The organism is Corynebacterium sp. ACRPO, assembly GCF_022347205.1.
GTDB lineage: Bacteria > Actinomycetota > Actinomycetes > Mycobacteriales > Mycobacteriaceae > Corynebacterium.
This window is the reverse complement of sequence record NZ_JAKRNE010000010.1, coordinates 1-56971: the sequence shown is the minus strand read 5'-3', so window position 1 is coordinate 56971 and position 56971 is coordinate 1. Positions and strand designations below refer to the sequence as shown.

54 protein-coding genes, 1 tRNA gene, 1 pseudogene and 1 riboswitch (1 of these 57 cut by a window edge) are annotated in these 56971 nt (G+C 58.6%); of the genes and pseudogenes, 14 read left to right on the top strand and 42 right to left on the bottom strand.

Annotated elements, in window-relative coordinates; genetic code table 11:
* On the bottom strand, positions 1-121 hold the 5' end (the start) of the coding sequence (locus MHY22_RS07925; RefSeq protein WP_239278843.1) for a S9 family peptidase. The gene continues 1037 nt to the left of window position 1, outside the view; the window shows 121 of its 1158 coding nt (coding positions 1-121); the start codon lies at positions 119-121; its stop codon lies off the left edge, out of view.
* An 87-nt stretch (positions 122-208) separates the two neighbouring features.
* Between MHY22_RS07925 and secA2 the strand changes: the two genes are divergently transcribed.
* The 5 genes from secA2 to MHY22_RS07900 all read left to right on the top strand — a co-directional run bounded on the left by secA2 (position 209) and on the right by MHY22_RS07900 (position 5207).
* On the top strand, positions 209-2500 hold the full coding sequence (gene secA2, locus MHY22_RS07920; RefSeq protein WP_239278841.1) for an accessory Sec system translocase SecA2: 2292 nt from the start codon (positions 209-211) through the stop codon (positions 2498-2500).
* An 85-nt stretch (positions 2501-2585) separates the two neighbouring features.
* Positions 2586-3020 (top strand): oxoglutarate dehydrogenase inhibitor Odhl, encoded by a 435-nt coding sequence (gene odhI, locus MHY22_RS07915; RefSeq protein WP_239278840.1) that lies wholly within the window; start codon positions 2586-2588, stop codon positions 3018-3020.
* Between the two features lie 98 nt (positions 3021-3118).
* Positions 3119-3865, top strand: a complete 747-nt coding sequence (locus MHY22_RS07910) for a MerR family transcriptional regulator (protein WP_049378120.1) — start codon at positions 3119-3121, stop codon at positions 3863-3865.
* 38 nt (positions 3866-3903) lie between these two features.
* Entirely contained in the window at positions 3904-4497 is a 594-nt protein-coding gene (locus MHY22_RS07905; RefSeq protein ID WP_239278839.1) for a bifunctional nuclease family protein, read from the top strand.
* 146 nt (positions 4498-4643) lie between these two features.
* Positions 4644-5207 (top strand): MerR family transcriptional regulator, encoded by a 564-nt coding sequence (locus MHY22_RS07900; protein ID WP_204609122.1) that lies wholly within the window; start codon positions 4644-4646, stop codon positions 5205-5207.
* 284 nt (positions 5208-5491) lie between these two features.
* Here MHY22_RS07900 and MHY22_RS07895 read toward each other — a convergent pair whose 3' ends face one another.
* From MHY22_RS07895 to gndA, 4 genes are all read right to left on the bottom strand, one after another.
* Entirely contained in the window at positions 5492-6334 is an 843-nt protein-coding gene (locus MHY22_RS07895) for a hypothetical protein (RefSeq protein WP_239278838.1), read from the bottom strand.
* A 40-nt stretch (positions 6335-6374) separates the two neighbouring features.
* A complete protein-coding gene (locus MHY22_RS07890; RefSeq protein ID WP_239278837.1) occupies positions 6375-7223 on the bottom strand; it encodes a 3-methyladenine DNA glycosylase in 849 nt (282 codons plus the stop codon).
* A gap of 19 nt (positions 7224-7242) precedes the next feature.
* Positions 7243-8541, bottom strand: coding sequence for a DEAD/DEAH box helicase (locus MHY22_RS07885; protein WP_239278836.1), 1299 nt, complete (start codon positions 8539-8541; stop codon positions 7243-7245).
* A gap of 109 nt (positions 8542-8650) precedes the next feature.
* Entirely contained in the window at positions 8651-10102 is a 1452-nt protein-coding gene (gene gndA, locus MHY22_RS07880; RefSeq protein WP_239278835.1) for an NADP-dependent phosphogluconate dehydrogenase, read from the bottom strand.
* A 59-nt stretch (positions 10103-10161) separates the two neighbouring features.
* Here gndA and MHY22_RS07875 point away from each other — a divergent pair, with 59 nt between their 5' ends.
* Positions 10162-10608: a PaaI family thioesterase gene (locus MHY22_RS07875; protein WP_239278834.1), complete on the top strand. Its 447-nt coding sequence runs from the start codon at positions 10162-10164 to the stop codon at positions 10606-10608.
* Here MHY22_RS07875 and MHY22_RS07870 read toward each other — a convergent pair.
* Positions 10605-11771, bottom strand: a complete 1167-nt coding sequence (locus MHY22_RS07870) for a trans-acting enoyl reductase family protein (RefSeq protein WP_239278833.1) — start codon at positions 11769-11771, stop codon at positions 10605-10607. The genes MHY22_RS07875 and MHY22_RS07870 overlap by 4 nt on opposite strands.
* Before the next feature lie 23 nt (positions 11772-11794).
* Entirely contained in the window at positions 11795-12868 is a 1074-nt protein-coding gene (locus MHY22_RS07865) for a magnesium and cobalt transport protein CorA (protein WP_239278831.1), read from the bottom strand.
* A gap of 108 nt (positions 12869-12976) precedes the next feature.
* Between MHY22_RS07865 and MHY22_RS07860 the strand changes: the two genes are divergently transcribed.
* Positions 12977-13579 (top strand): bifunctional 2-polyprenyl-6-hydroxyphenol methylase/3-demethylubiquinol 3-O-methyltransferase UbiG, encoded by a 603-nt coding sequence (locus MHY22_RS07860; RefSeq protein WP_239278830.1) that lies wholly within the window; start codon positions 12977-12979, stop codon positions 13577-13579.
* On the opposite strand, the gene MHY22_RS07855 is transcribed toward MHY22_RS07860, so the two are convergent.
* The 4 genes from MHY22_RS07855 to MHY22_RS07840 all read right to left on the bottom strand — a co-directional run bounded on the left by MHY22_RS07855 (position 13576) and on the right by MHY22_RS07840 (position 18136).
* On the bottom strand, positions 13576-15111 hold the full coding sequence (locus MHY22_RS07855; RefSeq protein WP_239278829.1) for a bifunctional hydroxymethylpyrimidine kinase/phosphomethylpyrimidine kinase: 1536 nt from the start codon (positions 15109-15111) through the stop codon (positions 13576-13578). The genes MHY22_RS07860 and MHY22_RS07855 overlap by 4 nt on opposite strands.
* Positions 15104-15733: a thiamine phosphate synthase gene (gene thiE, locus MHY22_RS07850; RefSeq protein WP_239278828.1), complete on the bottom strand. Its 630-nt coding sequence runs from the start codon at positions 15731-15733 to the stop codon at positions 15104-15106. Before thiE ends, MHY22_RS07855 begins: the two co-directional genes overlap by 8 nt.
* Positions 15734-16546 (bottom strand): hydroxyethylthiazole kinase, encoded by an 813-nt coding sequence (thiM, locus tag MHY22_RS07845; protein ID WP_239278827.1) that lies wholly within the window; start codon positions 16544-16546, stop codon positions 15734-15736. It lies immediately after the preceding gene.
* Positions 16534-16631, bottom strand: a riboswitch (TPP riboswitch). (Overlaps the previous gene by 13 nt.)
* 161 nt (positions 16632-16792) lie before the next feature.
* Positions 16793-18136 carry an NAD(P)/FAD-dependent oxidoreductase gene (locus MHY22_RS07840; RefSeq protein WP_239278826.1) on the bottom strand — a complete coding sequence of 448 codons (1344 nt, stop codon included), beginning with the start codon at positions 18134-18136 and terminating at the stop codon, positions 16793-16795.
* A gap of 233 nt (positions 18137-18369) precedes the next feature.
* Here MHY22_RS07840 and MHY22_RS07835 point away from each other — a divergent pair, with 233 nt between their 5' ends.
* Positions 18370-19683 carry a class I SAM-dependent methyltransferase gene (locus MHY22_RS07835; RefSeq protein ID WP_239278825.1) on the top strand — a complete coding sequence of 438 codons (1314 nt, stop codon included), beginning with the start codon at positions 18370-18372 and terminating at the stop codon, positions 19681-19683.
* 26 nt (positions 19684-19709) lie between these two features.
* Here MHY22_RS07835 and MHY22_RS07830 read toward each other — a convergent pair whose 3' ends face one another.
* From MHY22_RS07830 to MHY22_RS07815, 4 genes are all read right to left on the bottom strand, one after another.
* Entirely contained in the window at positions 19710-20618 is a 909-nt protein-coding gene (locus MHY22_RS07830) for a Dyp-type peroxidase (protein ID WP_239278824.1), read from the bottom strand.
* A gap of 1087 nt (positions 20619-21705) precedes the next feature.
* The gene (locus MHY22_RS07825; RefSeq protein WP_239278823.1) at positions 21706-21870 is read right to left on the bottom strand and encodes a hypothetical protein; all 165 of its coding nucleotides are present in this window, start codon (positions 21868-21870) and stop codon (positions 21706-21708) included.
* A gap of 14 nt (positions 21871-21884) precedes the next feature.
* Positions 21885-22586, bottom strand: a complete 702-nt coding sequence (locus tag MHY22_RS07820; protein ID WP_239278822.1) for a YceI family protein — start codon at positions 22584-22586, stop codon at positions 21885-21887.
* A gap of 3 nt (positions 22587-22589) precedes the next feature.
* Complete coding sequence (locus MHY22_RS07815) at positions 22590-22931, bottom strand: hypothetical protein (RefSeq protein WP_034655353.1); 342 nt, start codon at positions 22929-22931, stop codon at positions 22590-22592.
* Positions 22932-23061: 130 nt separating this feature from the next.
* Between MHY22_RS07815 and MHY22_RS07810 the strand changes: the two genes are divergently transcribed.
* Positions 23062-23445, top strand: a complete 384-nt coding sequence (locus tag MHY22_RS07810; protein WP_023021567.1) for an RNA polymerase-binding protein RbpA — start codon at positions 23062-23064, stop codon at positions 23443-23445.
* Between the two features lie 79 nt (positions 23446-23524).
* On the opposite strand, the gene MHY22_RS11650 is transcribed toward MHY22_RS07810, so the two are convergent.
* From MHY22_RS11650 to MHY22_RS07800, 3 genes and pseudogenes are all read right to left on the bottom strand, one after another.
* Positions 23525-24418 carry a polyprenol monophosphomannose synthase gene (locus MHY22_RS11650; protein WP_150850620.1) on the bottom strand — a complete coding sequence of 298 codons (894 nt, stop codon included), beginning with the start codon at positions 24416-24418 and terminating at the stop codon, positions 23525-23527.
* 48 nt (positions 24419-24466) lie between these two features.
* Positions 24467-25951: pseudogene (lnt, locus tag MHY22_RS11645) on the bottom strand (apolipoprotein N-acyltransferase); the annotation flags it as partial.
* A gap of 2 nt (positions 25952-25953) precedes the next feature.
* Positions 25954-26556, bottom strand: a complete 603-nt coding sequence (locus tag MHY22_RS07800) for an FxsA family protein (protein ID WP_239278821.1) — start codon at positions 26554-26556, stop codon at positions 25954-25956.
* An 85-nt stretch (positions 26557-26641) separates the two neighbouring features.
* On the opposite strand from MHY22_RS07800, the gene MHY22_RS07795 reads away from it, so the two are divergent.
* Positions 26642-27427: a precorrin-3B synthase gene (locus tag MHY22_RS07795; RefSeq protein ID WP_239278819.1), complete on the top strand. Its 786-nt coding sequence runs from the start codon at positions 26642-26644 to the stop codon at positions 27425-27427.
* A gap of 14 nt (positions 27428-27441) precedes the next feature.
* On the opposite strand, the gene MHY22_RS07790 is transcribed toward MHY22_RS07795, so the two are convergent.
* From MHY22_RS07790 to MHY22_RS07730, 13 genes are all read right to left on the bottom strand, one after another.
* Positions 27442-28188: an SDR family oxidoreductase gene (locus MHY22_RS07790; RefSeq protein ID WP_239278818.1), complete on the bottom strand. Its 747-nt coding sequence runs from the start codon at positions 28186-28188 to the stop codon at positions 27442-27444.
* On the bottom strand, positions 28188-29315 hold the full coding sequence (locus MHY22_RS07785) for a Xaa-Pro peptidase family protein (RefSeq protein WP_239278817.1): 1128 nt from the start codon (positions 29313-29315) through the stop codon (positions 28188-28190). The genes MHY22_RS07790 and MHY22_RS07785 overlap by 1 nt, the downstream gene beginning before the upstream one ends.
* A 32-nt stretch (positions 29316-29347) precedes the next feature.
* Positions 29348-32164, bottom strand: a complete 2817-nt coding sequence (locus MHY22_RS07780; protein WP_239278816.1) for an RNA helicase — start codon at positions 32162-32164, stop codon at positions 29348-29350.
* A 21-nt stretch (positions 32165-32185) separates the two neighbouring features.
* Positions 32186-33280 carry a twin-arginine translocase subunit TatC gene (gene tatC, locus MHY22_RS07775; RefSeq protein ID WP_370658845.1) on the bottom strand — a complete coding sequence of 365 codons (1095 nt, stop codon included), beginning with the start codon at positions 33278-33280 and terminating at the stop codon, positions 32186-32188.
* A 108-nt stretch (positions 33281-33388) separates the two neighbouring features.
* Entirely contained in the window at positions 33389-33652 is a 264-nt protein-coding gene (tatA, locus tag MHY22_RS07770) for a Sec-independent protein translocase subunit TatA (RefSeq protein WP_005324774.1), read from the bottom strand.
* A gap of 96 nt (positions 33653-33748) precedes the next feature.
* A complete protein-coding gene (locus tag MHY22_RS07765) occupies positions 33749-34705 on the bottom strand; it encodes a YafY family protein (RefSeq protein ID WP_239278815.1) in 957 nt (318 codons plus the stop codon).
* Between the two features lie 2 nt (positions 34706-34707).
* A complete protein-coding gene (locus tag MHY22_RS07760; RefSeq protein ID WP_239278814.1) occupies positions 34708-35694 on the bottom strand; it encodes a WYL domain-containing protein in 987 nt (328 codons plus the stop codon).
* A gap of 36 nt (positions 35695-35730) precedes the next feature.
* Positions 35731-37149: a Pup--protein ligase gene (gene pafA, locus MHY22_RS07755; RefSeq protein ID WP_239278813.1), complete on the bottom strand. Its 1419-nt coding sequence runs from the start codon at positions 37147-37149 to the stop codon at positions 35731-35733.
* Complete coding sequence (locus MHY22_RS07750) at positions 37149-37340, bottom strand: ubiquitin-like protein Pup (protein ID WP_239278812.1); 192 nt, start codon at positions 37338-37340, stop codon at positions 37149-37151. The genes pafA and MHY22_RS07750 overlap by 1 nt, the downstream gene beginning before the upstream one ends.
* A 44-nt stretch (positions 37341-37384) precedes the next feature.
* A complete protein-coding gene (gene dop, locus MHY22_RS07745; RefSeq protein WP_239278811.1) occupies positions 37385-38917 on the bottom strand; it encodes a depupylase/deamidase Dop in 1533 nt (510 codons plus the stop codon).
* The gene (arc, locus tag MHY22_RS07740) at positions 38914-40479 is read right to left on the bottom strand and encodes a proteasome ATPase (protein ID WP_239278810.1); all 1566 of its coding nucleotides are present in this window, start codon (positions 40477-40479) and stop codon (positions 38914-38916) included. The genes dop and arc overlap by 4 nt, the downstream gene beginning before the upstream one ends.
* An 85-nt stretch (positions 40480-40564) precedes the next feature.
* A complete protein-coding gene (locus MHY22_RS07735) occupies positions 40565-41401 on the bottom strand; it encodes a tRNA (adenine-N1)-methyltransferase (protein WP_005324783.1) in 837 nt (278 codons plus the stop codon).
* Between the two features lie 28 nt (positions 41402-41429).
* Positions 41430-42683, bottom strand: a complete 1254-nt coding sequence (locus MHY22_RS07730; protein ID WP_239278809.1) for a M18 family aminopeptidase — start codon at positions 42681-42683, stop codon at positions 41430-41432.
* Positions 42684-42729: 46 nt separating this feature from the next.
* On the opposite strand from MHY22_RS07730, the gene MHY22_RS07725 reads away from it, so the two are divergent.
* On the top strand, positions 42730-43560 hold the full coding sequence (locus tag MHY22_RS07725; RefSeq protein ID WP_239278808.1) for a RecB family exonuclease: 831 nt from the start codon (positions 42730-42732) through the stop codon (positions 43558-43560).
* A gap of 12 nt (positions 43561-43572) precedes the next feature.
* Here the strand turns inward: MHY22_RS07725 and MHY22_RS07720 are convergent, their stop codons facing one another.
* From MHY22_RS07720 to MHY22_RS07680, 9 genes are all read right to left on the bottom strand, one after another.
* Positions 43573-45240 carry a formate--tetrahydrofolate ligase gene (locus MHY22_RS07720; protein WP_239278807.1) on the bottom strand — a complete coding sequence of 556 codons (1668 nt, stop codon included), beginning with the start codon at positions 45238-45240 and terminating at the stop codon, positions 43573-43575.
* 139 nt (positions 45241-45379) lie between these two features.
* Complete coding sequence (locus tag MHY22_RS07715) at positions 45380-46687, bottom strand: anaerobic C4-dicarboxylate transporter (protein WP_239278806.1); 1308 nt, start codon at positions 46685-46687, stop codon at positions 45380-45382.
* A gap of 354 nt (positions 46688-47041) precedes the next feature.
* On the bottom strand, positions 47042-48601 hold the full coding sequence (gene aspA, locus MHY22_RS07710; RefSeq protein ID WP_239274247.1) for an aspartate ammonia-lyase: 1560 nt from the start codon (positions 48599-48601) through the stop codon (positions 47042-47044).
* Positions 48602-48711: 110 nt separating this feature from the next.
* Positions 48712-49557, bottom strand: coding sequence for an ATP phosphoribosyltransferase (hisG, locus tag MHY22_RS07705; RefSeq protein ID WP_239278805.1), 846 nt, complete (start codon positions 49555-49557; stop codon positions 48712-48714).
* A gap of 29 nt (positions 49558-49586) precedes the next feature.
* A complete protein-coding gene (locus MHY22_RS07700; protein ID WP_204609052.1) occupies positions 49587-49850 on the bottom strand; it encodes a phosphoribosyl-ATP diphosphatase in 264 nt (87 codons plus the stop codon).
* A gap of 52 nt (positions 49851-49902) precedes the next feature.
* Complete coding sequence (locus tag MHY22_RS07695; protein ID WP_284814771.1) at positions 49903-50625, bottom strand: HAD family phosphatase; 723 nt, start codon at positions 50623-50625, stop codon at positions 49903-49905.
* 127 nt (positions 50626-50752) lie between these two features.
* Positions 50753-51136, bottom strand: coding sequence for a hypothetical protein (locus MHY22_RS07690; RefSeq protein ID WP_005324796.1), 384 nt, complete (start codon positions 51134-51136; stop codon positions 50753-50755).
* A 24-nt stretch (positions 51137-51160) separates the two neighbouring features.
* Entirely contained in the window at positions 51161-52399 is a 1239-nt protein-coding gene (gene mshC, locus MHY22_RS07685) for a cysteine--1-D-myo-inosityl 2-amino-2-deoxy-alpha-D-glucopyranoside ligase (RefSeq protein ID WP_239278804.1), read from the bottom strand.
* A 25-nt stretch (positions 52400-52424) separates the two neighbouring features.
* Positions 52425-53279, bottom strand: coding sequence for an undecaprenyl-diphosphate phosphatase (locus MHY22_RS07680; protein ID WP_239278803.1), 855 nt, complete (start codon positions 53277-53279; stop codon positions 52425-52427).
* Between the two features lie 66 nt (positions 53280-53345).
* Here MHY22_RS07680 and MHY22_RS07675 point away from each other — a divergent pair, with 66 nt between their 5' ends.
* Positions 53346-54392 (top strand): hypothetical protein, encoded by a 1047-nt coding sequence (locus tag MHY22_RS07675; protein WP_239278801.1) that lies wholly within the window; start codon positions 53346-53348, stop codon positions 54390-54392.
* Between the two features lie 4 nt (positions 54393-54396).
* Positions 54397-55512, top strand: coding sequence for a quinone-dependent dihydroorotate dehydrogenase (locus MHY22_RS07670; RefSeq protein WP_239278800.1), 1116 nt, complete (start codon positions 54397-54399; stop codon positions 55510-55512).
* Positions 55513-55602: 90 nt separating this feature from the next.
* On the opposite strand, the gene MHY22_RS07665 is transcribed toward MHY22_RS07670, so the two are convergent.
* A complete protein-coding gene (locus tag MHY22_RS07665; RefSeq protein WP_239278799.1) occupies positions 55603-55995 on the bottom strand; it encodes a hypothetical protein in 393 nt (130 codons plus the stop codon).
* Entirely contained in the window at positions 55995-56534 is a 540-nt protein-coding gene (locus MHY22_RS07660) for a YbhB/YbcL family Raf kinase inhibitor-like protein (RefSeq protein WP_239278798.1), read from the bottom strand. The genes MHY22_RS07665 and MHY22_RS07660 overlap by 1 nt, the downstream gene beginning before the upstream one ends.
* Positions 56535-56761: 227 nt before the next feature.
* Here MHY22_RS07660 and MHY22_RS07655 point away from each other — a divergent pair.
* Positions 56762-56847: transfer RNA gene (locus MHY22_RS07655), tRNA-Leu, on the top strand.
* The last annotated feature ends 124 nt before the right edge of the window (positions 56848-56971 follow it).

Sequence of the window (56971 nt, the reverse complement as noted above, 5' to 3'; positions counted from 1 at the left end):
GCGAGCCGGCGAAGCAATGGGCAAAGATGGCATAGGCGATCGGGGGAGAATCCGGGAAGTCGATGGTTCCGGCCATCTCGGTTCCCCGGCTCGAAGGCAGCTTAACATTGACGGATTGCATGAGAACTACAATAACGGGCCTCTTACCCGCAAGCCATACCAGGTTGACTACAGTCGATAGGAGCAATCCAAATAAGGAGGATGAGGTATGGGCGCGTTCGATTGGTTCTGGAAAGCAATGGGCTCGCAAAGCGAGCGTAACGATAAGAAATCCAAGGCCATCGTGGGTTCAGCCGATGAAGCGGCTCGGGCATTGGGCCAGCAAGACGACGCAGCTGTAGCCCAAGCTGCACGCGATGCCGTTGCAGGCGGCGAGATTGCGGATAAGGCGCAGTTCCTCGCGGCCCTAGCGGTAGCGTGCGAGCGCACCCTAGGGATGCATCCCTTCAATGTGCAGTCCCAAGCCGTGCTGCGCCTGCTTACCGGAGACGTCATCCAAATGGCCACCGGCGAAGGCAAAACTTTGGTGGGTGCCATGGCGGCTACGGGTTTCGCGTTGACTGGCAAACGCGTCCACGTGGTCACCGTCAATAACTATCTCGCCGCCCGCGACGCCGAATGGATGCGCCCTGTCGTGGAGTTCTTTGGCTTAAGCGTTGCCTCGGTGACGGAGGGCATGACACCGGACGAGCGCCGCGCTGCCTATGCACAGGATATTATCTACGCACCGGTCAACGAGCTGGGCTTTGATCTGCTCCGCGATAACCAAATTACCGACCGCTCCCACACGGTGCAGGCCGCCGGCGACGTTGCCCTCGTGGATGAAGCCGATTCCGTCCTAGTGGATGAGGCTCTTGTGCCCCTAGTGCTGGCCGGTAATCGGCCAGGTGAAGCACCCACCGGGCACATCACCAATGTGGTATCCCGCCTGCGCGAGAAGCTGGATTACTCCATCTCTGAGGACGGCCGCACCGTTCAGCTGACCGAGAACGGTGCCCGCCGCGTGGAGCAGGAATTGGGCATTGATTCGCTCTATTCGGAGGAAAATATCGGCACCATCTTGGTGAAGGTCAACCTCGCCCTGCATGCCAAGGCCCTGCTTATCCGGGACATCCACTACATCGTGGTCGATGGCAAGCTGCAGCTTATCGACGCCTCCAGGGGCCGCGTTGCCGACCTACAACGCTGGCCTGATGGGCTCCAAGCGGCAGTAGAAGCCAAGGAAGGCCTAGAGGTTTCCGAAGGCGGACGCATCCTCGACACCATCACGCTGCAAGAACTTATGCGACGTTACCCACTTGTGTGCGGCATGACGGGTACCGCGGTGGAGGCGACCGATCAACTGCGGCAGTTCTATGATCTTCATGTATCCGTGATCGACCGCAATAAGCCGCTGCAGCGCTTTGATGAGCAAGACCGCATTTTTGCGACCGTCGATGATAAATCCGCCGCCATCGTGGAGGAAATAGCCACCATTCACGCCACGGGGCAACCCATCCTTGTGGGCACGCAGGATGTCGCCGAGTCGGAAGATCTGGCAGAGGCCTTGCGCGAGCGGGGCATTGACGTCAATGTGCTCAACGCCAAAAATGATGAGCAGGAGGCACAGATCGTTGCCGAGGCCGGCGATATTGGACGCGTTACCGTCTCTACGCAGATGGCCGGGCGCGGCACCGATATTAAGCTGGGCGGTGCTAAAGAAGCTGACCATGATGCAGTAGCGGAGTTGGGTGGCTTGGCGGTTATCGGTACCTCCCGCCACCGCACCGCCCGCTTGGATAACCAGTTGCGCGGACGTGCAGGCCGGCAGGGCGATCCGGGCCTGTCCCTATTCTTCGTCTCCCTTGAGGACGATGTGGTCCAGCAAGGCGGCGACGGCGAGACTGTGCGTGCTCAACCGGCAGAAGATGGGCGCATTGAATCCAAGCGAGTAAGTGATTTCGTGGCACACTGCCAGCGCGTGACCGAGGGTCAACTACTCGAAATTCATGCCCAGACCTGGAAGTATAACCAGCTCCTAGCCGATCAGCGCATCATTATTGATGAGCGCCGAGCCAAGCTGTTGGATACAGATCAGGCCTGGCAGGAACTAACCCAACGTGCTCCGGAGCGTGCAGCAGAGCTATCAGAGGTTCCAGAGGAAGCCCGCATCAAGGCCGCGCGCGAAATTATGCTGTATCACTTGGACTTGGCCTGGGCCGACCACCTAGAGCTCATGGACGATGTGCGCGAGTCGATCCATCTGCGCGCCATCGCCCGAGAGACTCCCATCGACGAGTACCACCGCATTGCGGTGAGGGAGTTTAAGGACTTGGCTCAGAGGGCCGTCGACAAGTCTGTGGAGACTTTCCGTACAGTGCTTATCGATGCCGCCGGGGCACACCTCGATGACGCCGGTCTCGCTCGTCCGAGTGCTACATGGACTTACATGGTGTCCGATAACCCCCTTGCGGGCAAGGGAAATTCCGTGCTGAGCGGCATCGGAAACATTTTCCGGTGAAATTATTCCCCACGAAGGGGTCACGGACTCACATGAGTCGCTAGTATTGTTATAAGTAACTCGTAACTAATCCCCGGAGGTAACAATGAGCGAGAACACCGGAACCCCGGAACCACAGGTAGAGACCACATCTGTATTCCGCGCAGACCTGCTCAAGGAGATGGAAAACGGCGCGAATGGCAATGATGCTACCGTTGCCGGCACCGACAACCTGGCGGAAGGTCAGGCCCTCCTCGTGGTAAAGCGTGGCCCGAATGCGGGTGCCCGCTTCTTGCTGGATCAAGCGACTACTACCGCCGGCCGCCACCCCGAGGCAGACATTTTCCTCGATGACGTTACGGTGTCCCGCCGCCACGCGGAGCTTCGCAAGAATGATGACGGCAAGTTTGAGGTAGTTGATGTGGGCTCCCTGAACGGAACCTACGTTAACCGCGAGCCCCGCAACTCCCAGGTGCTCGAGGTAGGAGACGAAATCCAGATTGGCAAGTTCCGCTTGGTTTTCATCGCTAACCAGAGCTAATTTTTTACGTAGACTAGCCGCGCTTCCTTACTAGGAGGGGCGGTGTAGTCTACTTATGGCACGATAAGAACTTTCAGTACCCCTAAGAGATAGACACAGTGAGCGCAGCAGATTCTTCGGCAGCAGCAGTACGCCGCACCAGCCCTAAAGCTAAGAAGCCAAAGACCATGTCCATTGGCGTGGTTTTGGAAACGCTGAATCAGCAATTCCCAGACGTCACGGTGTCTAAGATTCGCTTCCTCGAATCTGAGGGGCTCATCAGTCCACAGCGCACGGCCTCTGGCTATCGCCGCTTCACCCAAGAAGACGTGGACAGACTGCGGTATATTCTCACCACTCAGCGCGATAACTATACGCCGCTGAAGGTTATCCGCGAGCAGCTAGAAGCCATGGATTCCGGCCAGGTGACCGCCATTGTTTCTGCGGGAAATGCAGAAACCCTACTCTCGCCGCAGCAGTTTAGGGCCCCTGTGGTCACGCGCCTGACCGACGTAGAGGTAGCTACCCAAGCTAGTGCCAGCGAAGATGATGTAGCTTCCTTGGTTAAATATGGCCTCATCCGCCCGGATGCCGCAGGCTTTTTCAATACCGACGACGTAGCCATTGTCTCTGCAGCGGTGGCCCTCAAAGCTTTTGGTTTTGGCGCCCGTGAACTCAAGTCCCTGCGTAATAACGCCCGCCGGCAGGCTGATTTGATTTCCCAGGCGGCAGCTCCCGTGGCACACTCAAACTCTGATACCGCGCATCAGAAAGCAGAGGAAATCTCCCAGCAAATGACCGCTCTAGTGGTCTCCTTGCACGCAACTCTGGTGAAGTCGGATCTGCGCGACGAATACCACTCCTAATACACACGTAATCCCGCGTTTGTGGGAGAGTGGTATTTATGAGTGATGTATCCCTAGAGTTTCACGGTATCCACCAGGTAGGCCCCGAAGACGATGTGTGCGCTGTGCTGCGCTGGCCGGAAGAGAACCGGTTGATCCCCGTGTGGATCTCCCCGATTGAAGGCATGCAACTAGCTGCCGCTTTAGACGGCCGCCAGCCTAATCGTCCCACCTCGCACGATCTTATCTGCGAGGTACTAGAGGGCACTGGCGGGGTAGAGGCCATTGAAATTGCCAACTACCACCAGGGAACGTTCATGGTAGATATTAAGGCTCCGAACGGAGAGGTTTATGACTCTCGGTTGAGCGACGCACTTGCCGTATCCGAATATTTCCACGTCCCCATTTCAGCCGAGGCGGATCTCCTTGCCCAGGTTTCCGTATATGCCAGTGATGCAGACGTGAAAGAGTACTTCGACCTGGAAATTTCCACCCACGCCGCAGGCGATAATCTACCAGCCAGCGAAAACAATGATTCCTCGACCTCGGCGTCGGGAAATGCCCAGGCAGATGCGGATTTTGAAGCCATGATGAGGTCTTTGGGTATGGAGGAAAAGGATTTCCTATCGGGGGATGACGACGAAAAAAGTTAATGACACGCGTGTGACTAATGGTGACAATGGGGTTTGAGAAGTCTAAAGTTGTACTTGACAGTTGAGCAAGCAGCGCTTGACGGGCGTATGCGCTTGGCTTTTAATTGATCTTTAGAAATTCCAACAAACCCCATTGGAGTAATTACGTGAGCATTAACGAGGACTCCCAGTCCGAATCCACCTACGTACAGGAATCGCTTTTTGACGTCGGACCCGACGAAGAGGTGGGCTACCGCGTTCCCATCGCTTGCCAAGTTGCCGGCATCACCTACCGCCAGCTGGACTATTGGGCACGCACCAACCTGGTCAACCCTTCCATCCGCACGGCGCGCGGCTCCGGCTCCCAGCGCCTGTACTCCTTCAAGGATGTACTGGTGCTCAAGATTGTGAAGCGCCTCCTGGATACCGGCATTTCTCTGCAAAATATCCGATTGGCAGTTGAGTCCCTGCGGGATCGTGGTGTGAATGACCTAGCAGAGCTCACCCTCGTATCCGACGGCACTACCGTTTATGAGTGCCGTTCCAACGATGAGGTCATTGACTTGCTCGCCGGCGGCCAAGGCGTCTTCGGCATTGCAGTTCCGGGCATCTTGAAGGAGCTCTCCGGCACCATTTCTTCTTTCCCTTCGGAACGCATCGAAGACTTCGCCGAAGACAATGTAGTCGGCCTCGACGAGTTGGCCGCTCGTCGCAAGCGCAAGAGCTCCTAGGCTCGTCCACACAGAATCCACCCTCCTTCCCAGCTCACGGGGAAGCAGGGTGGATTTTTGATCTCTATCGCAATGAGTGCACCATCCAAGACAGTCTATTCCGCGCTGTGTGGCCTCGCGGGATCGAAGTCGAGCCCAGGCTTAGTACCCGAGCCGACTCTGTGTTTAGATCTGGTGCAGTGCCCGTAGTTCCGCGGTGTAGGAGAGCACTAGTCACAATAAGCCGACAAGAAAGGCACCGAACGAGGCGTCGTTCGGTGCCGTAGGCAAGGAAGAGTTGCGTATTAGACTCCTGCGGCCTTATTAATTGCTCCAGAGACCGTCGCTTCATCGGCTGAGTCAACAGAGGTGAAGCTATCAGCCGCGGACTTCAGTGCGGCATCGACATTGCCTTCACCGACATGGACGACGCTGAGGGAAACGTCCTTGGAGGCGGCGTCTTCAAGAGCGGACGTGAATTGCGCGTCACCCATGTCCTGCTCGGTACCAGTAGTTACCACGACCACGCGTGCCTTGTCGCCAGTTCCTGCGGCTTGATCGGCGGCATTGGCGATAGCTGCTACAACGGCGCTGCGTGTTTGTGGAACACCGCCAGTTCCAAAGCCACCGAGCGTTCCGGATACAGCGTTGCCATCACCAAAGCCTAGGTTTTGTCGGAAGCCAACCGTGGCGGTCTCGGAGATAGGAGAGGAGTAGTTCCACAAAGAAACTGCTCCGCCGTCAGCGGCTAGGTCAGAAGCAGTGGTGCCCAAGGCTTCGGATACAGGGCCGTACATCGGCGCCATGGCCGTAGAGGTATCCAAGAGCAGGAGCGTATTTGCCGCCATCGTCACATCGGGCTTGGGAGCTGCTGCGGAACTCGTCGCTGGAGCGGAGCTCTTCGGGGAAGAACTCTTGGGGGCAGCGGAGGTGGAAGCACTGGAAGCAGCTGTCGTACTGGTCTCCGGTGCGTCCTCGGTGCTGCTTTCCACTGCGGCGGGTGCGGCGGAGTCTTCGCCGTCGTCGTTGCCTGCGCCGCGCAAAAGGAAGACCACCAAGGCAATTATGGCCAGCAGCGCGATAATAGCCACCGCAATAACCCATCCCGCTACTGCGAAGCTATTTTTCCCGTTTGAATGCCGTGCCATGTGGTGTCTTCCTCCCAAACAAACTGCCGTTGTTAGTGGCTCATTCTAGCGGGGCAACTGCTTGATCTATCACAGCGACAAGCCGGTCTCGCAGTGGTTTAGCTGTGAGCGCCAGCGTTCGTTGCCTCGAGACGTACTCGGCCTTGCCCTCAGGGGTCTCGATGGGTACCACGCCAAGTCCCCAATCACGGCAGTCATAAGGAGATGCCTCCATGTCAAGGATGCGCGCTTCAATCGCCAAATCCAGACATTCAAGGAAAAGTTCGCCTGGTACGAGAGGTCCCAGCTTCCAGGCCCACTTATATAGATCCATCGTGACGTGTACGCAGCCTGCCTGGTCATTGTCGGGCTGATCTTCACGATGCAGGACAGTGAGGTTAAGAGGGCGAGCAGGAGGGGTAAAGAACCGGAAGGCATCATAGTGAGAACACTTAATTGAGTGCTCATCGACAACCCGGTTGGTGCCGTCCGCACCGAGCCGCAAGGGCAGCGAATGACGCGGGGAATCTGTGTGGTAGACCATTGCCCATTCATGCAGACCGAAGCAGTCAAAGTGGACCGGATTGGTCGCGGAACGCCGAAGCAGATTGGAGATATAGCGAACCGAGTCACCACGACGCTCTAGAAAGCTGGCGAGGTCGACGGTGATGCCTTCTGAGGTGGCGTAATAATCCCGCCATTCAGCGTGCGGAGGAGTGCCTGCTAGCGCAGTTCCTACACCCGGGTGCCAGCGCTTAAGGTGAGAAGGACGTACGGGGTAGTACTCAAAGAGAAAATCGAAAACAGGGTGGTAGCTGCCAGGATGCCGGAAGCGCTCCAAGCGGTCTGTGGCTTGCTTTTCGTGTTCATGCTGTTGAGCACTCCAGTCCTCAGGGCTCAAGATGCGCATGAGCGTTCACCTCCTTGACTTAACGGCGTCGGCGGCGGGCGACTTTGCCGCCCGAGCGGCGGCGTTGAGAGTTGGACTTCTTGACAGATTTCGCCGGTTTCTGGGGCGCGCTCTGCCCGGGTGGGGGAAGGGCAGGGCCATTGGGCTTGCGAGCGCCCGTAATCTCCTTAAGGATCGGTGCGCCAGCAGGATTGTCACGGTGAGAAATATCGTGCTCCGTAGCTGTGACCCCGGCTTTCTTAATGAGAGCGGCTACTTCTTTGCGTTGTTCATCCATGACCAAAGTGATCACGGTACCCGCAGCACCACCGCGTGCCGTGCGGCCGGCGCGATGGAGATAGGCTTTGTGCTCTGCGGGCGGATCGACGTGAACGACGAGTGAAACGTCCACAATATCGATACCGCGGGCGGCAATATCGGTGGCGACCAAGACCGGAATGCTGCCATCGGCGAAGCCTTCGATTGCGCGGGTACGCGCGCCTTGGCCTTTATCGCCATGCAATGGATAAGCGTTGATGCCAGAGCGACGCAATTTCTTGACCTGCCTGTCCACGCCGTGCTTGGTGCGCATAAACATGATGGTTTTGCCTTGGCGGGCAGCGATGCGCAGCACCACCTCGTTGCGGGCGGGACGCTCGCCGACGAAAAAGAGGTGATGGGACATGGAATCCACTGCAGCTTGCACCGGGGCTGTGGAGTGGACCACCGGGTCATGGAGGAATTGCTCCACCAGCTTATTGACTTCGCCGTCAAGCGTCGCCGAAAACAGCAAGCGCTGGCCTTGCACCGGAGTTAGGCGCAGAAGCCTGCGTACCTGGGGCAAAAAGCCCATATCGGCCATCTGGTCGGCTTCATCCAGTGCAGTAATCTGGACCGCATCCAAATGCAGCTTGCCCTGGTCAATGAGATCCTGGGCACGGCCAGGGGTAGCAACAAGAACATCAACGGGGCGGGCGAGGGAGCGGATATGGTGATTAATATTTACCCCGCCCACGACAGCGAGCACTCTTAAGCCCAGCGTTGCCGCAGGTTCATCAAGGCGCTGGTGAATTTGAGTAGCCAACTCGCGGGTGGGGGCGAGGATGAGCGCACGGGGATGAGCAGGCTTGGATGCACCTGTTCCGGCAATGCGGGCGAGCATGGGCAGGCCAAAGGTATAGGTCTTGCCCGACCCGGTTGGGCCGCGGCCGAGTACGTCTTTGCCTGCGAGGGCGTCGGGAATCGCGGCTTTTTGAATAGGAAACGGTTCGGTAATGCCTTGGTTGCGCAGAATGCGCACCAGGCGCTGGGGAAGGCCGAGATCGGCAAAGGTAGTCATCGCTTTCCCATCCTATCGGCAGCGTGTCGGATCGCCGCATTCAACGGGAAAGACCTGCTCGGAAACGTGATTGGGGCCCCGAAGGGCCCCTGAACACGTCACTGCGAATCTAGTCGGTCTGGGTCAGGCTGCGGTCACCGGACCACTCAATGTGGAAGGTGCCCGGCTTGTCGGTGCGCTTGAAGGTGTGGGCGCCGAAGAAATCGCGCTGGCCCTGAATGAGAGCGGCCGGCAGGCGCTCGGCACGCAGGCTGTCGTAGTAGGAGAGGGACGACGCAAAGACCGGTGCCGGAAGTCCCAGCTGGGTAGCGGCGACGACCACGCGGCGCCAAGGGTCGATGAGGTCTTCCAGCTCGCCCTTGAAGTAGGGATCGAGGATGAGGGCGGGCAAGTCCGCGTTATTGTCATAGGCTGCCCGGATGCGATCCAAGAACTTGGCGCGGATGATGCAGCCGCCGCGCCAGATGGTTGCTAGATCGCGCGGGTCAACGTCCCAACCAAATTCTTCGGATCCTGCCTTAATCTCGTCAAAGCCCTGGGAGTAAGCAATGAGCTTGGCGGCATAGAGCGCGCGGCGCACATCCTCGATGAACTCGGCCTTGTCCACGTCCAGGGCCTTGATGGTGCCGGCGGGAAGCTGGCCTTCTTGGGCGGCGCTGCGCTGCGCGGTGGAGGAGGACAGCGCGCGGGCGAAGACGGATTCGGCAATACCGGTAATCGGAACGCCGAGCTCCAATCCATTGATGGCAGTCCACCGGCCGGTGCCCTTCTGGCCGGCGGCGTCCACGATGACGTCTACAAGCGGGGCGCCAGTCTCCGGATCCTTTTGGGCCAGAACCTCGGCGGTGATTTCAATGAGGTAGGAATCAAGGTCGCCGGAGTTCCATTCGCGGAATACCTCTGCGATTTCGGCCGGCTCCATGCCTGCGCCATAGCGCAGCAGCTGATAAGCCTCGCCGATGACCTGCATATCGGCGTACTCGATGCCATTGTGGACCATCTTGACAAAGTGGCCGGCGCCGTCCGGACCAATGTGGGTTACACACGGGGTGCCATCCACATTCGCAGCGATGGACTCAAGAATCGGGCCGAGGGTCTCCCACGACTCCTTGGGGCCGCCGGGCATGATGGAGGGGCCATTGAGCGCGCCCTCCTCGCCGCCGGAGATTCCGGCGCCGACGAAATGCTTGCTGCGGGCGGCTACGTCCTTCTCGCGGCGAATGGTGTCAGTGAACAAGGCATTTCCGCCGTCGATGATGATATCGCCATCATCCATGGCCTCGGCCAGCTGATCGATGACCGCATCGGTGGCCTTGCCAGCCTTGACCATGATGATTGCCTTGCGTGGGCGCTCCAAAGAAGCCACAAAGTCCTCGATGGATTCCGAAGGCACGAAGTTGCCTTCTTCACCGTGGGTCTCAATGAGCGCATGGGTCTTTTCAGGGCTGCGGTTATACACCGCTACGGTATTGCCGTTGCGGGCAAAGTTACGGGCCAAATTAGAACCCATGACCGCCAATCCCACGACGCCAATCTGAGCAAGTTCATTCTTATCAGTCATGCTGCCTATCCTACGTCACTAGGATGCGAGGCTGGCATCAATGGCTAGGCTGGTGGACTATGTCGGATACGCAGAAACTCAATGACTTGCTCCACCTCGCGCACACGCGAGTGCTCAATGCAGAAGAACTGGAGTCTCTCAATGCCTTAAACGGCGGCCTTGCGGCATTGCTAGGACTGCAGTTCACCTACGTGGGCCCGCGCGAGGCCCGGGCGACACTGCAGGTGCTGCCGGAGCATCACCAGCCCTGGGGAGTAGCCAACGGCGGGTTGTATTGCTCTATCGCAGAAACCGTGGCCTCCATTGCCAGCGTGGCGGCTGCCGACGCTCCCGCGGTCGGCGTCAATAACTCCAGCGACTTTATTCGATCCACAGGTGAGGGCGAGTTAGAAGCCGTGGCTACGCCAGTGCAGCTAGGCGGCCGCACCCATGTGTGGAGCGTCGAGATGCGGCAAGGCCGCGAGCTTATCGCCCGCACCACCTTGCGCACAATGATTCTGCGCTAGTTTACCCGAGCGGCGGTAAAAGACATGCCGTGGGCGGAAAGCCGCTGCAGATAAGGCTTTCCAAGTCCGGTGGCCGGGGTGAGTACGCCGCCTGCGCGGTTAGTACCGGAGCGCGAATCGAGCAAGCAGAGCGCAGCCTGGCTCAGCATCATGGCGGTGACTTCATAGCCTGGGTCGCCTTGTGCTGACACAGTTGCTCGCCAGCGTTCGCCATCTTCGGTAATGCCGTGGTGGCTGACTTGGAAATGCGCACCGCTAGGTCCGGGTGTGGGCAGAACCTTTTCCACCAGTGGGCGCAGGCGCGACTGAGTGCCATCAAAAAGTAGCTTGGTGGCGAGCGCCAGCCCATAGGCGCGTGCGCGACCGAGAAGACCGGTGCCAGCCCACCATGCTTCCTTGTAAAACAGGCGTGTGCCCCACGCGCGCCCCAGCAGAGCGTTAGAGCGGCGCACCACGCGGGTATTGAACATGGACATGAAAAAGGGGCCTACCCAGCCCACACCGTCGACTTCTTTAATTTCGAAGTCCTTCTGGAGGCCGTCTAAGCGTGGCCCGGCCTTGGGATCCGGGTCCAGGGAGTAAGGATTGTGCAGGTTGCGGGCTACCTCTTTATCCGCGTGCGCGGCATGCGAGACCTGCAGGGAAGACTCGATGGTGCCCGGAGAGATTCCGCCTTTGAGCTTGTCGACGACCATCTGTACTCGTGCAAACGGCTTTCCTGCCGCCTGGTAGAGATTGAGCATGCCAATATCTGAGGGCACGGAATCAAAGCCGCAGGAGTGAACGATGCGCGCACCCGTGGATTGGGCGGTGGCGTGGTGGGAATCGATGCTGCGGCGAATAAAGGGAACCTCACCGCAGAGGTCAACATAGTCCACGCCATGGCGCGCGCAGGCGGCAACGACGTGGCCGCCATACAGGCTGTAGGGGCCGACCACGGTGATGAGCACCTTGGTACCTTCCACCATGCGCTCCACAGCGGCGGCATCATCGGCGGCGGCGATGGCGATGTCCCAGTGCGGATTGAGTTCATCGCGCAGCGCGGCTAGCACCGGTCGGTTCCGGCCGGCCAGAGTCACAGAGGGCGCGTTAATCGAGGCAAGGTAGCGCGCCACCAATTGGCCGACCAGCCCGGTAGCGCCATAAACAGTGATATCGCTCATAGCGCACCAGCGTACCGGAGGGATTAGAGCCAGTGGTTCTTTCGGAACCAAGCCCACAGGCCCACAACGACCAAGATCATGATGATAATCGCCATGGGGTATCCCAGCGCCCAGTGTAGCTCCGGCATAATGTCGAAGTTCATGCCGTAGATACCCGCCACCAGGGTAGGCGCGGCCCACATGCCTACGACCGCGGAAATGGTGCGCATATCCGAGTTCTGTTGCATCGTTACCTTGGCTACCGAGGCGTCGATAAGCGAGGTAAGGCGCTCATCGAAGCTGGATACTTGGTCCTTGACCACGAGCTCATGGTCGTTGACATCGCGCAGGTAGGAGCGCAGTTGCTTTGAAATTAGATCCTTGTGGTCCGAGACCATGGATTTCAGTGCCACCGAAAGTGGGTCAATGGCATGCTTCATCTCCAGCACCTCACGCTTGAACATGTAGATGCGGTCTACATCAAACTTGAGGTTCGGGGTAAAGATTTCTTCTTCCAGCTCATCGACCTCGATACTGATAAGGCGGGAAATCTCCGAGTAGCGGTCCACCATCATGTCCAGGATCTTCCAGGCCATGGCCACTGGGCCGAGCTCCACCAAGTCCTGCTCATCTTCCACCGTATATGCCAGGTTGGGTAGCTTTGCCCCGTGTCGGACGGTGATGATGAAGTTGGAGCCCATAATCATCTGGATCTCGCCGGTAGAAATGATCTGGCGCTTATCCGTGACCTCGTCATGATCGCGGTAGTTCACCGAACGCGCGACCACGAAGAGCTGATCATCGTAGCGTTCGAGCTTAGGGCGTTGATGGGCCATAACGGCGTCTTCTACGATGAGTTCGTGGATGCCAAACTGGGAGGCCACTTTGGTCATCTGGGACTCGTAGGGCTCATGGAGGCCCACCCAAATGAATCCGCGGCCGTATTCCTCTATGGCTTCCAGAGCGGAGCTGGTGGAATACTCCCCGGGAAGCGCCTCGCCATCCACAAAGACGCGGCAATGTTCGATGGCGCGCTCCGGTGGTACCAGCAGGGAAGTGGGCTTACTAGGAGGCTCGGGTTTCTTGCGGCCCCTAAAGGGTGAAGGTACGGATGGCATCTTTTCAGCCTCCTTTGCGCGGTAGTGCGGGTATTTTCCCAATGGGCAGGCGGCGATTTTACGCAGCGGGTAAATCTTACACCGAAGCCGGGTAATATAATCGAATCTATGCCTACGTGGAAAGAAGTAACCGAAGCTAATCCCGAGCACTCCCATAACTTTGCTCGCAAATGGAAGGTGCTGGCTGCACAGGGTAAAGACATCAATGGCGAGGCCCGGCTTATCGACGCCATGGTGGAGCGCAACTCCACCATCCTCGATGCCGGCTGTGGCACCGGCCGCGTCGGCGGCGAGCTGCTTCGCCGTGGCCATAGCGTTGTAGGCGTCGACGTAGACCCCATTCTCATCGAGCACGCTGAGCACGATTTCTCAGAGGGGCAATGGTTCGTGGGAGACCTGTGCGAGGAAGAGGTGCCAGAAGGTCCCTTTGATATCGCCGTGTCTGCCGGCAATGTCATGGGCTTTCTAGCAAAGGAAGGCCGCGAGCCCGCTCTGCGCAATATCTATAATTCTCTCAAGCCCGGTGGTCGCCTCGTCACCGGCTTCGGCGAGGGCCGTGGCTGGGAATTTTCTGATTTCCTCGACATGGCGCAGAAGGTGGGCTACCGAGTCGACTTCACTTTCTCCTCGTGGGACATGAAGCTCTTCTCGGAGCATTCCACCTTCTTAGTCGCCGTTCTTTCGCGCCCTGGGTCGGACTTGCTGGCCTAAAAGCGCCTATCGGCTTGGTCGAAGAAGTCGACCTCATGGTGGCTGGCGGTGATATAGGCGCGCTCGGCCCGGAGGCGGGTGCACTCATCCGCCCCGGCGAGGGCTTGTTCGACGATGTCGAGGCTCGCGCGAACCCCGTTAAGGAAGTCCTCGCCGCCGTACATGGAGAGCCATGAGTGATAGGGGTGTTCGGGGGAATCAAATTCTGCGAGGTGGAGGCCTACTTCTGCATATAGCCAGTAGCAGGGCAGTACCGCCGCAGCGCCCACCACGTAGTCATCCGTGTGCGTCGAACGGATCAGGAAATCCGTATAGGCGCTAGTTACCCGGGAGGCTGCAGTCGTAATATCGCTCTCGAGCCAGCCCCGGTGCAGCTCGGCCTCCACCGCCAAGCAATCATGCGCTCCCTCAGCCCAGTGCAGTTGCTGTGCCGCTTCCGGGGCTTGGCTGGCGAGGCGAGCCAATGCCTTGGAATAAGCATTCAGATACTGGGCATCTTGGTCGAGGTAGAAGCCAAAGGCATCCTTTTCCAACGCTCCCGTGCCCAAGGCCCGAATAAAGGGCAGTGCCTTGATAGCCTCCCAGTGATCCCCGGCTAGGTTCCACAGGCGATGCGTGTGTGGGCCAGCTGCGGGAACGTGGGGCTGGTCGACGCTTTCCGGTTCTACCAGCTTGCCGGATAAGTACGGCTGGGGCAGGGTAGAGGCCGCCTGCATGAGACGCTGCGAGCGGTGCAGATGGTCCACGGGTCCGTGTCCCTTGCCCACGTGAAGCGCATCCGCATTAGCAATCGCCTCGTGCAGCCATTGGGTGGACCACGCCAGAGCTGCCGCGGGGCTATCGCCGGCTCCCAGGCGGGTGGCTAGGGCAGAAGAAAGGGAACAGCCAGTTCCGTGCGTATTCTTCGTGTCCACTCGGCTTGCGGCAACGCGGTGTACCAACCCATCCGCATTGACCACCGCATTGTCGGCGATGTCGGCATGAAGGTGCCCGCCCTTGACGACGACCGCGGTATTAGCAGCCTTTGCCCACTCCTTTGCCGTGGCAATCGCCTCTTCTAGGTCGCTCGCCTCGTCCGTCTGGGTAAGGACTGCCAATTCCTTCAAGTTCGGGGTGATGAGATCCACCTGGGAGCAGAGATCGCGCACGGCCTGTTCTGCTTCCTTCTCCAGCAGGCGATCTCCGCTGGTAGCAACCATTACCGGATCAAGTACCACGGGGACATCGTCCGGCAGGCGCCGCAGGAAGTCTGCGACCTTGGCGGTAATGGCGGCGTCGGCAAGCATGCCAATCTTTACCGCATCAATCTCCACATCGTCGATGACGGAGTCTAGCTGCTCCTGCAGAAAGTCCACCGGTGGTATGTGGACGCTGCGAACACCCTGAGTGTTTTGAGCCACCAACGCCGTCACGACGCTCATACCGTAGCCGCCTGCGGCAGAGATGGATTTCAAATCGGCTTGAATGCCGGCTCCGCCGGTGGGATCAGTACCGGCAATGGACAGTACTCGGGGATAGATCCCTTTAGCCATGGAAAGCCTCCTTAAGGTGGGCGGCGGCTGTTGCGGGGTCATCGGCCGCCATGATGTCGCTGACTACGCAAATTCCTGCAAACTCGCTGCCCGCCAGTTCGTGCGCATTATGGGTCTTGATTCCGCCGATGGCGACGGACGCGATGCCACGCTCACGTGCGGCGCGAGCGAGTGCTGCGGCCGCAACCGTACCCATGCCGGCTGGGGCGTTTTTCTTCGTTGCAGTCGAATGCACGGGCCCGATGCCGATGACATCTGGGCGCGCATCGTCCGCAATAGCAGCAAGCTCCTCGTGACTGCCGATGGATAAGCCAATAAGCTGTCCCTCACCCAGCTTCTCCCGGGCCTCGCGAAAAGCCATATCATCCTGCCCAATGTGCAGGTGGCAGCCGAGTTTTGCGGCCACCTCTACGCGGTCATTGATGAATAGCGGGACATCGCCCAGTACGCCAAGCAATTCGCGTGCGGTGCGCTCGATCTGTTCATCGCTAGCTTCCTTGTCCCGGAGCTGGACAACGGTAACACCGCCGCGTACAGCTTCCTGCACGATGGAAACCACGTTGTCTCGCCCGCCAGCCAGATCTGGATCGGTGACCAGGTAGAGCGTCCAGTCAATAGACACTTAAACCTCCTCTAGGTCAGTGAGCTTGACCAGGCCCTCGATATCCGCGGTCGGAACATCGTAGAGCGCATCCAGCCAAGCAACGGCAAAGGAGCCGGGGGCGTGGTGCTTTTCGGCGGCCACGCTACCTGCTGCGCCAACGTGCGCGTGGGCGGCGATGATCGCTTCGAAAGGATCCTCCCACGCGGCCAGATATGCGGCGCAGATAGCACCGAGGGAACAGCCAGTACCGATGACGTTTTGGAGCATCGGGTGCCCTGATTCGAGGTAGACGGCACGCGTTGTATCGCCGACATGGACGATAAGATCCCGCGGGCCGGAAATAGCCACGACGGCGCCGGTATCCCGGGAAAGTGCTACTGCCGAGTCCAAGGCGGCTTCCACGCCATCGGTAGATTCGACGCCACGGCCGCCTTCCCCGGTACCTGCGAGGGCGATGATTTCTGATGCGTTGCCACGAATTGCGCCCGGGCCAAGTGGCAGCACTTCGCGCATGAATTCGGTGCGTTGGCTCAGGCCGCCGGCACCTACCGGATCGAGTACCCAAGGGGTTTGCGCGGACCTCGCCCCAGCGATGGCCTCGCGCATGCCGCCGTATTGCTCGGAGTTGGGCGTGCCGCAATTGATGAGTACGCCGCTGGCTACCTGCGCGAATTCGCGCGATTCCTCCGGCGTATCGACCATCGCCGGGCTAGCCCCGATGGCCAGCAGGGCATTGGCGGTGACGTTACTGACGACCTTATTGGTCAAACATTGAATAAGCGGCGTGGACTCGCGCACAGCGTCGTGTGCGCGCAGAAAAGCATAATCCACAACTATCCCTTCGCTAGTTCTAACTGAGTGCAGGTTCGATGGGTATTTCTCAGCCGCACCATGTGCGGCACCCCATGTTGCGTGTCTTAGCCTAACAAAGGTCACGGAAACTATGTGCGAAAATCGGCGTTCGGTCGCCCCAGCAGTGGCATCGCCGGCGCTAGGAGCAGATCGCCCAGGAAAATAAAAATCGCCGCCCAGAGCCTGCTTTGCAGCAGATGGGGCGGCGATGCGAGCGAGGAGGTATTACTTCTCGTTCTTGTTAATGATATTGCGTGCGATGCGCTGCTGGGTGGTGATCTCCAGATTGCCGCGATCGCGGGAGAGGATATTGGTTGCCCAGTTAACCAGCACGGCCAAGCGGCTGCGCAGACCAATAACGTAGGTCAGGTGCAGGCCAAGCCATGCTACCCAACCGGCAAAGCCACCGAACTCGGTCTTGCCCAGCTTAACGACGGCGTTGAAGCGCTTGACGATGGCCATGGAGCCCTTGTCAAAGTAGTCGAAGGCTTCCTTCTCATTAGCGGTAGATTCCTCGTCCACCTTGGCCTGAATGAGCTTAGCGACGTGCGCGCCGCCCTGGATTGCAACCTGTGCCAGACCCGGCAGGCGGTTGAGGGAGATCATGTCACCGACCATGTAGACGTTATTGTGCTCGCCCACGGTCAGGTCCTCGTTCACGGAGACGCGACCTGCGCGGTCTGCCTCGACGCCAGCCTGCTCTGCAACCATCTTGCCCAGCGGGGAAGCGGCCACACCAGCAGACCAGATCTTGGTAGCACCCGTCAGGGTGGTCTCCTCCTCGGTCTTCATGTCCTTGTAGGTGACGGTGTCCGCGGTTACATCGGTCACCATAGCGTTCAGGTGCACCTGTACGCCTTCCTTTTCCAAGGTGCGCTGAGCCTTGCGGCCTAGGCGCTTACCAAATGGCGGCAGTACCTGTGGGGCGCCATCGAGCAGGTAAATCTTGGCAGAGGTGGTGCCGTAGTTGGAGTAGACATCGTTGAGGGTACGGTTTGCCAATTCGGCAATCTGGCCGGTGAGCTCAACGCCGGTTGGGCCAGCACCAACGATGATGAAGGTGAGCAGGCGCTCGCGCTCTGCGGGGTCGTCGGTAAGCTCAGCCTTTTCAAACGCCGAGATGATGCGAGAGCGCAGCTCCAAAGCATCGTCCAAGGTCTTCATGCCTGGGGCGAATTCAGCGAAGTGGTCGTTGCCAAAGTAGGACTGACCGGAACCTGCGGCGACAACCAGGGAGTCATAAGCATAGGTGCGGGAGAACTCGTCCTGCTCGGCGGTCACCGTCTGATCCGCCAGGTTGATATCAGTTACCTCAGCGTTGACGAAGTGGACGTTGTCCTGATCGCGCAGCAGCTGGCGGGTGGAAGGGGCAACCTCACCGGCAGAAATCATGCCGGTTGCTACCTGGTACAGCATCGGCTGGAACAGGTGGTGGTTCTTCTTATCGATGAGGGTGATTTCCACATCGGCGTTCTTCAGATTCTGAACGGTGTTGAGACCACCGAAGCCGGCGCCAACCACGACGACGTGATGGCGGCCACCGTTTGGGCGATAAGGGGTATCAGTCATGGAATTAATGCGACCTTCCTTAAGAAAGCTAATGTTTAGTACCCATACAGTCTAAACACTTCAAACAGAACGCGCATACTTAATGACTGATAAACTTCCGCCGCTGCGTTGCGGTTTCCGTGGGAAGAACCGGCGCGGCCGTGCGGAGCGCCTAAACCGGGGTGTGCACAAAGCTGACTAAGGTTGTTCCAGATAGTGACTTCCTCCGCCCACCAAGGAGCGCACCTGGCATTATGTCTTTTACCCGCCCTGAGCATTTGAGCTCTATCGATGCAGAATCCTGGCCCAATGTGGCTACGGTTCCCGCACCTCGTTGGCCTGGAATGAAAGCCCGCCGGGCAGAGGCTGAATTTGCCAAGGCCTGCGATGATGCCGGTCTAGAACTAGACCTCGAAGCCGAGGGCGGACCGGATCTCAAGGTGGGGCATGATGCCTTGTTTGAGCGCATTGCCGCTAGCGGTTGGCTGGGATTTGCGGAAAGTTATATGGCAGGAGAGTGGACCGTTACCTCCTCCTCGCAGCTGGTAAAGGTGCTCGGCCGCCTATTGGGAGTGGGTTACCTTCCCAAAGCCAAGATGCTAGGTGCTGGTAAGTCGGAGCCAGGGGAGCTGCCTCTGGAATTGGTTCGGCTCTATGCCGGCGATGGATTAAGCCATGTAGGTGGGGTATTTTCCAGTGGCGTACCGACCACCATTAGGGAAACGGTGGAAAGCTATAGCCCTAAGGCTGGGCGCAAGGAGCCGAAGAGCCACTTCGTCGATGTCACGACGCTGAGTGAGCCCACGAGTGTGGACAGGGATGACCTAGGAGATGCGCAGCGCCGCGCAGCGGATTGGCTGCTAGACGCTACCCGTACCGGCGCGGGAACCCACCTGTTGGTGTACCCGGCTGCCGGAATGCAGCCCGCGATGCGGGCGACTAAGCGGCGCGCTACAGTGGACGTTTTGACAAGTGATGTGGACCAAATGAGCCACATGCGCGAGGCCCTCGTATTCGAGGGAGCAGACGATTCCATCCATATCGAGCGCATTCCCGGCGTCGTCCCGAACCCCAAGCAGTGGCACGGGCACTATGACGCCATCGTCACCGTAGAAAAGGTAGAACAACTCAGCGCTAGTGAGCGCAAGGAGTACATCCGCGCAGTCGACCGCTTCTTGACGCCTAATGGCCGGGCAGGAATCCAGTCCATCGTGGCGACCGAGTCGATGACTGAGGCCGGTAGGGCCTCGCTTCAGGCTTTGCGAGCCTATGTGTGGCCAGGGTTGGACTATCCGCTCACGACCGAGATGCACCAGCTAGTAGATAAGAACTCCAACCTGCGCATCGTGTCCGAAACACACGTGGGCACCCATTACCTGGAGTCCCTGCGTCAGCAGCGATCCTTTTTTGATGGGCACCTACGGGAGGCAGCGGCCGCTGGATTCGACCCAGTCTTCCGCCGCTTGTGGACCTTCCAATTTGCCCTCCGCGAGGCCCTTATGACGCTCGGGATGATTGACTCGGTGCAATTTGGGTTGGCCCACCGCAACCGCGGGGGCCGGCGTTAGGCGGCCGGCCGTAAGGCGGGCGGCCCTTAGGCCGGAGGCAGCTCGTCGAAGTTCTTCATCAGATCCGCGCTGGGCACAAAGAAATTGGTGCCTGTAAGCGCAGTGGAGAAGTCCAAGATGCGGTCGTAGTTTCCCTCCGGCTTGCCAATGAACATATTGCGCAGGCGCTCCATGACGTTTTCTGGGTCCTTGGCATAACCAATGAAGTAAGTACCCATCTCACCCGCGGCGAAAGAGCCAAAGACCATGTTCTCGCGGTAAATATCTTCCTCTAGGTCATTGAGGGCTACGTGAGAATTAGTGGGCTTGGTATCGTCATCCAACTCGATATCGTCGGCCTTGGTGCGGCCGATGACCTTTTCTTGCTCCTCGGTGCTCATCTCGTTCCACTTGGCTAGGTCGTGGATATATTTTTGGACGGTGACATAGGAGCCACGGGGGTAGTCGGCGTCGTCGCCAAGCAGCACGGTATCTAAAGCCTCTTCGGCGAGGGGATTGGCGGTGCCATCCACAAAGCCCAGCAAGTCGCGCTGGTCTAGGTACTTGAAACCTTGGGTCTCATCGATCACCCTGGCGGCATCGCCCAGCTGATCCAGTACCTGGCGGGCCATCTCATGACACAGGTCATAGTTATTTGCACGGAAGTGGAGAAGAATATCGCCTGGCGTGGCCGGGGCCTTATGCGCGGCGTCAATTGCCTCAAATTCCTTCAGGCGTTCCGGCATCGGTGCGCTGGTCAGACGCGGCCACATGGAAGCACCAATGCCGACTACGGTATAAAGCTCGCCTTCGTTGTAGCGGAAGTTAACGGACTTAAACAGTCCGGCAAACCCCGTGAGCATATCGCGAGTGGCTTGCTCGCCGCCGTCCTTGATTTCAAGGACGAGGAAGAGAGCTGCGCGGGAAGGCTTATCTACTACGTGCTGAATCGTCATGTTGTCGATTTTACGCACCCTGTGGAGATGAGGTCCGTTCGCCGGCTTGGAATCGCCCCTGATAGAGACCTGCTTGGCCGTTATATGCGCTAGTGTGCATTTTGGTTGAAAACTAACCGATAGCCGGGTGAGAAGATGTGGACATGGATACGAAGAAGCAGAAGAAAAAGAACCGCGCGGATCTTCGTATTGTTTGCGCGGAAAGACGATTCATATGATGAGTCTTTTGCAGGAGTTGCGCTGACGCGCGCTCAAGAAAAAGCGATGGGACAATGTGTAGACCGCTCAGGGGTAACCTGTTGGACTGAAGAGGCACACCTGCGTGGGTGGAAAGGTCCACTGGATGTAGAACACCATCCGGAAGTGGCTTATATCGTATTTAGCGGTGGACACGCGCAGGGATCGGATCCGTCGAGCGCTGAATTCGATCCAGAGCTTAAGGCCGCATGTGCTACGAGAGACCAAGCCGAGAAAGAAATTGCCCGCCGTATGAGAAATGACGAGAGCCCAATTGTCGTGAAGGAATGGCACATCTGGGAAGCTTCATTCGGGCGCGTGTTGTCAGGAGCGAACGACAGAAGCGAGGTGCAGGTATCAATGTATGGAGTCAGGATCTAAAAGCGGGAATGCCACCTCTAGTTCAAATGACATAATGTACATTATCGGACAAACACTGATATCTGAAGGAGCTTCATGTGTTGCCCTCAACCGCGCCTGGGCGCGAACACATCTTTCCAGCCCATCTATTGGGCCCCGGTTCAGCCTCCTTCAATCTCCACACGATATTACGGCGCTTTGCTTGGCGACGTCCCGCGGTCTCTGTCGCGCCATCCGCCGGCCGCCAAACTCAGGCGCAGGTATGGATTCCGGCTGTAGCTCATCGGAGCTCGGATTTGCAGCAGCCGGCCTCATCTGTCTTTCGGGACTTCTTCATTCAGCGGCCAACCGTTATTGGCGGCGTATCGCTCGGCGACCGAAAAGCTGATATCGGGCAAAAATATGCTCTTCTAGTGGGGTCAACTACACCACTATATAACGTCACATTGACGTTATTCGGGGAAGTTCCCTCAACGCCGTGAAGGTCTCATTAGCGATTCCGGTAAGCGCTCCACAGCTGCCAGACAGTCAACAGCGCCAAAAGAACCGAGATGGCCACAATGACCCACATCTGTTGAGCGGCTACGAAAATGGTGAAGCCGATGACGACGACGAGGCGCAGCCACATAAACGGGATAATCTGACGGGAATTCACTGGCTAGGCCCTCGCTAGTTCTTCTCGAAGGAAATGCGGAGATTTACTTCGCCCTTTTCCTCGACCTTCGCGGCGAGCATCTCCGGGGTCTCTACGCCGTAATCAAGGCGATCAACTGGCACGGTGCCGCCGATAACGATCTGGTCTCCATCGCGAAGGACGTCAAAATCTTGAGTGATCTCGTGCGTCTTATCCTTGATCGTCAGATCGCCAGTGAGCTCAACCTTGCCAATGGTGCCGTCATCAGGGACGTCGGCAAGCGAGGCCGGCTTAGTCAGCTCAAAAGAAGACTCCGGGAAAAGCTGGGTCTCAAAGAGCTTGGACTTCATGTTCTGGTCGCGGACCTTCTTATCCGTGGTCAGCTCGTCCATATCAACGGTGACCGTGGCTGTTTTCAGGGTGGAATCAGAAATATCCGCCTGGCCGGTTACCTCCGTGGTGGATCCCGATGTGGTGGTCTTTTCCGCAGGTAGAACCTCATTAAAGGTAAAACCAACCGAGGTATGGTTATTAGCACGGCCCTTGGCTACCTCCCAGGTGCCATCGAGCTCCGTTGATGCGGCCTTTGCGCCGTCGGCAGAAACTGGTTCGGTCTTTACTCCGGCGCCCTTGAGGAGCGAATACACCATCGGGCCAATGGCCACGGCGGTGAGCAACACAATCAGCACCACAAAGATGGTGATGACGAGCTTGCGGTTATAAAAAAGCTTTTTCATCTTCTATCGAAGTCCTTCTAGACGTCGCGCCAGGGCAACAAGCTCTTCGCACAAACCGGCAAGCTCCTGCGCACTAGCGCCTTCCTCCGCGGCGGTGTTGATATCTTCTGCGGAACAACGTAGTTCAAAAAGTCCGTCGCGCAAACTCTCTGCTTTTTCTGGAGTGAGGATCACGGCATTGGCGGGAATCCCCGTGCCACTGACGTTATTTCTTTGCTCATAAGCACGCTGCTTACAGGAGGCGCTGCAAAACTTCCGTGGCCGTCCCCTACCGCCTTGGTCAATGTCCTTCCCACACCATTGGCAGGAACCGACGTTGCGTTCACGACTAGCTGTACGGATCACCCGATACACTTTAGTTCATTTTGGGCGGGCTGGGAACAAAGACGCGTGGGTGTTCGTTATAATTGGTAGCTCTTAGGCGAAGTTTTGCTTCGCACTCAATCAGGGATCTCTTTGAAAAGGATGATGTTGCATGGCAGATCGCGTACTCCGTGGCAGCCGTATGGGCGCAGTCAGCTACGAAACCGACCGCGACCACGACCTCGCACCGCGCCAGATGGTGAAGTACCGCACCGAAGACGGCGAGATTTATGAGGTGCCTTTCGCGGATGATGCTGAAATCCCTGAAGAATGGATGTGCAAGAACGGCAAGCTGGGCCACCTGGTAGAAGGTGAAGGCGTTGAGTCTAAGCCCGCTAAGCCACCACGCACCCACTGGGATATGCTGCGTGAGCGCCGCTCCATCGAGGAGCTCGATGAGCTGCTTGAAGAGCGCATTAACCACCTGCGCTCCCGCCGCCGTTCCGCAGCTCGCCTCTTGAAGGAACAGCAGGAGCAGCAGCAAAAGAACTCTTAAAGTTCTGCGGCAGCCAAAAGGCCCGTACCTCCCTAGTCTGACTAAGGGACGGTACGGGCCTTATGCGTTGCGGTGGCGCCTACTTCTTGAGCTGCGCAATCTGGTGCTTTGCCAGATGGCCAATCTCGCTGGCGAAGTCAGAAACCCAGCCGGCACCCTTGCGGGCCTGAACGTTTAGGTCATGAATGGAGCCGTCCTTGACTTCACGGTTGACCAACTTGGATACGGCGCCGCCAAAATCCTGCAGCTGCTCAGCGCGATGAGCAACGCCCCACTTGGTTACCTCGAGCAAGGAATCCTTCACGAAGGAACCATCCAGCTTGGACTCGCCATATTCGCGCTCGGTGAAGGTAATGGGAACCTCCCGAACGTCGAAGCCAGCCTTTACGGCACGGAAGGCCAGATCAACCTGGAAGATGTAACCGGCCTTGGATAGCTCATCAAAGTCGATGGACTCGAGCAGCTCGCGGCGGAACGCACGGTAACCAGCGGTCATATCGGACAGGCCAGCGCCCAGCGCTACGGAGATGTAGATATTGCCCAAGCGGGACAGGTACTCACGAGAAGCCGGCCAGTTGACGGTCTCGCCACCCGGGATATAACGGGAGCCGATAACTAGGTCCGCGCCCTTGTCCACCTCTTCCAACAACAGGTGAAGCTGTTCCGGCGCATGGGAGCCGTCTGCATCCATCTCACACAGCACCTGGTAGTCGCGCTCCAAGCCCCACTCAAAGCCGGCGATATAAGCGCCTAGCAGGCCGCCTTTGCCCTCGCGGTGGAGAACGTGGATGTGGTCATCCTGTGCTGCAAACTCATCGGCCTTGTCACCAGTTCCATCGGGAGAGTTATCGTCCACGATGAGGATATGGACCTCTGGGACGGCCTCACGGACGCGTCCAGTAATGAGAGGAAGATTTTCGATCTCGTTATAGGTCGGGATGATGACCAAGGTCGAGGATTCAAGCGTGCTCACAGTGTTTATGCTCCTACGTATGTATCTGTGCCGGAGCGGCGCGGGGGTGCGTCGCAGGCGGTTTGTGCGCAAAGCTACCAGTGCGCAGACTGTTCCAATAATAACCATGAGCCATTGCAGGGGCGAACCAAACCTGACGGAAAAGGTCTCGCCGCTACGCAAGGGCAACCGCTCTACCAACGCATCCGGCGTGAAAATCTCCGTGGACTGGCTTACATATCCATCTGGGTGAACAATGGCGGATACTCCGGAAGTCGCCGCCACCAACACAGCTCGGTCCGTCTCCATCGCACGCAATCGGCTCATGGCTAGTTGTTGGTAGGTCATTTCGGAATAGCCAAAGGTGGCGTTATTTGTGGGAGTAGTCAGTAGTTGTGCACCATTTTTCACCGACTCCCTAAAGGCGTTATCGAAGGAGACCTCGTAGCACGTTGCCACGCCTACCGGCACTCCCGCCATGGAGACAACGCCTGGGCCGTCGCCGGGTTTGAAGTCACCGGCCAGATTCACATAGTCAGAAAATTTGGCAAAGAAATCCCGCATGGGCATAGTTTCGCCGAAAGGCTGCAGGTACTTCTTGTAGTGATGGTCTCCCACCGTATGTCCGGGAGCGAAGACCTGCATGGTGTTGCGTGCTCCCACCTCATCCCGCGTAGCGGTGCCAACCAAAACAGGTGCGTCTATCGCATCGACGGCGCCGCTGATCGCCGAGGCTGCCTTGCCGTCACGGAATGGGTTAATATCAGAGGAGTTTTCGGGCCAGATGACTAGGTCAATGTCTTTTTCGCGTGCGGCCAGCTTTTTTGTTTCGGCTACGTGGTTGTTGAGGACCGCTTGGCGTTGCCCGGCAAAATCTAGGCCCATGCGAGGTACATTTCCCTGGATAGCGGCAACCTTTGCTTCCCCGACAGTGGAATCGTCTCGGTTGATGCCAAAGCCTGCCACCGCTGCACTTCCGAGGGGAAGGATAGCCGCCAAGAGAGCGATACCCTTAGTCTTCCACCCGTGTTGGACCAGTAGGCTGGCGAGCCCGCAGCCGCACAGAACCGTTGCTGCGGTAATGAGCGAGGTTCCACCCCACGGAGCCAGGTTGGCTAGCGGTCCGTCGACTTGTCCCCAAGCCAATTTCACCCAAGAGAAACCGCCGAAAGGTACCGAGGAACGCAGCACCTCCACCGTGAGGTAGAAGAACGGGAAGGCAATAAAACCGTATTTCCACCGCGCTACCGCCGCGCCGCCAAAGCCCAGCACAATGGCGTATACCGAAAGCCATACGGCCAAAGCGATGTATGGCCCATTGCCCACTAGTTCGCCGATCCATGGCAGCGTCAGCAGATACAGCACGAGCGAATGCGCGACTGCAAGAAGCGCGCCCACACGGGCGGAAACGTGCCTAGTTCCCCACGGCAGCAAGCTCGCGTACAGCAAGCCCACGCCAACAATGGCAGCCCACCACCAGCCACGGGGTTCGATGGCGGCATAGGTGAGCAGGCCAGAAAGGCCCGCCACTACGAGGCGGGCAAGAGTCACCATCACTAGCTCTTTCCGCCCTTGGACTCTCCACCGGAGGGCCCGAAGTCATCCGGATCCAAGTTCTCGCTCCAGCGGCGGATCTCTTCTTCATCCAACACCTCATGCGGGCCAGCATCCTGCGTGCTGGGGTGCCCACTTTGTGTTGCTTGGCCACGACCAAAGGAGCCAAAGTCGCCATAAGAATCGTGCTGCTGTGCCATTGGGGTGGCCTCGTAGATCTTAACGCCCATGTTTTCGATCTTGCGGTACAAGGAGGCCGCCATCATCGTGCGGAAGACGGCGCGGGTCGGCGAGAAGATTAAGAGGGCTCCGAGGATCGTCGTCAAGAAGCCCGGCAAAGAAAGCAACATGCCGCCTACCAAGGTAAGGCCCACATTGCTGGCGGTCTTGCCCACATTGCCGCCGCGAACGACGTATGTACCGTCCCCTGTGCGTTCGACCTGCTCTCCCATCAAGCGGCGCACTTCAATGCCAGCGATGGACATTCCGAAGAACATGGTGACAAAGAGGGCGATAAGCGCCCAGCCAACACCGATCCACTTAGAAACGGCCCAGAAGGTCAGGGTCTCTGCGACCATGTAGAGAGCAAAATACATAAACGGCATGGCCTCAGTCTAACGAGGCAGACTGATAAAGTGCTGGCAACACTCATGCGCGAAAGTGCAACCGCGGCAGGTTAAACTAGTGCGCATGTTTACTCCTGCGCTTTTTGAAGACCCCCAGTACGGCACGTGCATCCGCATCCACGCTGCCGGCGGCAGCACCCACGCCCAGGATTGGGTCATTTTGGCGCAGTGCGCCAGTGATGTTGCGGATGGGTATGTCTACATCGACCGGTTCTCTGCAATCGAGCTGCGCGGTATTAAGGATGCGGAGGCGCTCAATACGCGGCTCCAGGAGTTGCACTTGCGCGCCACGGCGATGCCGGTGCTGGCTTCGCCTTTGTCGGCGGAGGCCAAGCAAACGGCCCAGGACATCGCGGCTGAGCTGGACGCGGCGGAAAGCGGTCCCGGACTGGCAGTTATCGCCCACGACGACGTACCGACCGGCGCGGCCGCAGTCAACCTTAGCATCGACGGGGACGGAGCCCTGCGCCTTGAGTGTTCCCCGCTTGGCGACGCCCCCTCTGCCCCACTGACTCCACAGGCTGCTGCCCAGCACTATGAGGAGGTACTCCAGAACTCGGATTCCGCTGAGCCTAAGGCATCCGCCCTGGCAGAACCAGGCCCCATTGGCTGGTTAGATGATCATTTGCCTGCGGGCGTTGTCGACCTCGGCGCGGGCGTGCACCGCGGCGCCATCCCTGCTGAGTTTGCGCAGCTCATAGGCCAGTTAGAGGTAGACATCACCGTCACCCCGTGGGGCGGATTAGTCTTTCACAATATTGCCGAGGGTGATGCCGAAGTGGTGCTGCGCGTACTCGCCCCACGCGGTTTTATCTTCGACATCAACTCTCCCCTGCTACGCGCAGAGTAACGAGAGCGCAGAGTTTAGCGCGGCATATGCCGCCAGAGTGGGCGCGGTACAAGCCGCATGACCCACGCTAGGCCCTGCAGAGCCCGAGGAATCCACACGGTGCGCGAACGCGGCTTACCGCGCCGTGCATCGCGGTCAATGCAGCCGACTACTGCCTCGGCCACATCTGCCGGACGCACGGAAAGTGGCGCCGGCTTCATTCCTTCCGTCATGCTGCCGATGACAAAGCCAGGGCGCGCAGTAATAAGGCCTACCTGGCTGCCATGCAGCTTGTCCGCCAGCCCCTGACAAAAGGCATCAAGACCAGCCTTGGTAGATCCGTACACGTAGTTTGCCCGGCGGGCCCGCCAGCCTGCTATCGAGGAAAAGGCGACGATATGGCCGCGGTGCATACGCTGGGAAACGAGTGTAAGCAGTGAAATCTGCGCGGCATAATCGATTGTGGCGATGTCGACCGCGTGGGAAGCATCGCGTTCTGCCCGCTGCTGATCGCCCAGGATCCCAAAGGCGACGACAGCAAGCTCAAGGGAGCCTGCCAGCTCTATGGCGCGCTCAACCACACCGGCATGGGACGGAAAATCTGCGGCGTCGAAATCAAGCAGATGAATGCTGCGCGCACCCGCCGCCCGGAGCCGGCCTTCCACGCCTTCCATACCGTGGGTGCCACGAGCGGCGAGCACAATATCGTGGCCTGGGGCTACTCTCCTAGCGATTTCTCCGCCGATATCGCTACGGCCGCCTAGAATCAGTACGCCAGCCATTAACGGACGTCACGCGGAGCTTGGTTCAGGGACTCGTAGCCATCGTTGGTCAGCACCACGATGTCTTCCAAACGCATGCCCCACTTGCCTTCCAAGTAGATGCCCGGCTCAATGGAAAAGGCCATGCCTTCTTCCAAGGCGAGATCGTTGCCTTCCATTATGAAAGGCTCCTCGTGCGTGGACAGGCCGATGCCATGTCCGGTGCGGTGGACAAAGAAGTCGCCCCAACCGGCTGCAGAGATTGCCTGGCGGGCAATGGCATCGATGTCTGCGGCGGTGCTGCCGGGGTGGGCTGCGGCGCGGGCGGCAGCTTGGGCGTCGGCAAGCACGGCATAGGCATCCTGGAAATCCTGCGGGGCCTTGGAAATATCCCCGCCCACTACGTAGGTGCGGGTGCAATCGGAGTGGTAGCCGGAAGGTAGAGTGCCTCCGATATCGACGACGACTGGCTCGCCCTCAGCCAGCCGGCGATCCGAAAAGCTATGGTGCGGGTTGGCACCGTTGGGACCTGAGCCGACGATGACGAAATCGATAACGGAGTGCTCCCGCAAGATGAGCTTTTCGAGTTCGTGGGCCACCTCGGCCTCGGTGCGACCGGCCTGCAAAAGCTGCGGTACCTGCGCGTGGACTGCGTCGATGGCACGGCCAGCCTTACGCAGCTCAGCAATCTCAGCCTCGTCTTTGCGGGTAAAGAGCTCAGCCAGTGCGTAAGTGGCCAGTTCATAGCTGGCGTGTGGAAGCATCTCTTGGAAACGCAGCACGTGGTCTGCAGTCAGCGACTGCCCCAGCGCTACCTTGCCTAGTCCGTCGCCTGCGCCATGCAGTGCAAGCTCATAAGGATTTTCTCCGTCATTCCAGCCACGCAACTCTACATCTAGCTCACCTACTGGAGCAGCCTTGATATCGGTGATATCGGTATTAGGCGCGGCGATCCATGCATTGCCCTGCTGAGGCACGACCAAGACCGTCAAGCGTTCGTGGGAAGAAACCCAGGAGCCGGTGAGGTAGGCAAAGTCTGGTCCCGTGCCAATGAGGAGCAGATCGATGCCCTTGTCTGCAGCCGCCTTTTGGGCGGCGTGCAGACGCTGGGCGTAGACATCAGCGGAAAAAGTCTGAGTATCAGTCATACCCCAGAGTCTACTCGTCCGCGCCGCGGATATTAGGCGCCAATGGCTACGACACCGCGCTGAATTGCGTCGATGGCCCGGCGGGCGTTGCGTTGAATTTCGCCGTCGTACCCCGTTTTAGCCACTTGTTGCAGCAGGTCGATGACTTGGCGGCACCAACGGACAAAATCACCCGGGGTGAGCTCGGCGCCGGCTTCGTTTGCCGCAGCCATGCAGTAGCCCAAGGGCGCGCCGGCCGCCCATTGGTGTACCGCCAAGGCGAACCCGGCTTCCGGTTCACGGGTGGGCGGCAGCCGGTGGCGCTGCTCATCAGCGGTCAGTTCTGTGTACACGCGCCACGTGGCATTCATAGCGTCAGCCATGCGCTCGGTGGCTGCTTCCGGTTGCCCACTGGTGGCCTTGCGGTTTTCGAAACAGCACAGGGAGGCAACGCCGGCCAGCTCTGCGGGATCGAGTTCATCCCAAATTCCGCGCTTGAGGCATTGGGCAACGAGCAAATCGGATTCGCTGTGAATTTTGGCAAGGCGTTCGCCTTCTTCGGTGATGACCGGCGTGCGGTCCGCGCCAGCCCCGGTGAACTCTACGTAGTCCATCTCTGCGAGGAGGTCCACAATGCGCTCGAAGGTGCGACCCAAAGTATCCGTAGCTTTATTGACTTTGGACTGGAGCTTGTCCCGATCACGCTCGCGCCGTGCTAGCTTTTGCGCCAGGCCCGCCAGCTGTTCGCGGTCAGTAGCCGGCCACTCGTGAGCTGGATGAGCACGCAGTGCGTCGCGCAACTGACCTACCCGCTTATTTGGCCGGGCGCGGGTGTGCGACTTCATGCGCTTGGGCCGGTCGAAGTGTTCACGGTGCAAGACATCCTGCACATATCGGGTATTGCGGCGCGGGTTCTTGCGCACCGGCTTGGGGATCTTGATGCTTCCGACTTGGATCGGTGGGTTATTGATTCCGGCCGCATCGATACGGCCAGACCACCCGGACTCAGTGGTAATCCACGGGCGGGGATCCGCAGTTTGGTTAGCGGGAGTCACAACCGCGGCGAGAATAGGACGCTTCTTGCCGGGCATGGCAATAACATCGCCCAGCTGGAGGCGTCCCAGTACCGCAATCACCTCTTGGTTGCGCTGGTTGGCACTATCGATTTTTGATTGCTTTTCTTCCGCTGTGAGCTCGCGGCGCAGGCGGACATAGTCCATGAGAACCTCGGCGGGATCTTCTCCGTCCTTAGCAGGCGGTGCAAGTGAGGCCACGGCATCATCGAGCTGGTTGCGCAGTTCTCGCACGCGATGCTCGGCGCGTTCAATCTCGCGAGTTTCCTCCACGACGGAGCCATCGGCCTGGAACTGTGCGAAGGACTTTTCCAACAAACGCAGAGATTCCTCGAAGCCGAGCATTCCCAGCAAATTGATCGCCATATTGTAACCCGGTGCAAAAGTGGAAATGAGAGGATACGTACGGGTAGAAGCAAGGCCAGCTACTTGACGCGGATCCATGGCGGGTGCCCACTGCACGACTGCATTGCCCAATGTATCGATGCCACGGCGTCCTGCCCGGCCAGTCAGCTGCGTGTACTGGCCTGGGGTGAGATCGACGTGCGCCTCACCATTGAACTTAATGAGCTTTTCTAGCACCACGGTGCGCGCCGGCATATTGATGCCGAGTGCGAGCGTTTCAGTAGCAAACACGGCGCGAACGAGGCCGCGTACGAATAGGTCTTCCACGATGTGCCGGAAGGCGGGCAGCATACCTGCGTGGTGCGCGGCAAAGCCGCGGGACAGGGCTTCGCGCCAGCGCTTAAAGTCTAGGACCTGCAGATCTTCTTCAGGGATACCTTCCACACCCGCATCGACGATGTCCTTGATGTGCTGTGCTTCCTCTTGTGAGGTAAGCACCATGCGGCTGCGCAGGCACTGATAGAGAGCGCCATCGCAGCCTGCACGGGAGAAGATGAAGGTGATCGCCGGAAGCATGTCCTGCGATTGCAATACCTTCAATACCTCTGGGCGGCCTAAGGGGCGATAGCGATCCTGCTGTCGGGCGGCGCCGGAGCGCCCCCTTCCCTTACCGTGGAATTCGCTGCGTCCGCCACCCTTGTGACGCGCACGCGCACGAAAGCCCTTGCCGGATTTATAGTCTGCGCGACCATCATCGGTATCGCCGGCTTCAAGGCGCTGGATCCTACGCTCTAGCTCGGCGTTGACCTGGCCGCCAGATTCTGGTTCGAAGAGCGGATAAATCTTGCGTCCCAGCATCATCCACTGGTCGAGGGGAACTGGTCGGTGTTCGGAGACAATGACGGTGGTATCGCCGCGCACGGTAGAAAGCCAATCGCCGAATTCTTCCGAATTAGACACTGTGGCAGATAGGCCGATGATGGAGACATGATCCGCGAGATTGAGTATGACCTCTTCCCACACTGCGCCGCGGGAGGCGTCAGCCAAAAAGTGGATCTCATCCATGACCACGTGGGTTAGGCGATCCAGAGCCGCGGATTCTGCGTAAATCATATTGCGCAGCACCTCTGTGGTCATGACGACGATCTCTGCATCAGAGTTGATCGATACGTCACCGGTGAGCAGGCCTACGGCTTCTTCGCCATGCTCTTCCACCAAGTCGTGGTACTTCTGGTTACTCAAGGCTTTAATCGGCGTCGTGTAAAAGCACTTGGTTCCCCGGCTCAGCGCCAAAGAGACAGCAAATTCGCCCACGATGGTTTTGCCGGCGCCGGTAGGCGCGCAAACCAGTACGCCATGACCGTCCTCCACGGCCTGGCAGCCCTTTACCTGGAACTCATCCAACGGGTATGGCAGGGCTGCGGTAAAAGAATCCAGATGAGTTTCAGTCATGACTCCCCAGGCTACCCGTGCCTAGAGGACATCGTCGAAAAAGCCGCCGCTGGTCGACGAAGTCCCACTGGCGCCGGTGCTCCATGTCTGCTGTGGCTGCTGCTGTGCCTGTTGTATTGGCTGTGAAACGGGTTGAGTAGGTCCCGGTGAAGGGTTTACTCTGCTCGGCGCTTCGACAGGGGTTGGCCCGCCGATGGCTCCTGGTCCAGCGCCAAGCGGCGAAGCAGTCTCATCATCGAGATCCATCCACTCGGGGCGTTCGCGCTGCATGCGCTTATCGTGGAGGCGGCAGAACTGGAATGCGATCTCGATGAGCAAGATGAGTGAACCAGCCAGTACCACCATTGAGAAAGGATCCTGGCCTGGGGTGACGAAGGCGGCGAAAATCATCACGACGACAATGATGATGCGACGCTTGTCTTTGACGTGTTCATATTCGAGCACGCCAATCAGGTTCAGGGACACGATAAGCAGTGGGATTTCAAAGCTGATGCCAAAGATGAGCAGCAGGGCCAGGAGAAAGTAGAAATATCGCTCACCGGTCAGGGCCGCTGTTTGATACTCGGCACCGATGCCCATGAGGAATTCCAAACCCACGGACAAGATGAAATAGGCCAGCACGGCACCGGCAACGAATAGGCCCACCGCGGCGCTGACAAAGCTCAACGTGTAGCGGCGCTCGTTCTTATGGAGACCAGGCACAACGAAGGCCCAGACCTGGTACAGCCACACCGGAGAGGACAATACGGTGCCGGCCAAAGCGCCTACTTTCAGGCGCAATAGGAGCATTTCAAACGGGCTGGTGGCCAATAGACGGCACTCGCCGTCCGCGCTAAAGGAGGCGCGCTTATCTGGGGGCAGCGCACAATACGGCTCTCGTAGAATTTCGCCCAACGGAGACAGCCCGAATGGGGCTCGTTGGTACCAAATGAACCCAATGATGGCCCCGACGACAACCGCTAACACGGAAATAATGATGCGACGGCGCAGCTCCTGCAGGTGCTCCACCAAGGTCATCTCCCCGGTAGGGTTCTTTTGCTTGCGCGAAAAGCGCAGCTTACCCTTGACGCTCTTGCTTGCCTTCTGGGGAGATAGAGGCTGTGACTGTGACGACATCAGTGTGGCTCTTTCAACGCAAAGAAGCGAACACTTCCCTACTGCACGGATTGCGGGTGCATATCCGCGCGCTGCAGGGGTGTTCGCGCGACGACAGGTTAGGGGCGTTTACTGCTGAGTATTGGTGTTGTTCTGCTGGCCCGGCTGCATGTCTGGTCGGTTCCAGAATTCCTCATCGGACTGCTGCTTCTGGTTCAGCTGTGCTTGAGACTGAGAACGCTGGGCATCCTCGGAATGCATCTCATTGACCTCAGACTTGAAGATGCGCGCGGAACGGCCAATAGAGCGTGCCAATTCCGGCAACTTCTTTGCACCGAAAAGCAAGACGATGGCAAGAACGATCAGGCCGATTTCCATAGGTCCTAGGCTCATGGAGAAACCTCTTTCAACTAGTGCACCAGCATGCCGGAAAGCAACACCGCCGGCTTTTTGCCAGCGAGCAGGCGCAGTAAACGGGCAAGTAACTGGCTACAGAGTATAGCCGCTCAATGCAGTGTTTCCTCGCTCCGCAATGAGGTTTACCACGGATTGAGGAGCCACTACCCGCAACCTATCAGCCTGAGCAAGGGCAAAGCGAATAAGCCAATCCACTGATCCCATAGGCATTGTTGCAGCTATTTCCCCATTTCCCAGGTCTTCGCCCAGACGCATATCGTAATACTCAGCCAGCCACGTGAATTCTTGGTTAATTGCTAGTTGCACGGTGTCTCCATCGCCCAAATTAAAGGGTGAGGAGGCATCAAAGTCGAGTTCCTTCAGGTGCGGCTGAGCCTTTTCCTCCGTGAGGCATGCGCTTCTAATGCGGTCTATGCGAAAGGTGCGATGGGCTTGCTTAGCTTCTTCCCACGCAGCCAAGTAAGGCTCAGAATCGACAATAAAAATGCGGGCTGGATCCACTACCCTTTCGGATTCTGCATTCGAAGAAGCACTCCAGTAGTGCAGCCGGATCCGCTTTCGTTCATCAACCGCCTGGGACAAAAGCGCCTGGATATCCGTCTCTTCAGGGGCTGGAGTAGATAGCGAATCATAAATGGCAACAGTTCTTTCATCCATGATGCCGCGCAGCTTAGCGGCGGCGGATTCGACCGCGCGGGCGTCGATTAGCCCTGGCATCGCCTGCAAGGACTCCAAGGTAAGAAGCAAGGCACCGGCTTCGGTTGGGGTGAGCCGCAGTGCCTGGCTTAAGCCTTGATCATTATGGATGGTTACCCCATCGCGATAGCTAAAGGAGAGATCGATGAGGTCTTCGGTATTGCGCCCCGTGCCGGAGCAAAAGAGGCGATCGAGAGCTTCCTTCAGCTCGCCGGGTTCCATACCTAAGTCCTTGGCCGCTTCCATGGGCGTCTTGTCGGGATGATTCTTGAAGTACGGAATCAGGTTCAAAGAGCGCACGAGCGCCTGGAGCTTCTGTGATCCATCAGCCATGACTAGCGTCCTTCCTGCGGATGTGCTGCCCTGCGCAAAAGGGAAACGACCTCCTGGCGTACTTCGGCTGGTTCCACCACTTGTACCTCCGGCGCATACCCAGCCGCGGTGCGTACGAGCCAGTCTTTATCCACCTTGCGCAGCATCACCGTGCCGTCGGGCTGCTGCTTGCCGGCATCCATAAGCTCCCGCGCCTGCCCCTCCGGGATGACAAGGCGCGCATCCACCTTTTCCCCTCGTTGCAGTGCACGCTCTACTAACACCTGCAAATCTTCAGTTGGATTGGTGTGCTCCGCGGGATCGTGCGAGCGTTTGATGTCAGAGACGCGGAGGGCCCGAAAGACGCGCGGTTCGTTGCGGTCCACATCGAATCCCACGAGGTAGATGCGGCTGTCTCGGTTGACCACTCCCCACGGGTCCATGACACGGCGTACCGGCTCAGTAGCCGGATTAGCACGGTAGGAAAACGTAATGCGCAGCTGATTGCGCACCGCAGCGAGCACCGCGGTGATGATTTCTGGGGCGAGTCGCGTGATGTCATTGACCGCCGTGTATACCGGTGCGCCTGCGAGGTTGCGGGAGGCGCCGCTAGCAGCAATCTTCGTCCATCCCGACAGGGAAAAATCGCCTAAGCCTCCGGTGGTACCCACGCCTCCTGCAATGCCTAGAACCATGGCCTCCTCAGGGGAAAACTCCACCGGAGGAAGCTGGTAGCTGCTCGAGTCGAGGCGATAGCGCGCACCATCTTCGCTGCCGGAATGCACGATAGGTACCCCGGCGCGCTGGAGGGTTGCGATATCTCGTGCCAGCGATTTGGCGAAGGCTTCATCTGACTTATCGCCGTATCCTGCCACATGCCGGCGAATCCAGGAGGCGGTGCGATCAGGGCTACCGCCGGAGTTGGCGGCGCCCTGTAGCGCGAAAGAGAGGTTGGTGAGTCTTTCTACCGCCTCATCATGCCGTTTCGGCGCGGGGTTGTGTGCTGCCACGTGTTGTGTTGTCTCCCTAGTGCTACTCGTATGCTTCTAGCTGTGGTGTAGACGCATATAGTCTAGCAACGCCTCGACCCGATCATCGTCGGCCACGAAGGGGTCAAGGAGCTCCTCGGTGCGTGGCTCAGGCCGGTTGACCTTAAGGCGCGTCCAGTCAACGGTGACGTTGGCCCCGAGGCTACGGGCAGCGGACAGGAACTGCCCGCGCAGCGCGGCGCGAGTGGTCGCGGGCGCGGTGTCCATGGCGCGTTCGATGTCGGCGTCCGAAATCCACCGATCAATAAGTCCCTTACGCTGCAGTACATGAAAGAGCCCGCGGCTCGGCCGGATATCGTGGTAGGTCATATCAATCTGGGCGAGCTTGGGGTGGTCCCACTGACCACCCAGCCGTGCGCGGTAGCGCTCGAGCAGTCCCAATTTGATGACCCAGTCGATTTCTCTGTCCACGCCGGAGAAGTCTTGAGTCTCAATGGCGTGCAGCATGCGCTGCCAGAGATCCACCACGCGCCGCATTTCTGCGGTGGGAGTGCCGGCGTCTTCCCGTTCTTCCAGCCATTGGGTTGCGCGCTGGCATAGTTGCTGCTGGACCTCGAGTGCGGTGACGGATCCCCCTCCTGCGAGCGGTAGTTCGGTCGAGCCCGTCATATCGCGCGCGATGGCGCGGATATGGTGAATGGGTTTTTCGATGTCGAACTCCGGTAGGTCAAATCCGGCTTCCAGCATTTCCAGGATGAGCAGCGTGGAACCGACTTTTAGGGCCATGGTGGGCTCGGCCATGGTGGAATCGCCCACGATGACGTGCATGCGGCGGAAGCGCTTGGAATCGCCGTGTGGTTCATCGCGGGTATTGATGATGGGGCGTGAGCGGGTGGTGGCAGAAGATACGCCTTCCCAGACTTGGTCTGCGCGTTGCGAGAGCAGGAATTGGGCGGGCTTGTCGCCCTTAGCTGGCTGCACCATGCCGGCGCCGCAGATGAGCTGGCGGGTAATAAGGAACGGAAGGAGCGCCAGCCCCAAATCCTTGAGCACCATGTGGCGGCTGATGAGGTAGTTTTCGTGGCAGCCGAAAGAATTGCCGGCCGAGTCCACGTTGTTCTTAAACAGGTACACCGCGCGCGGGTGCCCATCTGCGGCAAAGGCCTGTTCAGCTTGTTCGCCCAGCCGGTTGACTATCGCATCGCCAGCGCATTCATAGGCCAGAAGCTGGCTCAAGCTATCGCACTCGGCGGTGGCTACCTCGGGGTGGGATCCGACGTCGAGATACAGGCGGCTCGCGTTGGTGGAAAAGATATTAGAGGAAGAATGTTCCTGAACGATGGGCCGGAAAAGCACGCGCGCCGCTTCATCAGGGCTCAGGACGCGTTCTCCTGGGCCCGCGCTGGTGGTTAAGCCATATTCCGTCTCGATGCCCATGATGCGACGGGCGAAGACGGGGCGCTGGTCACCCACCATTACTGCCCGCCCTTTTGGACATAAGAACGAACAAATTCCTCGGCGTTGTTTTCTAGCAGCCCATCGATCTCATCGAGCAATTCATCGGTGCCGGCAGTATTGATGCTCAGCTGTGTGGAGGTAAACTCTTCCTCCCCCGTGGAGTCATCGCCGCCGTTACCGCCGGTGACCTGCGACTGGTGGGTTGACATGGTATGAACGTCCTTTCCTTCGCTTCTGCCTCGATGTCTGACTATTAGTTACGGTACTCGGGCTGGATACCGCTGTCAGTTAGTCCCTGAAGAAGATCCTCCACCGTAGGTGCGGCGTCGATGATCTCCTCGCACTGGGCGCGAGTCAGGCTGGTGGTCTCATCCATCGGAACCGTGGCCCAGGGTGCCGCGGTTTCCTCGCCTAACCGCACCGTGAGGCTTTGCCAGCTCGCGGCAATGATGTCTTCGCCGAATTTTTGCGTCACTCGGCCGCGGAAATACGCGCGGGTATCCTCCGGAGGGGTGCTGGCGGCGTCTTCAATCTCTGCAGCGCTAAAGAGCTGCCGCATCTGGCCTTTACGCACCAGCGCGTGGTGTAGCGACTTGGCAGGATCGATCTCTGCGTATTGCAGGTCAATCAGGCGCAGCTTTGGGTCGGCCGGGTCGATACCGCGGTCGAGGTAGCCCTTGATCAAGCGATACTTCGCCACCCAATCCAACAGGTGCGCTGCCTGCATCGGGTCCTTTGCCAGAAGTGCTACGGCCTCGTCCCAAGCCGCAAGCACCTTGTGATCGGCTTCTGTGCGTGGGGTTACGCGGGCGCGATATTCAGCGAGGATTTCTAGGGCGGTGAGATGGCGGGCGTCGGCAAGCTCGAGGCGATGCTGAAGGGAGAGATCGCGGCTGACGCGCGGGACCTCCGCCACGGCATCCTGCAAGCGGAGATCGCTAAAGTCCACCCCCTGCTCAATCGCATCGAGCACCAGCGAGGTCATGCCTAGTTTGAGCAGCGTGGAGGTCTGCGACATATTCGCGTCCCCAATAATGACGTGGAGGCGCCCAAAGTCTGCGTGCACCGCATGCGGCTCGTCGCGGGTATTGATGATGCCGCGATTAAGGGTAGTTTCCAGCGAGATTTCCTGCTCAATATAGTCAGCGCGCTGGGAGATCTGGAATCCCGGCTCCTCGCCAAACTCGCCGATCCCCATGCGTCCGGCGCCGATGACTACCTGGCGGGCCACGAAAAACGGGATAAGTGCCTGCGCCATAGTGTCAAAATCCGTGGCGCGAGAATACTGATAGTTCTCGTGCGAGCCATAAGACGCGCCCTTGCCGTCCACGTTGTTTTTATAAAAACGCAAGGCAGGGCACGGGTCATGGTTGGCGAGCACGGACTTTCCTTGTGCGCTGAGCCCTGCTACGGCTGCGGCGGCTTGCAGGAGCGTGGCGTCACCTGCGGCGTCGTAAAGCGTGGCGTCCCAAGCATTAGTGCATTCCGGCGCGGAATATTCTGGGTGCGCGTGGTCGACATAAAAGCGCGCGCCATTGGCCGTGACCACATTGGCCACCCCGATGGCGTTGGGATCCACCACGGGCACGGTGTGGTAGCGCTTGAGATCGAAGCCGCGGGAATCGCGCAGCGGGTGTTCCTCGGCAAAATCCCAGCGCGAGCGCGCCCCAGTGTGCATCGCGGCATACGCTACCACCGCGTGCGTGGAAGAAATGATGGGCGAATACTCCGGCAGCTCCGGGGTGGCAATGCCGTACTCGGTCTCGGTACCTACAACGCGGCTCATGCGCTCCTCCTAACGGTCAGTAGCTCCACCCGCTCAACGCGGGCACCTGCATGGTCTTGGGAGATGATCTTGGTCCACTCCTCGGGGTTGGTAGAGGTGGGCACGTACTCGGATTCCGCGCGCTCGGTCGCGATAGCCTGGAGCAAATGCTGCTTGGCGATGCCCCCCTCGCGCCCGCCTATCCCCTGCTCACTGCCCGCACGCTGTTGCAGTTCGTCCTTGATAGCCAGCTTCTTGGCGCGGGAGAGGATATTGGCAATCATCGCGCCGGAGACGAAGTCCCGGTAGTGCAATACCTCGCGCTCGCCGCTGGAAAAGTGCAGCTGCACAAAGGGGCGATCGGCATAAAGCTCGTCCACCGCAGTGCCGATAAGTTCCTCTAGCGTGCCCTGGTGCGGCACGGATTCTGCAAAGTGGCGAGCAAAGATCTCGCGGGCGCCCTCTTTATTCGGGCGGTTGACCCGGATCTTGATATCAAGCCGCCCGGGGCGCATGATGGCTGGGTCGATGAGCTCCTCGCGGTTGGTAGCGCCAATAACGATCACATTGGAAAGGCTCTCCACGCCGTCAAGTTCTGTGAGCAGCTGCGGCACCACCGTGGTTTCCATATCCGAAGACACGCCTGAGCCACGGGTGCGGAAGATCGATTCCATCTCATCAAAAAAGATGACCACCGGACGGTCGGAACTTAGCTGGGCTAATTCACGAGCGCGCTCAAAGATGAGACGGATGCGGCGTTCCGTCTCGCCTACATACTTATTGAGCAACTCTGGGCCCTTGATATTGAGGAAGTAACTCGGCCCATCACTGCCCAGTTGCTGCGCCAAAGAATGGGCCACGGCCTTAGCAATAAGCGTCTTACCGCACCCAGGCGGGCCATAAAGGAGGACGCCCTTAGGCGGCTGTAGCTCGTAGTGGTGATAGAGGTCCGGATGAATAAACGGCAGTTCCACGGAATCGCGAATCTGGGAAATCTGCTCATCGAGCCCGCCGATGTCCTCATAACGCACATCGGGGACCTCCTCAAGGGAGAGCTGGGAGACCTCCGTCTTTTCCACCTTTTCCAGCGCGATGGCGGCCTTGGGGTCGACCAACACTATCTCGCCTGCTGCCACGCGGGTTTCCTCGCGCAGTGCCTGCGATAGCAACACCACTTTTTCCTCGCCGGAGGAATTTGCCACGATGAGGCGGCTCTCTCCCAGGCGCTCCACCACGGTGGCGAGCTCACCCGTGCGCTCGGGTGCGCACCCTTCCACCACTACGAAGCCATCGCCCAAGCGAACCTGCTGGCCGGCCACTAGGCTGCCCGGTTCCACATTGGGCGAAACCTTAAGCTGCATCACGCGGCCGTTGGTGTAGACCTCCGCGGTGGTTCCCACCTCGCTGTGGGTAGGCGAATAGCCTAAGAAAACGCCGTAGGTCGATGCCGGCTCAGCTAGCGCGTTAAGCTCCGCAAAAAGCTGTTCGAGCTTCCCACGCGATTCTTTTAATAAGCCCGCCAACTTCTGATTGCGGGCAGCAAGCTGGCTAATTTGCCGCTTATAGTCCGTGGCTTCATCCATGCCCACTACTCTAACGCGGCCCAGTCGGTGAAAGAGGGTACTTGCGCTTTAAATTCTGGGCGCTGAGGTGAGCCTATTTCCAGCTTCACTTGCGGGCGCGGCGCTGCGGGCGCGGCGGGGTCACGCCATCGGCCAAGCGGCGGGTCCAGATAAGGAAGGCGGTATGCGCATTCATACGGTGCTCCGGGCGCGTAGCCAGGCCTTCAACCTTCCATTCGCGCACCAGTGATTCCCAGGCCTTAGGCTCGGTAAAGCACTTGAGCTCGCGAATTCCTTCCATGACCTTCATCAACTGCGGCACCGTTGCCACGTAGGTCATGAAGACACCACCTGGAATGAGAAGATCGCGCACTGTCTCCAGGTGCTCCCAAGGCTCGAGCATATCGAGGATCACGCGGTCTACCGGCCCACCCAAGTCCTCGGCGGTGACATCTCCTAAATCGCCGAGACGCGGCGACCACCACTCGGGCTGCTCGCCAAAGTATTCCTTGACGTTATCTACCGCATACTCGAGGTGGTCATCGCGCACCTCATAGGAATACACATGCCCCTCTGGGCCCACGGCGCGCAGCAGGGACATAGACAGCGCACCGGAGCCAGCGCCGGCCTCGAGCACGCGCGCGCCCATGAAGATATCGCCCTCTACCAAAATCTGCGCCGCATCCTTGGGGTAGATCACCGCGGCACCACGCGGCATGGATAGCACGTGATCCACCATCAGGTGGCGGAAAAGCAGGAAGGAGGAGCCAAGGGTGGACTCAATGACCGAGCCCTCGTCCATACCCACGATGTCATCATGGTTAATGATGCCCTTGTGGGAGTGGAACTGGCCTCCTTCTTCCAGAATGACCGTGTAGTGGCGCCGCTTGGCGTCGGTAAGCTGCACGCGGTCGCCATAGGCAAAGGGGCCGGAATAAGCCATGTCTCAAGACTCCTCGAGGTTGCGGTTACTATCTCACCAAGTATGCCTCAAGTGCCTGCGCGAGCCATACTTGGTCCCGCTCGCCCACCATTTCCCGCGCCGAGTGCATAGACAGCATGGGCACGCCCACATCCACAGTATCGATGCCCAAACGCGTCGCCGTAATGGGACCGATGGTCGAGCCACAGGGCACATCATTATTGCCCACAAACCGCTGCACCGGTACGCCTGCCTTCTCGCATGCTGCTTCCCACAACGCCACCGTGGTGGCATCGGAGGCATAGCGCTGATTACCGTTGATCTTGGTCACTGGGCCCTTGCCGATAATCGGATGGTGCGTGGGATCGTGCTTGCCCACGTAATTCGGGTGCACCGAATGCGCGGCATCTGCCGAGACACAGCTCGAGCGGGAGAACATCTGGAAGCGTTCCTCCTCGTTGGCCCCCAGCGCCCGCGCCGTGCGAGTAAGTACATCCGCCAGGATGGGACCGCCCGCACCATAGCGCGAGCTGGAACCCACTTCTTCATGGTCAAAGGCCATCATGACCAAGATATCCTTGCCCTGATATTCCTCGGCGGCCTTCTTCATTGCTTCCAACGAGGCGTGTACGGAAGACAGGTTATCCATGCGTCCGGCAGCGATGAACTGCTCGCCGGCGCCAAAGACTTCGCCGCGAGCGGCATCGGCCGTAATCAGGTTGAAGGAAGCAATATCCTGCTTGGCGACGCCCACCTTCTCCCCCACTACCTGCAAGATGGATGCCTCCGGGTCACCAACGCTCAAAACCGGCTGCATATTGTGCTGGCGATCCGGCTTAAACTCATCCTTGCGGTAGAGGTGAATGGCAAGCGACGGCAGGCGCAGCACTGGGCCAGTATTGACTAGGTGCCGCGTGCCATCCTTGGTGACAATCTGCCCGGCCACGGTCAGCTCCCGGTCAAACCAGGTATGCAGTAGCGCCCCTCCATAGATCTCGACTGCCACCTGTTGCCAGTCGGCCGAGGAAAAGTCCGGCGTGGGCTTAAGAACCAAGCCCGGCGAGTCCGTATGCGACCCCACGATGCGGAAACCAGAATTCTTATCCGCGCCCTCTGGCACGTACCACGCCGCTACCGCGCCGCCGCGCACCATGACGTGGCCGCCTGGCGCAGCGGACCACTGCGTTCCCTCATCCTGTACCTCAAATCCCGCCGCGCACAGCTGGCGGGATACCTCATCAGCAGCGTGGTACGAAGAAGGAGAAGCAGCAATGAAATCTAGGAAATCTGCGGTATAACTCATACCTCCTAGCTTGCCACGAATCGCGCGGCGATAGGCTAGATACACCATGGCTACTTCATCTACACCCCGCCCACTCGCCCTGTCGCCCTCGCGCGCCTCCGACTATAAGCAGTGCCCGCTGCTCTATCGCTTTCGCGCCATTGACAAGTTGCCCGAGCCCAAGACCATCGCGCAGGTCAAAGGAACCCTTGTGCACGCCGTTTTGGAAGAGATGCACAAGCTACCGCGCGAAGAGCGCACCTATCCTGCCGCAGTGAAGATGATTAAGCCCTCCTGGGCAGAGATGACCGCCAAAGACGAGGAACTTTTAGAGCTCGTGCCAGAAGAAGACACCTACGACTTCTTCGTCGCTGCCAGGGAACTGCTCAAAGGCTATTTCCAGATGGAAAATCCCCAAGGCTTTGATTGCCAAGAAACAGAGATGTACGTCAATACGGTCCTGCCCAATGGCGTCCCCGTCCGCGGCTTCATCGACCGCGTGGACCGCGCCCCAACTGGCGAGGTCCGAGTCGTGGACTATAAAACCGGCAAGAAGCCACTTCCCCGCTATTCCCAGGATGCGCAATTCCAGATGCGCTTTTATGCGCTGGTCTACTGGCGCATTCTAGGCACCATTCCCCACCAATTGCGTCTGATGTACCTCAAGGTCTTGGACTCGATGTTTCTTAGCCCAAACCGTGAGGAACTCGAATACTTCGAGCGCGATCTCGGCGACCTGTGGGCAAAGATTGAGGCCGACGGGCGCGCCGGGGACTTCCGTCCGAAGCCATCCAAGCTCTGCGGATGGTGCGCCCACCAGGATCTCTGCCCGGAGTTTGGCGGCACCCCGCCGCAGTACCCGGGCTGGCCGGGTTCCGCGGCAGATACGAAGGACTAGCGCCCCACCTGCCTAGAAAAGGCCCGAAATGGTGCCCTGCTTATCGACGTCGATATTATTGGCCGCCGGCTTCTTCGGCAGTCCCGGCATCGTCATGACGTTGCCTGTGAGCACAACGATAAATCCCGAGCCGGTGCGCGGCAGCAATTCGCGCACGTGCAGCGTATGGCCTTCCGGCGCCCCCAGAGCAGAGGCATCATCGCTGAAGGAGTACTGCGTCTTAGAGATGACCACCGGCAGCTTGTCCCAGCCATTGTCCTGAATGTACTTGAGATCCTTGAGCGCCTTTGCCCCGTATTCCACACGGTCCGCGCGATAGATCTCGCGCGCGATGGTCTCGATGGAGGCCTCGATTCCCTCCTGCGGATCGTAGAGCTGCTTGGCTCCTCCCTGTAGGTTCTCCAGCAAGGTCTCTGCCAGCTTGGTAGCGCCCGCGCCACCCTCGGACCAGACATTGGCTTCCTCCAATGCCACCCCGAAGTCTTCGGCCCACTGCCGCATGAACTCGCGTTCTGCCTCGGTATCGGACCAAAATAGGTTGAGCGCAACAACTGGCTTGATCCCGAACTTGCGTAGGTTTTCTACGTGGCGCTCTAGGTTGACTATGCCCGCCTTGAGGGCATCCAGGTTTTCCTCGGTGAGCTTATCCTTGGCCACACCGCCGTTGTATTTCTGCGAGCGGATGGTGGCAACGACCACGGCGCCAGCAACATCTAGGTCGCCAAAGCGCGCCTTAATGTCGACGAACTTTTCTCCGCCGAGGTCGGAGCCGAACCCGGCCTCGCTTAAGACGACATCGCCAAATTGCAGTGCGGTGTGGGTTGCCAACAGGGAGTTGCAGCCGTGCGCAATATTGGCGAACGGACCACCGTGCACCAAGGCCGGCACGCCGCCAAGGGTCTGTACAAGGTTCGGGTTGAGAGCATCACGCATGAGCGCCGCGAGGGCACCTTCCGCATCCAAATCACGGGCGGTAACAGGGCGCTGATCATAGGTGAACCCAATAGTGATATCGCCGAGGCGCTTCTTTAGGTCCTCGAGGTTCGTGGACAAGCACAAGATGGCCATGATTTCGGAGGCCGCGGTAATGGTGAAACCGGTTTCTGCAGGCACACCGTGAGCCGGCCCGCCCAGGCCGGTCACCACGTTGCGCAGGGCACGGTCGTTGACGTCCATGCACCGCTGCCACGTCACGCGCCGCGGGTCGATGCCCAAGGCGTTGCCTTGATGGATGTGGTTATCAATGATGGCGGCCAGGGTATTGGTTGCAGAGGTAATGGCGTGAAAATCGCCGGTGAAGTGAAGATTGATGTCCTCCATGGGGACAATCTGTGCATAGCCGCCGCCAGCCGCGCCGCCCTTAATACCCATCACTGGTCCTTGGGAGGGCTCACGCAGGGCAACGATGGCCTTCTTGCCCAACTGATCTAGAGCGTCGGTAAGGCCGATGAGCACGGTGGACTTGCCCTCGCCGACAGGTGTGGGCGATACGCCGGTGACAAGCACCAGCTTGCCCTGATTTTCCTTGGAATAGTCCACCTTGGTGATATCGACTTTGGCTTTGGTGGTGCCATAAGGAATCACGGCGTCGGCAGGAATGCCCGCCTTGGCCGCAATCTCCGCGATTGGCTGCAGGTGGTGGGCTTGGGCAATTTCAACATCGGATGGCTGAGTAGTCATGTCCTTAGCCTACCGAGCTCGCGAGTTAAATAACCCGCATTTTTGAAAGAAAGTGAATTGAATCAATCCTCCTGTCCACGCTGCGATCCAAAAAGGCGCCCTCCAGGGGCGCCTTCCGGGTGGACTTGTCGTCTACCTCTTAAAGGATGACGAGGCCGAATGCGTAGCCTAAGAGGACAGAAACCGCGATGCTGACCGTGCCTGGGATAAGGAATGGGTGGTTGAATACAGCCTTGCCGATTCGAGTCGAGCCGGTATCGTCCATCTCCACCGCTGCCAGCAGCGTTGGGTAGGTCGGCAGGATAAATAGAGCCGAGACGGCTGGGAAAGCAGCGACTGCGGTAAGGGGGCTTACGCCCAGAGCCAGGGCTGCTGGCATGAGGGCCTTGGTCGTAGCGGCCTGCGAGTACAGCAGCGCTGCGGCGAAGAACAAGACCACCGCGAGCAGCCACGGCGAAGACTCAATAACGCTACCAGCCATAGACTGAATATCGTCCATGTAGTGGTTGATAAGGCTGGTACCCAACCAAGCAACGCCTAGCACACAAATACATGCGGACATACCGGACTTAAATACCGGCGTATTGAGAACATCCCCCGCCGGGAACTTCGTCATCATGACGATGATGGTGGCCGCGGTAAGCATAACCGTCATAATTGCCTCATTACGTGGCAAGGTTGGTTCTGCGATTAGCCCGACCTGCTCCGAGGTCAGCGTGGCCCATGCCATCACGATGACGATGGCTACCAGGAACACCAGAACAGAAGCCTTGGCACCCTTCGGCGGCTGGAAGTTCTCAGCCCCCAGTGGTTGCTTAACCAAGCCTTGCGCCTTGCGCTCCTGGTACACCGGGTCATCATCTAGTTCCTTGCCAAACTTATTAGCAATCCACGCAGCTGGGAAAATAGACAGGAACGTTGCCGGAATGACGACTGCTAGCACCTGCAAATAGCCCACTCCAGCTGGCTCCAACAGGCTGGCTAGGAGAACCACTGCGGCAGAAATAGGCGAGGCACAAATTGCCATCTGAGAGGCAACTACCGCAATGGAAAGCGGGCGTGAAGGGCGAACCTTGCCTTCTTTAGCTACCTCAACAATGACCGGTAGCGTGGAGAATGCAGTGTGGCCGGTACCGGCCAGCACCGTCATCAACCAAGTAACGATGGGCGCGTAGAACGTAATCCGCTTCGGGTTTTTGCGCAGAAACTTTTCTGCAATGTGCACCAAGTAGTCCATGCCACCAGCCCTCTGCATCGCGGCGATGGCGGCAATGACGGTCATGATGATACCGATGACGTCGAACGGGATGTCTTCCCTAGTAATGGGGACACCGGTGAGACCAAGGGCCAACACACCGAGGCCGCCGGCCATACCGATACCAATTGAACCAATCCTCGCGCCCAAGAAGATGGCGGCGAGAACGATGACTATATGAACAATAACCATGGACATACTCCATACGCTCTGTATGCAAACTAAGGGCACGCGTCTCCATACAGAGTGCATGCCGTCCTCAACATCTTCTATTGTGCACCTATCACGTCGATTTATTCACTCGAATTGTCCGTTTGTGTTGATTCCCACATGTATTAAGCGTCTCGCTATAAGACGGTCGGTATCCTTCTCCGCATTCGCCCAGCACAGGGCCATAAAAGGAAACTAGCTACCGCCGATTCCATGCACGCAAAAGACCCCTACAGCCTTCGCCAGTTTTCCTTGTACATCAAGAGAAAATGGCAGAGACCGTGGGGGTCTACTATGCGGGGCGCTATGCCCTACTGCTTCTCAAAAGCCGTGTCTTTAGTCCTCGTCGATGAAGAGCTGACCGCGGAACTCTGGGTGCATTAGGTTTTCAACGGACAGAACCTTGTTCAAGGTAGCCTCATCGAGCAAGCCCTTCTCCAAGACGAGTTCCTTGACGCCCTTGCCGGTCTCCAGGGACTCCTTGGCAATCAGGTCACCGTTGTGGTGGCCGATGAACGGGTTGAGGTAGGTGACGATACCAATGGAGTTTTCCACGTAGGCACGGCACACGTCTGCATTAGCGGTAATGCCGGTGACGCACTTTTCGTGCAGGGCGTCGACGGCGTTACCCATGATGCGAATGGACTGGAATAGTGCCTCGCCGATGACCGGCTCCATGACGTTGAGCTGCAGCTGGCCAGCCTCAGCGGCCATGGTGACGACATGGTCATTGCCGAAGATCTTGAAGCAGGTCTGGTTCACAACCTCCGGGATAACCGGGTTGACCTTACCCGGCATGATGGAGGAGCCGGCCTGACGGGCAGGCAGGTTGATCTCAGCCAGGCCAGCGCGTGGACCGGAAGACAGCAGGCGCAGGTCATTACAGATCTTGGCAAGCTTCATTGCTGCGCGCTTGATGGTGGCGTGCAGTAGCACATAAGCGCCACAGTCAGAGGTTGCCTCAATGAGATCGCGGGCGGTCTTCATCTCCAAGCCGGTGACCTCAGACAGAGCTGCGGTGACCTGGTGGCGGTAGCCGGCCGGGGTGTTCACGCCGGTGCCGATTGCGGTTGCGCCCAAGTTGATCTCGAGCAGGCGACGCTGTGCATCGCGCAGCAATGCCTGCTCCTCGTTCAGGTTATTGGCAAAGCCCTTGAACTCATCACCCAAGGTCATCGGAACCGCATCCTGAAGCTGAGTACGACCCATCTTCAGGATGTCCTGGAACTCATTGCCCTTGACCTGGAATGCGGCACGCAGACCATCCATGCGCTCAATGAGGTGATCCACTGCTGCATGCAGACCCAAGCGGAAGCCGGTCGGGTAAGCATCGTTGGTGGACTGGGACATGTTCACATCATCATTCGGGTTGATGATGTCATAGGAGCCCTTCTCCTCACCGAGGTACTCCAGCGCGAGGTTGGCAACAACCTCGTTGGTGTTCATGTTCAGCGAGGTACCAGCGCCACCCTGGAAGACGTCCAGCGGGAACTGATCCATGCAGCGGCCCTCTTCCAGGATCTGGTCACAGGCCCAGATGATGGCTTCAGCCTTCTTCTTTGGCAGAACGTGCAGGCGGCGGTTTGCCATGGCGGCCGCCTTCTTGACCTGGACCATGCCGCGGATGAAGTGCGGGATGGTGTTGATGGTCACGTAAGAGATCTGGAAGTTCTCCATGGCGCGTACGGTGTGCACACCGTAGTAAGCGTCAGCGGGAACTTCCAAGGAGCCAAGAAGGTCGGTCTCGGTGCGAGTCTTCTTGCTGGAGTTCTTAGGTGCCTTTTGTTCGGCCACCTTCTGCTGTGCGGCGTGAGTGGAAGTGTCAGCTTCCTTCTTCTTCACGTCCTTTGCTGCAGACTTGGTGTCCTTTTCTTCTTTCTTAGAGGACTTTGCCATGATGGCTCGGCTCCTTTGCCTGTCGAGACTTATATTCGAATGAGTAACCTCAAGCGCTAATGTTAGCCACGACTGAATCTATTTGGGCCGACCCAGAGAAATTGATCCCCCTAAAAGCGGGCGATGCGTAAATCAGAAGCCAAAATTGCTTCCGCGCCGAGTTGGGAAAGTCGGTCCATGACTTGGTTGGCTTGTTTCTTCGGAACCATCGCTCGCACTGCCACCCAGTTCTCACGCGCTAACGGCGACACCGTAGGACCGGTCAATCCTGGAGTAATACCAGCGGCTGCGTCGAGGTTGGATTGAGCGATGTTGTAGTCGATCATCAGATAGGTGCGAGCGTGCAGAATTCCCTGAATGCGGTCGAGCACTACCTGCTCTTCCTCGGTGACCTCTACCCCCGTGCGCTTAATGACTACCGCCTCGGACTCGATGATCGGCTCCCCGAACGGCGCTAACCCTTGCTGACGCAAAGTAGTACCAGTTGACACGACATCAGCAATAACATCGGCAACCCCTAGCCGGATGGAAATCTCTACGGCCCCGTCCAATCGAATAACATCGGCCTCAATCCCATGTGCGGCGAGGTTTGTGCGGACAAGGTTGGGATACGACGTCGCAATCCGCCGCCCGGCTAGTTGAGAGATATCCCACTCCTCCCCCTGCGGGGCTGCGTACCGGAACGTGGAGCCACCAAAGCCTAACGGCAAAACTTCATCAAAGCTCGCTTTAGAGTCAAGTGCCAAGTCCCGGCCCGTAATGCCTAGGTCTAAGACCCCGCGGGCGACATAGATGGCAATATCTTTCGGCCGTAGGAAAAAGAATTCTACCCCGTTAACGGCATCTACCACGTTGAGCGCCTTGGAATGCCCGCGGCCCTTGTAACCGGCCTCTGTAAGGATTTCCACTGCAGCTTCTGACAATGAGCCCTTATTCGGTACAGCAATCTTGATCATGCGGATCCTTCCATCCTGTGGGGTGTTGCCTAGAGGTACTTATAAAGGTCTTCAGGGGTAAGTCCGCGCTTGAGCATCATGACCTGAGTCCAATAGAGCAGCTGGGACATCTCTTCCGCCAGCTCATCGTCGGACTGGTACTCAGCGGCGATCCATACTTCCCCGGCTTCTTCGATGATCTTTTTACCAATGAAATGCTCGCCTTTATCCAGCGCGGCAACGGTGCCAGAACCAGCTGGACGCTGGTCGGCCTTCTCAGCTAGTTCGGCGAAAAGAGTCTCAAAGTTCTTCACGTCTACCTATTGTTCCACAGGTAGATAGAGAATGTAGGGGAACTCTGAATTTCTATTGCCGCGCCGAAATCTTAGCGAACCACTTATAGACGTCAGTGGCCTTAGCTCCCGCGAGGTGCCGCGAATCGCGGAGGCGAGAAATTTCGGTGACTTCGGTCGGTACCTGAACCTGATCATCTTCGGGCAAACCGATAACCGCACAGCCGGCATCAACTGCGGCGCGCATGCCGGTTGCGGAATCTTCAAAAACTAAGCACTCCGCGGGATCTGCGCCAATGCGGCGGGCGGCCTCGCGGTACATATCCGGCGCTGGTTTGCCGGCAGGAACCTCATCCCCGCAGATAGTATCGACGAAATAGTGCCGCCCCAACGCATTGATAGCAGCGTCAGCGACATTGCGCTCGGTATTGGTAGTGACCATCATGGGCACCCCATCCGCTTTCAGTTCCTGAAGCAGTGGAGGGATTCCCGGAAAGATTTCCAGCTGGCGAGCAAAAAGGCCTTTGACATAGTCAAACATTCGGGCGCGGTAACGCTCGCTGTCCTCGGGGTGCAGCGCCACCCCCGCATTATCCGCGCAGATTGCCAAGGTGGTATCAAAGGTCGCGCCCACAGTAGCTAGGCGCTGGGTGGGAGTGAGCCGTTTGCCCAGCAGTTCTGAAAGATAAAACGTTGCCTCCGCCCAAAGGGGCTCCGAATTAGTGAGGGTGCCATCCATATCCCAGAAGATGGCGGCGGGCTTAGTCAGGCCGGAAACGGCGGTGGAGTGCGGCACGAGAATAAAGCTAGCTTTCTCTATCAGGTAGGAAATAGTTTCGCCGTTCACGCTGTGGGCACACGGCGGCAAAAGCCAGCCGCGCAGTTAGCGCGAGCTGGCGCTTACTAAAGCGGAAGGGTCAGAACTAAAAATCCAGTTCCGGAATCTGCGACAGGGCTTCGTCGTCTGCTCCGGTGGCCGCGCTGGCGTTATAGATAAGCTCAGAGAGCTCTTCCTTTTCCTCTGGCTCGAGAACGGCATCGTGTTGAGCGCGATTAAAATCTGCCAACTTGCGAACGGTCTTGGACAAGACGGTGACCAACTGTGGTCCGTCAGGATCGTCCGGAAGAGCATCCAGCCCATCGAGCATCTGCTCAAGGTGGCCGCGCAGCTCTGGGAGGACGTTGGCGTCAAACGGTGCCTCCCAGAACTCCTTTTCCTCTTCCTTGAGGTAATCGCCGGTGGCGAAGGACTTCAGGTCACTAATGAACTCATCTACGGTGGGCTGGAAATCGGCGCGAATGCTCATGCTGTAGATACTGCCCTATCTTGCCTAAGCCCGCACGCCGAGGAGCGAATTTAGTGCGGTGCGAACCAATTCGGCCGCTCCGTCCTCGTCCGTGCCGCGGTCGGCCTCTGCCCACTCATCCACGGCATCGAGCGCGGCCGGGGTATCAAGATCGTTGGCGATTGCGGCACGCAGCTTGGCGACGACCTCTTCGGCCCCTGCCATGCTTCCCGGCTGCGCCAGGGCCTCCCGCCATGCGGCGAGGCGGCGTTTAGCGCCGTCGAGCACCTCGTCGGACCAGTCGCGCTCGTCGCGGTAATGGCCCGCGAAGACACCCAAACGGATAGCGGAGGGATCTTCACCCGCTTCTACGAGCTTGTGAACGAAGACGAGGTTGCCCAAGGACTTAGACATCTTGACCCCGTCGAGGCCGATCATGCCGGTATGCACGTAGAACTGTGCCATGCGATCAACGTTGAGGGCGGCCTCGGCGTGGGCAGCGGAAAACTCATGGTGTGGGAACTTCAGGTCGCTGCCGCCACCCTGGATATCAAAGGAAGAACCCAAGCGGTTAGTAGCGATGGCGGAACACTCAATATGCCAACCCGGGCGACCAGGCCCAAAGGGCGACTCCCAGGCTGGTTCGCCCTCGCGGTGGGCTCGCCAGATAAGCGCGTCGAGCGGATTTTTCTTTCCTGGGCGGTCTGGGTCGCCACCGCGCTCGGCAAAGAAGGTGCGCATCTCGTCGGCAGAGTAATTGGACTCATACCCAAAGCGCTCGGTGGCCTCGATGGAGGCGTAGATATCTGGGTGCTCGGGGTCGTCTACGACGTAGGCCGCTCCGGCGTCGAGAAGCTTCTGCACCATTTCCACGATTTCATCGACGGCCTCCATGGCACCGATGTAGTCCTGCGGCGGGAAAACGGAGAGCAGCTCCATATCGGAACGGAAAAGGTCAATTTGAGAAGTGCCGAGCTCACGCCAATCTACACCGTCGCGTTCGGCACGTTCGAATAGCGGATCATCGACGTCGGTGATGTTTTGGACGTAGTGAACTTTCTTCCCGGCATCCAGGAACGCCCGGTAGATAAGGTCAAAGGTCAGGTAGGTGGCGGCATGGCCCAAGTGGGTGGAGTCATAGGGCGTGATGCCGCACACGTACATGGTGGCGGTATCCCCTGCGACCTCTACGGGAGCGATGGTTTGGTTCGCAGAATCGTACAAGCGCAGCTGTGCCGCATCACCCGGCACAGGGCGGAAGGAAGGTAGTGGCCAAGAATGCATAGCCACCATACTAACGCGGTGTGCCTTAGAGCGGCTGCAGGACTCCCAGTGCCAGGAGGATCATGACGAGCACGCCGACCGGGATGCGGTAAGCGGCAAACCAAGAGAAGGAGTGGTTACCCACAAACTTCAGCAGCCACGCAATGGAGGCGTAGCCCAGTACAAAAGCGATGCCAGTGCCGACCAGAAGCTGCAGGCCGGAGGCGGACTGGCCGGATTCGGGAGAAAAGGCGTCGGGAAGCGAGAAAAGCCCCGAAGCCAGCACGGCTGGAATGGCGAGCAAGAAGCTAAAGCGAGTGGCTACCTCGCGGTCCAGTCCCAGGAATAGACCACCGGAAATGGTGCCGCCGGAGCGGGAAACACCCGGAATGAGCGCCAAGCATTGGCACAGGCCCATAACAATGGCGTCTTTCATGGTCAACTGGTCAAAGCTGCGTTCCTTCTTACCCATTTTTTCTGCAGCGATGAAGACCAAGGAGAAGAGAATGAGCATTGCGGCGGTAATCCACAGGTTGCGCAGGGCGCCACGAATCGCATCCTCGAATGCGAGGCCGACAATTCCGATGGGAATGGAACCCACGATGACCATCCACCCCATGCGCCAGTCCTGGCCACGAGAGGACTTATCAGCCCAGCCGCGGAACCAGCCGGAGAGAATTTGCCAAATCATTGGGGCAAAATAGACCAGCACAGCCAGCTCCGTACCCAGCTGGATAACTGCGGTGAAGGACGCGCCGGCATCGTTGCCCCAAAAAAGTTCGGAAACAATGCGCAGGTGACCGGAGGAACTTACCGGAAGAAACTCGGTAAGCCCCTGCACGATGGACAAAACAATGACCTGCGCCCAAGAAACAGCGTCAGTTGCGGTATTAGAAATCACCCGCTTCACACTACAGCCGCGCTGGGCTTCGAGTTTTTACAACGCGCGCTGTTAGGATTAGTAGCCGTGAAATCTCAATCTGGCTCCGCACTTATCCTTTCTAGTTTGCTGGCGCTTAGCGCCACCGCGTTGGCCGCCTGCCAGCCCGAAGTGGGCGTGGGCGCCGATCCAGAGACCGCGGTCAAGGGCAATGCCACCCCAGCGGTCTCCCCGGCTAAGGCGGATCCGGAAGGCACTGTGGTCGACCTTAAGGCAGACATCACTGACCTTGCCGCCTTTGATGGCTCGCTGGCGGTGCGCACCAAGGACGAGCTTCTCATCGGTAGCCAGAAGGATTTTGAGAGGAAGAAGGCTACCACCCTAGACATTTCTGCGGAGTGTGGTGACCTCAGCTCCTCTGCCTCGGGCTTCGTCCTCGCCTGCCCGGACAAGGTTCTCCTCATCGATCCTGCATCCCCATACTCTCCCCAAGAGGTCGATATGGAAGAGGACTCCCCCGTTACCGCCGCCACCCAGCTATCCAGCGGCGAGATCTTCGCCACCTCGGCCGATTCCACCACGGTAGGCATTTATAAGGACGGCAAGCGCGACGGAGATATCGAGGTGGAAGCGGGCTCGGACCAGCTATTGGCCGTGCCCAATTCCTCGGGCGATGACGGAGTGGTACGCATCCACCGAGAGGATTCCACCATCCAAAACGTGGACTGGACGAATGATCGTGCGGGCGGCCGACTGCGCGTTGGCCAGGGAGTCGGCAGCATCACGGTGGGCGATAACGGCGTGGTCCTCGCCTCCGATACCGAGGGCGGACGCTTGGCTATCTACACGTCCGATGACGTCGTCCGCCTGCACCAATACGGCAACGTAGAGGGCACCCCGTGGGGCGTAGCCTGGGATAATAAGCGCAATCTGGCGTGGGTGAGCGCCACCGATACCAATAAGGCTCATGCCTATGAAATTGGCAAAGGCGTACCAGAGCTGCGCGGAGATCTCTCGACCGTGCCGGATGCGCAGAATATTGCCCTGCTTGGCGACGGCACCTTTGTCGCCGCCTCCGCCACCGGCCACGGGTTGCAGTTCGTGGACACCCCGCACCTGAAGAAGGAGTCTTAACACCATGACCAGCACTATTGACCAACTGCGCGCGCAGGCCTACCAGCTTGCTCTGCGGGGCATGTTTAAGCTGAGCCCAGAGCGCATCCACGAGATTATTAACACTGCGCTCAGCGGGCTGCAGGCGGCCGGGCCAGCTAACCGAGCCCTAGCAAAGATCCTGCCGGTCAATGATCCAGTGCTGCGCCAAGAGGTCTTCGGAGTAGAATTCCCCCGCCCGTTGGGACTTGCCGCCGGGTTTGATAAGAACGCCGCAGCTGCTGATACGTGGACTCCCATTGGTTTCGGTTTTGCAGAGTTGGGCACCGTCACCGCCCAAGCACAGCCCGGCAATCCTGCTCCGCGGCTTTTCCGCCTGAAGGCCGATAAGGCCATCTTGAACCGGATGGGCTTTAATAATAAAGGTGCGGCAGCCGCCGCGGAAAACCTGCGCAAGCGTCGCTACAGCGATGTCATTGGCATCAATATTGGCAAAACCAAAGTCACCCCTGCCGAGCATGCAGTAGAAGATTACCGCCGCTCCGCGTCGGTATTGGGCGACTTGGCAGATTTCCTGGTGGTCAACGTTTCTTCGCCGAATACCCCGGGCCTGCGCGACCTGCAAGCAGTGGAATCGCTGCGCCCCATTCTCTCCGCCGTGCAAGAATGCACCGCGGTTCCGGTGCTGGTGAAAATTGCCCCGGATCTTTCTGATGCTGACGTTGACGCCGTGGCAAACCTAGCCCTCGAGCTCGGGCTCGACGGAATTGTAGCGACAAATACCACCATTTCCCGCGAGGGGCTCAAGACTCCAGCCGCCGAGGTAAAGGAGATGGGTGCCGGTGGCGTATCCGGCCCTCCGGTAGCCGAGCGCTCCCTAGAGGTACTGCGCCGCCTCAATGAGCGAGTCGGCGACCAGCTCACCCTCATCTCCGTGGGTGGCATCTCCACGCCGGAGCAAGCATGGGAGCGCATCACTTCCGGTGCTTCCCTACTGCAGGGCTACACCGGTCTCATCTACGGTGGTCCGGACTGGATCCGCGATATCCACCGCGGCATTGCCGCTCAAATCCGTGCCCACGGTTTGAGCAATATTTCCCAGGCGGTTGGTTCCGGCCTCCCCTGGAAGCCTTTGGATTAGTCCGACCCAAGGTTGCACAACACAAGGTCCGCCTACCTCTCCTGCTGCACGCAGAGGAAGTAGGCGGACCCTTTGTTTTTGCGGTGCTGACTAGGTCTGCGACATGGCGCTGCGCTTGAGAATCAGTGCGCACAACACCGCGAAGCCGGCGTAGAACACGACCCAAAACTGTGGTTGCGTGAATAGGATATCGCCGGGCACAAAGCGGCTTGCTGCAATAATCACAATGGCGATGACCAACGCTGCAACCTGCGCGCGGCTTCCCGCCTGACTTTTGCTCATGGTACTAAAGGCGCCGACGATGATCGCGGCGACAATAATCGCCACTTTGGAATACGTCCATTCGAAATCGGCACCCCAACCATCCGTGAAGACGGAGATTAATGCAAAGAGGACCAGCACGAATGCGACCACCATGAAGGCGCCGCCCACCCGCAGCGCCGTCGGCGGGCTAGGCTGCGATGAAGTAGAGCCACTAGCCATTACTTCGCCTCATACCAGCCCCACAAAATGGCGCGACCAAGAGCATGGAAATGCAGGTTGAACCCAAGCACGGTCGGCGAAGCATCTGGGTCGATATCGAGCTTCTCTACATCGACTGCATGGACGGCGTAAAGGTAGCGATGCGGGGCGTGTCCGACAGGCGGGTTCGCACCGAAGTAGGTGCGCTCGCCCGAGTCGTTGCGCAAGCTGATGACGCCGTCAATACCCAAGTCCTCGGCGGCACCGGCATTGGTAGGCAGCTCGCTTACCTCGACGGGGATATTGAACGCCGCCCAGTGCCAGAAACCAGAAGCCGTTGGCGCATCGGGGTCGAAACAGGTCACGGCCAGGGACTTGGTGCCTTCCGGCAGTCCAGACCAGGCAAGCTGAGGCGATACGTTCTCTGGGGCGCGGAGCTTTTCCTGCAGCTCGTCTCCTTCCACCACATCAGTGGACGAGAGAACGAAGGAAGGGACATCGCGCAGCGGTGCGTAAGGATCTGGACCAGGAAACCGAGAATCATCTGCGTAAGAAGTCATAGACCCATTTGTACCCCACCTCACAAGGCGATGTCGATGTGGTGTAACCGCCGCGGCCTGCATAAATTCTGCTGCACACGTGGAAAGCCCCTACCCAGACTTACAACCATGTATTTCCACACGCCGTTAATATTTGCTTTTTCACGCCACACGCAGGCGATTTGTAAAGCAAGCCTCGAGCAGGATACAGTATCGGAGTGCCCAGCCGAGAGGCTGACAAACACCCTGCCCGGGTGGCGGAATGGCAGACGCGCTAGCTTGAGGTGCTAGTGTCCTATTAACGGACGTGGGGGTTCAAGTCCCCCCTCGGGCACAATGTGAAGTCTCGAGACATCGTTCCGGTCGATGCCTCGAGATTTTTCGTTTTCAGTTGCCCTGTTGGGGGTCAAGTTCGTTGTCTTTCTTGTTGTAATAGATTTTTTCTTCGGTGAGTGTGT

What these genes read in the sequence shown, in the direction of transcription:
- secA2 (WP_239278841.1), top strand. Translation starts at nt 209, where the DNA reads ATGGGCGCGTTCGATTGGTTCTGGAAAGCAATGGGCTCGCAAAGCGAG.
- odhI (WP_239278840.1), top strand. Translation starts at nt 2,586, where the DNA reads ATGAGCGAGAACACCGGAACCCCGGAACCACAGGTAGAGACCACATCT.
- MHY22_RS07905 (WP_239278839.1), top strand. Translation starts at nt 3,904, where the DNA reads ATGAGTGATGTATCCCTAGAGTTTCACGGTATCCACCAGGTAGGCCCC.
- MHY22_RS07895 (WP_239278838.1), bottom strand. Translation starts at nt 6,334, where the DNA reads ATGGCACGGCATTCAAACGGGAAAAATAGCTTCGCAGTAGCGGGATGG.
- MHY22_RS07890 (WP_239278837.1), bottom strand. Translation starts at nt 7,223, where the DNA reads ATGCGCATCTTGAGCCCTGAGGACTGGAGTGCTCAACAGCATGAACAC.
- MHY22_RS07885 (WP_239278836.1), bottom strand. Translation starts at nt 8,541, where the DNA reads ATGACTACCTTTGCCGATCTCGGCCTTCCCCAGCGCCTGGTGCGCATT.
- gndA (WP_239278835.1), bottom strand. Translation starts at nt 10,102, where the DNA reads ATGACTGATAAGAATGAACTTGCTCAGATTGGCGTCGTGGGATTGGCG.
- MHY22_RS07875 (WP_239278834.1), top strand. Translation starts at nt 10,162, where the DNA reads ATGTCGGATACGCAGAAACTCAATGACTTGCTCCACCTCGCGCACACG.
- MHY22_RS07870 (WP_239278833.1), bottom strand. Translation starts at nt 11,771, where the DNA reads ATGAGCGATATCACTGTTTATGGCGCTACCGGGCTGGTCGGCCAATTG.
- MHY22_RS07865 (WP_239278831.1), bottom strand. Translation starts at nt 12,868, where the DNA reads ATGCCATCCGTACCTTCACCCTTTAGGGGCCGCAAGAAACCCGAGCCT.
- MHY22_RS07860 (WP_239278830.1), top strand. Translation starts at nt 12,977, where the DNA reads ATGCCTACGTGGAAAGAAGTAACCGAAGCTAATCCCGAGCACTCCCAT.
- MHY22_RS07855 (WP_239278829.1), bottom strand. Translation starts at nt 15,111, where the DNA reads ATGGCTAAAGGGATCTATCCCCGAGTACTGTCCATTGCCGGTACTGAT.
- MHY22_RS07840 (WP_239278826.1), bottom strand. Translation starts at nt 18,136, where the DNA reads ATGACTGATACCCCTTATCGCCCAAACGGTGGCCGCCATCACGTCGTC.
- MHY22_RS07835 (WP_239278825.1), top strand. Translation starts at nt 18,370, where the DNA reads ATGTCTTTTACCCGCCCTGAGCATTTGAGCTCTATCGATGCAGAATCC.
- MHY22_RS07830 (WP_239278824.1), bottom strand. Translation starts at nt 20,618, where the DNA reads ATGACGATTCAGCACGTAGTAGATAAGCCTTCCCGCGCAGCTCTCTTC.
- MHY22_RS07820 (WP_239278822.1), bottom strand. Translation starts at nt 22,586, where the DNA reads ATGAAAAAGCTTTTTTATAACCGCAAGCTCGTCATCACCATCTTTGTG.
- MHY22_RS07810 (WP_023021567.1), top strand. Translation starts at nt 23,062, where the DNA reads ATGGCAGATCGCGTACTCCGTGGCAGCCGTATGGGCGCAGTCAGCTAC.
- MHY22_RS07800 (WP_239278821.1), bottom strand. Translation starts at nt 26,556, where the DNA reads ATGCCGTTTATGTATTTTGCTCTCTACATGGTCGCAGAGACCCTGACC.
- MHY22_RS07795 (WP_239278819.1), top strand. Translation starts at nt 26,642, where the DNA reads ATGTTTACTCCTGCGCTTTTTGAAGACCCCCAGTACGGCACGTGCATC.
- MHY22_RS07790 (WP_239278818.1), bottom strand. Translation starts at nt 28,188, where the DNA reads ATGGCTGGCGTACTGATTCTAGGCGGCCGTAGCGATATCGGCGGAGAA.
- MHY22_RS07785 (WP_239278817.1), bottom strand. Translation starts at nt 29,315, where the DNA reads ATGACTGATACTCAGACTTTTTCCGCTGATGTCTACGCCCAGCGTCTG.
- MHY22_RS07780 (WP_239278816.1), bottom strand. Translation starts at nt 32,164, where the DNA reads ATGACTGAAACTCATCTGGATTCTTTTACCGCAGCCCTGCCATACCCG.
- tatC (WP_370658845.1), bottom strand. Translation starts at nt 33,280, where the DNA reads ATGTCGTCACAGTCACAGCCTCTATCTCCCCAGAAGGCAAGCAAGAGC.
- tatA (WP_005324774.1), bottom strand. Translation starts at nt 33,652, where the DNA reads ATGAGCCTAGGACCTATGGAAATCGGCCTGATCGTTCTTGCCATCGTC.
- MHY22_RS07765 (WP_239278815.1), bottom strand. Translation starts at nt 34,705, where the DNA reads ATGGCTGATGGATCACAGAAGCTCCAGGCGCTCGTGCGCTCTTTGAAC.
- pafA (WP_239278813.1), bottom strand. Translation starts at nt 37,149, where the DNA reads ATGGTGGGTGACCAGCGCCCCGTCTTCGCCCGTCGCATCATGGGCATC.
- MHY22_RS07750 (WP_239278812.1), bottom strand. Translation starts at nt 37,340, where the DNA reads ATGTCAACCCACCAGTCGCAGGTCACCGGCGGTAACGGCGGCGATGAC.
- dop (WP_239278811.1), bottom strand. Translation starts at nt 38,917, where the DNA reads ATGAGCCGCGTTGTAGGTACCGAGACCGAGTACGGCATTGCCACCCCG.
- arc (WP_239278810.1), bottom strand. Translation starts at nt 40,479, where the DNA reads ATGGATGAAGCCACGGACTATAAGCGGCAAATTAGCCAGCTTGCTGCC.
- MHY22_RS07735 (WP_005324783.1), bottom strand. Translation starts at nt 41,401, where the DNA reads ATGGCTTATTCCGGCCCCTTTGCCTATGGCGACCGCGTGCAGCTTACC.
- MHY22_RS07730 (WP_239278809.1), bottom strand. Translation starts at nt 42,683, where the DNA reads ATGAGTTATACCGCAGATTTCCTAGATTTCATTGCTGCTTCTCCTTCT.
- MHY22_RS07725 (WP_239278808.1), top strand. Translation starts at nt 42,730, where the DNA reads ATGGCTACTTCATCTACACCCCGCCCACTCGCCCTGTCGCCCTCGCGC.
- MHY22_RS07720 (WP_239278807.1), bottom strand. Translation starts at nt 45,240, where the DNA reads ATGACTACTCAGCCATCCGATGTTGAAATTGCCCAAGCCCACCACCTG.
- MHY22_RS07715 (WP_239278806.1), bottom strand. Translation starts at nt 46,687, where the DNA reads ATGGTTATTGTTCATATAGTCATCGTTCTCGCCGCCATCTTCTTGGGC.
- aspA (WP_239274247.1), bottom strand. Translation starts at nt 48,601, where the DNA reads ATGGCAAAGTCCTCTAAGAAAGAAGAAAAGGACACCAAGTCTGCAGCA.
- hisG (WP_239278805.1), bottom strand. Translation starts at nt 49,557, where the DNA reads ATGATCAAGATTGCTGTACCGAATAAGGGCTCATTGTCAGAAGCTGCA.
- MHY22_RS07690 (WP_005324796.1), bottom strand. Translation starts at nt 51,136, where the DNA reads ATGAGCATTCGCGCCGATTTCCAGCCCACCGTAGATGAGTTCATTAGT.
- mshC (WP_239278804.1), bottom strand. Translation starts at nt 52,399, where the DNA reads ATGCATTCTTGGCCACTACCTTCCTTCCGCCCTGTGCCGGGTGATGCG.
- MHY22_RS07670 (WP_239278800.1), top strand. Translation starts at nt 54,397, where the DNA reads ATGACCAGCACTATTGACCAACTGCGCGCGCAGGCCTACCAGCTTGCT.
- MHY22_RS07665 (WP_239278799.1), bottom strand. Translation starts at nt 55,995, where the DNA reads ATGGCTAGTGGCTCTACTTCATCGCAGCCTAGCCCGCCGACGGCGCTG.
- MHY22_RS07660 (WP_239278798.1), bottom strand. Translation starts at nt 56,534, where the DNA reads ATGACTTCTTACGCAGATGATTCTCGGTTTCCTGGTCCAGATCCTTAC.